Source organism: Bradyrhizobium campsiandrae, from assembly GCF_014529705.1.
Taxonomy (GTDB): Bacteria; Pseudomonadota; Alphaproteobacteria; order Rhizobiales; family Xanthobacteraceae; genus Bradyrhizobium; species Bradyrhizobium campsiandrae.
In genome coordinates this window covers 1-56,107 of sequence record NZ_JAANIH010000010.1, presented here as the reverse complement: position 1 = coordinate 56,107, position 56,107 = coordinate 1, and the positions used below count along the sequence as shown (strand labels likewise).

The following is a 56,107-nucleotide window of genomic DNA, read 5'->3' as shown; positions in this document are numbered from 1 at the left end:
GCCGGCGATGTGCCTTTAATACAACATCTAATATAATGACTCAACTGCCTTGCCGCGCGCATTGTGCCGCCTGCTATTCGTAGCGGTCGCGGCCGGGCAGCCACCGCCAGAAATCCTTCGGCGAACGCTCCCGATTGCGCCATGGCACCACGCTGCGCGGCGGGTAGACGGGCTGCATGTTCCAGACGTCGCCGTAGTAATAAAAATTTACCGCTTCGCGGCGAAGGCGACGGCCACTGCCGTCCAGAAAATCCGTCGCGCAATGGACGACGGGACCGCGGTAGCGGATCACACGGGCGGTTTGTTCGTCCAGCGCGCCCGGCTTGCACCCGAACAGCCACACCGATGCGGGGAAGTTGCCTTCCCGGGCAGAGCCGGCGAGAAGCCGACGATAGGCCGCGTTCGCCTCCGGCTGGGTCGGATAGGGAAAACGCTCGGTAAGGATGGGGGCAAACGTCGACCGATCGGGGGCATATTCCAGACGGCCGGGCTTGACGGCGGCGGGGGTGTACATCGGTTCGCGCGCGGGCGGCCCATAGTCCGTCACCGGCCATGGCTGCGGCGCGGCGCAGGCTGACAGCACGAGCATGATGGGAAGAGAGAGAACGACGGCGGTACGGCTCATGGCGTTGCCTCGAACCGGGCGAGCGGCGGCGCGGCCGGGCGTTTGGCACGCCACTCCCAGGGCATCTGGAATGTACTCGACCAGAGCCCCCGATAGGCTTTGCGCGCGTCCTGCTCGGCTTGGACGTAGGCACGGATCGCCGGGTCCCTGTCCGTTCCGGGGAGCGCTACGGCGATGCCGGCGCGCAACATATCGGCAGCGATGTCGGGATGGCCCGCCGTGGCGCACCGCACCAGGTGCTCTGACGCCTCGTCCCGCAATGTCCTGCAGGCGAGCCAGGCGTTGAGGGTCGCCGTGACGAGCCACGATGTCGCCATCGTGCCGCACGGCCAGGGCTGCCTGCCCAAGCGCGCGGTCTGCTCCGGCGCGCAGGTATCAATGCCGTAGAGCCGGTAGGCCGCGCCCGTCTCGATATCGCGGAACCGCACCCCATTGATGACCTCGACCCGCAGCGGCGGCGATTGAAGCGGCAGCTGCGGCGCGTAAATGCCCTCGTTCCGATCGGCCGGCTGCGCGCCAGCCTTGGTTGTCGTCGCGGCCGCCAGGAGCGAGATGGCGAGAAACACGGTGTCACGCCGCGGCATCGTCGCGCGCACCGAGATCGAGCTTGTGGAAGACGTTGGCGATGATGTCGGTCGTGTAGATCGTCTCGCCGTCCTTCTTGTAGGAGCCGTCGGCGATGCGGCATTCGGCATAGACCGGATCGCCTTTCGCGACATTGGCGATGACCCAGGCCGCGGCTTTTTCATTGAGGACGCTGACCGTTACCCAGTCGGTCTCCTCGTGCCGCTCGCCCTTGGCGTCAGTCCACCCGCGGTCGGTCGCGATGTGGATCTTGGCGGATTTGTTAAACGCCTTCGGCGCCTGCCCGACAAAGCCACGGACGATGAAGAGATTTGTGGTTCGCATGGTCGCTCCTCGTGCTGACGTTGAGTCCTATGGGGTCGCTGGGTTTGCTCCTGGCATCCCGGACGCGGGAGCAGGCGAAGCCTGCCGCAGGGCGCGCAGAATGATCGCGTTCGGATCGGGGAGGTCGGCGAACGCCCACAATCCCGCCTTGGATCTCTGGGCGACAAGCTGGGCCACGAAGTACGGCGCGTGAACCGGCTGGCCGTCCGGTTTGAGCGCGGCGAAGGCGAAGCCGGTTGAAATCAGAGCTGTGCCGAGATCGATGCGTGAGCCCGCCGCGGCGCCCTTGCTCGGGCTGGCTAGGCAGAACACGAAGACGGTTCGCAGCTGCGGCGATTCGGCCGCGTCGTAGCACTGCGGTCTGAGATCGCGAACCAGTGCGACAAGCATGGCGAGCGAAGCCTCGCCGCAGTCGCGTTTGAGGCCGTGGCCGTTGGTGAAGCTCGTGTCACGCAGGCAGGCCTGGACGCCATAAAGACGATAGGTCACGTCGCCGGCCGACCAGCTGTCGCCTGTCAGATAGATGGCGTCCGCTGGAACTGGAAACCAGGGCGACGCGGATTGCGCCGTTACCCTTGTTGCGGTGAGTGGCAGGGCCAGAATCGCGGCCATCAGCCATGCCCGGCCCATTCTAGTAGCCCTGCAGCGAGAAATAGAAGCGCTGCACGCCGTTGGCCGAGCTGATGTCGACGTAGTAGGGCTCGCTGCGGCGCTGGCGCGGCGTCGTCGGATAGGTCGTCGTGCAACCGCCATCGCTTCCTGAGCACATGCGCTCGGGCTTGGACAGATCGGCGCACAGCTCTCCGTTGGCGGATGGCGATGTTTCTCCGCCCGGCAAGCCTGCGACCGGTGTTAGGCCTACCGGACAGGCTTCGTAAGGCTCATAGCCCGGGCCGCTGGCATGCCCTTCAGAACAGGTTGGCCAGCCGCCGCCGCGGGCGAGCCGGCGAAACAGTTCCTGCATGACCGGCACGCAGTAGGGGATGCTGGACCATCCCGGATTGCTGGCCGCCGCGCACAGCAAGACCTTGCACCCGAACGAAGCGTCCTGCGCCGCCGCAGGTGGGGCGGGTTGCACGAGGCCGAGGCTGAGGCCGGCCAGCAGGACTGAGCAGCGTTTCATTCCATCCCTCCGGATCGAGCTGGGGACGTCATTCACTAACCTGTTGCCAAGGTAACAACATCTAATATATTGTCTATTGAAAAGTGGAGAGCCTAGGGGCATGTCGAAGCGAATCGCGGCGATCGGATTGGGGATGATGGTGGCCTGCGCCGGCGCAAACGCTCAGGACGCAGCGAACGTTTCGCACCTCGCGACCGTCGATGCCTCCGGCCGCGTCATTCCACTGGACACGCCGCGATTCCGCCTCGACGCGAATGAAGCGGCGCGGCCGTGCGGCGGCGCGAAGGCGATGGCGCCCGACGAGGCGCGAGCGCTGGTGGCACGCATCGCCACAGAGGAGAAGTTCTCGCCCGAATTCGCTCAGTCGGTGGCGAAGAGCGAAAGCCAGTACAACTCGATGGCGCTCTCCGGAAAGGGGGCGTTCGGCCTGATGCAGCTGCTTCCGCAGACCGCGCAGCGCTTCAACGTCGACCTCTGCAGCCCCGCCGATAACGTGCGCGGCGGCATCCGCTTCCTGCGCAGCCTCCAAGACAAATACAAGAACCCGTTCTTTATCCTCGCGGCCTACAACGCCGGCGAGGAAGCCGTCGCCAAGAGCCGTGGTGTTCCTCCCTATCCCGAGACCGTTCGGTTCGTCGCCCAAGTCATCAACGATTTCTACAGCTGGCCGGATCCTCGCGGCGCTGGCGCTCTCGCGTCCGCCCAGCCTGACGTCGTCGAACTCGCCACGCGGCCCGATGCGGCGCGTCCCCAAGCCGGAAGGCATTGGAACGATGGTTTCGTCATGCACGTCGATTGACAGGGAGGACTAGATGACTCGATGGATTTCGCGCACGCCCCTCGCTCTGAGCCTTGTGGCGCTCAGCGTCGTCGACGCCGCGGCACAGTCGGGCGGGACGCTGCAACCCGTGCAATCCACGCTCACGCAGTTGGTTCAGGCTTTGACAGGCCCGATCGCCACCGCGCTGGCGACACTGGCCGTCATCGCGTGCGGTCTGTTCGCCTGGTCCGGCCGTCTGACGTGGGGCATCGCCGGTAGCGTCATTTTCGGCATCGTTCTGGTGTTCGGCTCGGCGCAAATCGTCCAATTCTTCCAGTCGGCGGTCGGCCAATGACCGAAGCCGAGCTCGATGATCCGCTTATCACCCCGCTGGTCAAAGCCCTCACTCGCGCGCCGACGCTGATGGGCGTGCCGTATATGTACTTCATGTTCAACGGCGTGGTCTCGAGCGTGTGCTTCCTTGTCACCCACAATCTCTTCATGCTGCTGGTCGCGATTCCGCTCCATCTGTTCGGCTACGTGATGACTCTTCGCGACGACCGTATCTTCGAGATCCTGTTCGTCCGCTCGACAAGATGTCCGCCCCGCTCGCGCTCCTTCTGGGGCGCCGACAGCTACGCCCCGTGAGGCTGCCATGGTCGCCCGCGCCCTTCTCGACGAGCTCACCTTCGGCGCCGTGTCCCGCCGTGAGCGACCGGTGGCGTCGCACATTCCCTATACCCGCCACGTCGACGATCACATCCTCAAGACGCGAGACGGCCTGCTCCTCACGGTGTTGAAGCTCGACGGCTACTCGTTCGAGACATCCGACATGAGCGAGGTCAACGCCCGTCTGCTCGGCCGCAACGACATCGTCCGCACACTCGCCAACTCGCGCTTCGCGCTCGCCGCGCACATCGTCCGGCGCGAGGTGCAACCACGGATCGCGTCGACCTTCGACAACGCGTTGTGCCGCGAGATCGACGAGCGCTACGACGCCTCCCTGTCGAAGCGTCGAATGTTCGTCAACGACATCTATCTCACGATCGTGCGCCGTCCGCTCCAGGGCCAGGCCGGAACCTTCGACGTCCTGATGACGAAGGCTCTCGGCCGCAAGGACGAGGCCGGCGAGTCGGTGGCCATTCAGACCGCCCTCAACGAGCTGCGCGATGCCGCGACGGCGGTTCGCGAGAACCTGGCCGCCTATGGCGCGCGGCAACTCGGCGTGGTCCGGCGCGACGGCATCTGGTTCTCCGAGCCGCTGGAATTCCTCGTGCAGATCGTGAACGGCGGCCTACCGCGGCCGATGCATCTGCCCCGCATGGACCTTGCGGACGCGCTCTCGACGAAGCGTCTCTTCTTCGGCCGCAACGCCATCGAGATCCGCGGCGCCAGCCGCGACGACACGCGCTTCGGCGCGATGATTTCGATCCGCGAATATCCGGCGCAAAGTGGTCCCGGTTCGTTCGACAATCTCCTGCGGGTGCCGCACGAATTTATCGCCACCCAGACCTTCGCCATCGTCGATCGGCCGGTCGCCGCCAAGCAGATCGATCGCGTGTCGCGGCAAGTCGATATGTCCGACGAGGCCGGTTCGATCGTCGCGGAGCATCTTGACGAGGCCCGGGACGAATTGCTGGCTTCCGAGGCGATCTATGGCGAGCACCACATGACGGTGATGTGCCTCGGCCGCGATCTCGCCGAGGTAGGCGCGGCCGTGACAGCGGCCGGTGCCGCGCTGACGGATCGGTCGGTGATCTGGGTGCGCGAAGACCTCAATTGCGAACCGGCGTTCTGGTCGCAGCTGCCGGGCAATTTCGCCTATATCGCCCGCAAGGCTGTGATCTCGTCGAAAAACTTCGCCGGCTTCGCCTCGCTGCACAACTATCCGAGCGGGCGCCCCGACGGCAACCACTGGGGCCCCGCAATCTCGGTCTTCGAGACAACGTCGCAGACGGCCTACTATTACAATCACCACGTTCGTGACATCGGCAACTTCACCGTCGTCGGGCCGACCGGGTCGGGCAAGACCGTGTTTCTATCGTTCATCGCGGCGCAGACGCAGCGCATCCAGCCGCGCCCCAAACTCGTCTTCGTCGACAAGGATCGTGGCGCTGAGATCTTTATTCGCGCTCTCGGCGGTCAATATGAAGCGCTCATTCCCGGCGAGCCCACCGGGTTCAATCCGCTGTCGCTGCCCGACTCGGCAGCGAACCGCGAGTTTCTGTACCAGCTGTTCGCCTTCATGCTGCGTCCGGCCAAGGGCGGCGATCTCAGCGCTTCCGAAGAGCAGGTGATCCGAAACGCAATCGCAGCGGCGCTTTCAGCGGGTCCGGACGGGCGGACGCTGAAGGCGTTCTCGACCTTGCTGCGCGGTCGCATCCGGGCGGGGGAGGGGGATCTCCTCGCGCGCTTGGAAAGCTGGATGCGGCCGGATCAGCGGGGCTGGCTGTTCAACAACGATGAGGACCAGTTCTCGATTTCGAGCATCTTCGGCTTCGACATGACGCGCGTCCTCGACGATCCCGTCATTCGCACCGCCGCGCTCATGTACATCTTCCACCGCACCGAGGAGTTGCTCACGGGCGATCCGGTGATGATCTTTCTTGATGAAGGCTGGCGGCTGCTCGACGACGAGGTCTTTGCCTTCTTCATACGCGATAAGCTGAAGACGATCCGCAAGCAGAACGGCATCATCGGCTTCGGCACGCAATCTGCGGCCGATATCGTCCGCTCACGCGCGTCCAACACGCTGATCGAGCAGACCAGCACCAACATCTTCTTTCCGAATCCCAAAGCCGACGACGAGAGCTATCGTCAGGCTTTCCGCCTTTCGGGCCGCGAGGTCGACTGGATTCGCAGCACCGTCCCCGAAAGTCGGTCCTTCCTGATCAAGCACGGCCGGGACAGCGTCGTGGCCCGGCTGAACCTGTCGAGCATGCCTGACCTCATCAAGGTGCTGTCCGGTCGGACCGAGACCGTGGCCGAGCTCGACGCGCTGCGCGCGCGCGTTGGCGACGATCCAGCGGTGTGGCTGCCGATCTTCCTGGGGAGAGACCCTTCATGAAGACCATCCTGATCATTGTCGCGGCGGCGGCTTTGGCCACCCAGGCGCACGCGGCCATCCCGGTCGACGACGCAGCACAGCTCAGCCAACATTCGTTGACAGCCAGCACGACGGTCAAACTCGTACCGGTGACGACGCAGCGCAAGGACGCCAATAGCGGCGTCAAATGCGCGGTGACCACGGGCAAGAAGGCCAACGTCACCGATCCGACCGTTAAGCCGCAGGCGGGCGCCGGAAGCCAGGCCCTTCGCTCCTATGCGCCGGACATGCCCGCCGCTCCCGATCCTGGGGCGCAAGGCGGCGCGCTGAACAGCCAGACATTGTTTCAATCGAGCGGCAATGTCGTTGCCGGTCTCGATGCCAGTCGCTCGACGCTTGGCGCCGCGCAGTCAGGGTTTCAGGTCGCGGGCCAGCAGGTCGGCACCGGCTCGACCGTGATGGCGGCGATGGACATGAACAGCGCGGCGCGGCTGCAGAACAACCTTGCCTGGAACGGCGTCATTGATTCGACGGACCTTTGGGTCACCGCCCTGAACGCGCTCAACCTCGCCAGAACGAGCGACATGAGCCGGGCGGCCGGGGGCATGCGGGCGGCGACGGTGATGGGGGGACGGCCCGCCTCCGGTCCGGTCTGTCCCGCGGGCATGATCGGGACCGGCTCGCCGACTGACCCTTGCCGGACGCCGACGGGATGCTCGACCACACCGCCGGGCACGAACCCCGACCCTGGATGCGTCAGCGCCCGCTACGTCGACACCGACGGCAACGTCATCTTTTACCTCGCACAGGCGCAAGGCACACCGACGAACGACAGCGCTTCGACCGGGCCCGGCTTGACCGTGGCCGACGTCGCCGCGGCGCTGGCCGCGATCAACAACGACACGCGCTAGGGAGGATTTTCATGCGCACCATCCTTGCCCTCATCGCCGTCATCGTGACCGCCCAATTGTCGCCAGCGTTGGCGCAAGTCCCGGTCATCGACAACGCCAACCTGCAAAAGGCCCAGGAGATCGCAACCAGCACCCAGAAGATCCTGACCGCCGATCAGCAGATCATGCAGTTCACCCAGAAGACGCTGCAAGCGGTGACGGGCGATCGCTCGTCCCAGGCGCAAGGAACGCTCGCACAAATGGCCCTCGGCGGCGGCTTCTCCATGGCGCAGGCGCCCTCCCTCGGATCGGTGATCTCGGGCGGGGCGCTGTCTTTCGCCGGCATGGGCTCGAATTCGCAGAACATCGTGTCGACTCTGATCAATGGCCTGCAGCTCGTACAGACGATCACCGGTCTCACCAGCGGCCAGAGCCACCCCGTGGACACGGCTTACAAGAGTTCCGTGAACGTCGCCGCTACGCTCTCGGGGCTCATCAACTCGACACAGAGCGCGGTGCAGCAGCGATCGAGCGCTTTCAAGCAGGGCGGCCAGCAGATCGGCCAGGCGCAGGATCTGAAAGGCAGCATCGATCAGAATACCCAGGTGCAGGTTCAGACCGGCCTGACGATCAATGAACTGAACGGGGTTGCGAACAATGCAGCCGCTGCGGCGAACCAGGCCAATCTCGATCGCATCGCGGCGGAGTCGGCCGCGGCGCGCGCCATGAAATTCACTCAGTAGCGGAGCGGGCGGCGAGCCGCGAAAAGCTTTCGCGCACGCCGCGCGGGACGGCGCAACACAACATCTGGGGGACCCCCATGTCGAAGGCCATTGTCATCGCGACAGCCGTGGTTGCGCTCGCCGTGGGCGTCGCGGTCGGACGCTACGCGCTCCGTCCATCCTCATGGCCGGCGACGAGCACCGCTGAAACGTCCCCCAACCGGAACGATGCCGCGGAATCCGCCTCGCGGGCCATGACATTCACGCAACCCAAGGCGCCGCCGCAGTGAGATCGGTATCGCTCCTCATGGCCAGCGTACTACTCACGCTCGCGCTCGGCGGCTGTGCCTATAAGCCGCTGAAAGCGCCGTGTTCACCCGACGAGGGCGGCGCGCCGCTGGCCTATGCGCAGCTCCCTCCCGCGCCGCCCGCTCGAGCCGCGGTTGAGGCCGTTGACGCCTGCGGCCCGATGCGGCCGATCTGAGGAGCGCGATGGCCAACAATTTCAATATCACTTCGCTACTGCAATCCGTCGACCAGCTTGGCCAGAATTACGTTTCGACGGCATATCAGGCCCTCGCGAACGCGGCGACATCGGGCGGGACAACCGGCGTCGCCGGTCTGCTCCTGACGCTTTACGTAATCTTCTGGGGCGTCGGGATCTGGCAGGGCACGGCCAGCGGCGGCCCGACGGATTATGCCTTCCGGCTCTTTCGCGCGATGATGATCTATGTCCTGGCGACCCGCTGGGGAGAATTCCAAACCTTCGTGTATACGATCCTGAATGACGGTCCTTCCGCCATCGGCAACGCGCTGCTGAGCGCCGTCACTTCCGCCAACAATACCGGCACCTCGGCCAATCTCACCTCGGTCAACGCCGTCCAGTCGGCCTTGCAGAACATGTGGGACACGACCAATAGCGCGACCGAGGCGTTTCTACAGAATGCCGGCATTACCAATTGGGGACCCTACATCTTCGCCGCCGTTTTCTACGTTGTCATGGCGATCCTGATCGGTTTCGCCATCTTCCTGATCGTGTTGTCGAAGATGTTCATGTGGCTTCTGCTTGCCCTGGCGCCGCTATTCATCATCCTGCTTCTGTTCGGCGTCACGTCGCGGTTCTTCAGCGGCTGGATGAGCTCACTCGCGCAGTATTTCCTTGTGCAGGTGCTCGTATACGCCTTCCTCGCCTTCTATGTCTCGCTGATCCAGCAATCGATCGACACGCTGAACGGCGTCGCCAACAGCAAGTCTGCCACATGGGCAACAATCGGACCGGTGGTGCTGCTCGCCATCATCGGCATCCTCCTGCTGAGCCAGATCAATAACATAGCGGCCGCTATCGCAGGTGGCGTCCCGATCTTCGCGCCCCGGCTCGGCGCGGTCCTGGCCACGGCCTCCGGCTACCGGATGGGGGCGGCCGCCAACCGAGCGCGCCTCGCCTTCCGCAATCCGTTCAACCCCGCTTCGATGGCGCGGCGGGAGGAGCTGGCCGCGCGGCAGAGAGCGCGCGTCGGCCTCCGCGCCGCGAGCTGGACGCAGTCCGCAGAGTTCCGTCGGCTCGCCGACCAACTCCGCAACTCCGGCGTACCGCCCGCGCAGAGCGGGGGAGGAAGACCGTGACGGATACCACGACCCAGTCCGACCGGGTTGATCCGCGCTATTATGCCGACGGCGCAACTTGGGAGCATGATATCGCCCGGCGCAACCGCAACTCGCGCGCGCTAGCCTGGATCGTCGCCACCGTGATGACCATGGTTGCCGTCACCGCGCTCGCCGTGCTGGCGCTCCTCGTGCCACTCAAGACCTACGAGCCTTATATGGTCGTCGTCGACAAAACGACGGGGTTCGTCGAGGTCAAGCGACCGACCGCGGAGGGACCGCTGACGCAGGACGAGGCGGTCACGATGTTCAATGTCGTGCGCTACATCAAAGCGCGCGAGACCTACGATCCGAAGGCGCTGAAGGATAATTTTGATCTCGCCCAACTCCTCGCCGCCGGAGACGCGGCGCGCGAACTCACCGAGATTTACTCGCCCGCCAATCCCAATAACCCGGTGAAGATCTACGGGACGAACACCGAGGTCAGCGTCACCATCAAGTCGGTGACCTTTCCGAACAACCGCACCGCTCTGGTCCGCTTCTCCACCGACGAAAAGTCGGCCACCAACATCGTGACTCGGCACTGGGTTTCTCTGGTGCGCTTCCGTTACACGTCCGCGCCCATGCGCAACGAATGGCGTTTCGACAATCCGCTGGGCTTCCAGGTGCTCGAATATCGGCGTGACCAGGAATCGGCGCCATCTCCGCGCAGCGTGGGGCAGCAGCCATGATGCGGCCGTCCGCTGTTGCGCTTCTTACCCTCTTACTGTCGACGGGCGCGGCGCTTGCCGAATCGACGCCGCGCCCCGGCCGCCTCGACCCGCGTGTGCGCGACGTCGTCTACAACCGGGACAACGTCACCGCAATCGACGCCACCTACGGCACGTCGACGATGATCCAGCTGCAGCCTGACGAAAAGATCGAGACGTTGGCGCTCGGCGATTCCATTGCCTGGCGCGTCGAGCCGAACCGAAAAGGCGACATCATCTTCATCAAACCCGTGGAGAAGAACGCGCAATCCAATCTCAACGTGGTGACCGACAAGCGAGTCTACTCGTTCCTGCTGCGCTCGAACACGCGCCCGCCATCGAATCAGATCTACGCCGTGCGGTTTCGCTTCCCGGATGACGAAGCCAGCGCCCGGCTGCTTGCCGAAGCCAAGGAGCGCGCCGCCAATCCGAACTTGAAAGCGCTCAACATCGCGAACGCCAACAGCAACTACGGCTACAAGGGGTCTTCCACCAACAAGCCGGTCGCCGTCTTCGACGACGGCACCAAGACCTGGTTTCGGTTCGAGGGCGAGACACCGGCGATCTTCATCGTCGACGCGGATCGCAATGAGAGCCTCGTCAATTTCCGGACAGAGGGACCCTATGTCGTCGTCGACAAGGTCTCCGCGCAATGGACCCTGCGCAACGGCCAGGAATCGACCTGCATCTTCAACCGCCGTCTGACCAACGTGCATGAGCCGACAGGCCTTGAGCCTTACGCGCCGCAGCGCGTGGGCACGGCCACCGCCTCGGGAGGTTGAGCGCGCATGCCGACGGCCGACGATTATCGTTCACTGGAGCTCGAGGCGGCCGCCGCCAGCTCTGTCGCCCGGGGGCGAACCGCTCTCGGCGGTTTCTTGAAGATCGCCATACCGCTTGGGGCGCTGGCGATTGCCGCCTGGCTCATCTACGGATCGCTGGCCCGCCGGACTCCCACTTTGACGACGCCGGACAAAGAAGAATTCACGACCACCCAGTTTCCGGCGCCGTCGCTTTCGACGCCCCGTCCCCAAACCGATCAGGGCACGATCGTCGTGCCGCCGGCGCCGCCCGAACCCGCTCCGCCTGCTCCTCCGGTCGCACCGCCCCTGGCGTTGCCGCCGCCGCCGGCACCGGAACCGCCCCTTGTCGCGGCACCGCCCAACGATGACGAGGCGCGGCGGCTCGCGGAGCTCGAGCGGCAACGCCAGGAGGAAGAGCGACGGCGCTGGGAGCGGCTGCGCGCGCCACAGGTGATCGCTGACAACGCCTCGGCGGCCGCCGCTACGAATGGCGAGGACGGACCTCGTGGTGCGGCAGGCAACGAAGACGATCCCAATAGGCGCTTCCTCGCATCGGTCTCCGCCGCAGGGGTCGAAGTGGCCCGCGCATCAAAGAACGACCGCATCGACGCGCTGGTGGCGCAGGGCACGCTGATCCGCGGCGTGCTGGAAACGGCCGTACAGAGCGATCTGCCCGGCATGGTGCGAGCTGTCGTGACCGAGAATGTCTGGTCGTTCGACGGCCGACGCGTGCTTATTCCGTCGGGCAGCCGCCTGATCGGCGAGTATCGGTCCGGCATCGCCCAGGGCCAGACCCGGGTCTTCATCGTCTGGACCCGGATGTTGCGGTCCGACGGCGTGTCGGTGCAACTCGGTTCGAACGGCGCCGACGAGCTCGGCCGTGCCGGCAACGCTGGCTTCGTCGACAATCATTATCTCGAGCGCTTCGGCTCGGCGATCGTGCTGTCGCTGGTCGGCGGGGGAGCACAATTCCTCAGCGCATACGGACAAAACACCGACGGCTATGGCAACGGCACGGTCATCACGACCACCGACCCCGTGACCGGCGTCGTGACGCAGACCCAAACCGGCGTGAACCAGAACCAGCTTTCCCTGCAGGCCCGTCAGATCGCCGCACAGAACATTTCCCAAACTCTGACCAACATCGCTCAGGAGGCCCTGCGCAACTCGATCAACATTCCACCGACGATTTACCTCGACCAGGGAACGCGGATCATCGTGTTCGTGCGGCGCGATCTCGATTTCTCGGCACTGTATCCCGATCCGGTCAAGGAAGCCCTCAGGGAGCTGAAGCGTGAGCGTAGTGGCGCGAAGCCTGACGGTCTTCATTGATCGCGCGCTGGAGCCGATCCGACCTTGGCTCGAGGACGATCAGGTCGTCGAGATCTGCGCCAATGGGCCTGGGGAAGTCTGGGTCGAACGGTTTGGACAATCGGCGATGGAAAGGCACGAGGTGCCAGCGCTCAGCGAACACGCGATCCGCCACTTGGCCGAGCGCGTCGCGGGTCATTCGGGGCAAAGCGTCAACGAAGAACATCCGCTTCTGTCCGCGGCCTTGCCAACGGGGGAGCGCTTCCAAGGCGTCATTCCCCCAGCGACGACCTCGGGCGGTGCGTTTGCCATCCGCAAGCAGGTCATCAAGGAGATGCGGCTCGACGATTATCGCCGCATGGGATCGTTCGACAAGGTCGCGATGACCGAAGAGGGCGCCTTGTCCGACGTCGATCGCCGCCTGTGCGAGCATCTCGACGCGGGCCGCATCGAGGACTTTATCAAGCTGGCCGTTGTCAGTCGATATTCGATCCTGCTTTCGGGAGGGACAAGCTCCGGAAAGACGACGTTCCTGAACGCGATACTCAAGGAAGTGCCGGCCGACGAGCGCATCATCACGATCGAGGACACGCGTGAGGTCAATCCGATCCAGAAGAACTTCCTTCCCTTGGTGGCCTCGAAGGGGGACCAGGGCGAAGCCCGAGTTACGGTCGAAATGCTCCTGCAGGCTTCCATGCGGCTGCGTCCGGACCGCATTTTTCTCGGCGAGATCCGCGGCGCCGAAGCCTATTCGTTTCTGCGCGCGATCAATACGGGACATCCCGGCAGCATCACGACGGTCCATGCGGACAGTTCGGCCGGCGCCTTCGAACAGCTGGCGCTGATGGTGATGCAGGCCGGGCTTGGTCTGCGGCGTGACGAGATCATCGCGTACATCAAGTCCGTTCTTCCGATCGTGGTTCAACAAACCAAGGTTGGCGGCTGGCGCGGCACATCCGAGATCTATTTCTCGCGCATGCCCGACTGGCGACGCGAGCACGCCGCGAGGTATGACCGATGAGCCGCATCATCGCATTCCGCATCGGCATCGGGCTGCTCGTGCTTCTGGCGTTCTGCTTGTTGTGGAGCCTGGCGTATGAGGTGGTGGTCGCGCTGCGCTGGGCGCCCCACCGGTTCCCGAGCGAGGGCGCCAGCCGCTGGGCGCTGTTCGCGATGCAGAATGCCGACCGCTCCGCCGACTTTTTCCTGGTGGCATGGCGTCATTTTTATGAGCGGCTGGTCTATCCGCCGACGCGCGCCGAGGCACTCATCCGTGCCGGATACGCCGCCGCCGCAGTGGTCGCCCTTGGCCTGGCCGGCGCGCTCTTCGCCTACATCAACCGTCGACAGATGCCGTACGGCGCGGCTCGCTTCGGCAATCTGATGGAAGCGGCGAAGCGGGGTTTGACCAGCAAACGTGGAATCGTCCTCGGATTGCTCAGTGGTGTCACCATCCGTTCCGACGAACCTGCGCATATCCTCGTGGTCGGACCATCGCGGTCCGGCAAAGGGACGGGCTTCGTCCTGCCCAATGGTTATGTGTGGCAAGGTTCGGCAGTCTTCTTCGACCCGAAGCGCGAGAACTTCGAGGCCCTCGCCAACCATCGCACGGCGATGGGCAATAAGGTTTTTATGTTCTCGCCGGGATCGAACGACACACACCGCTACAATCCTCTCGACTTCGTGCGCCGCGACGAGCGCATGGCTACCGACTGTCTCGTGGTCGCCTCCTTCGTCATTCCAGAAAAGGCCGACGACACTTGGGCCGGCGCCGGTCGGCTCTTGCTCTCCGCCCTGATCGGCTATGTGCTTTCCTCGCCGCTGATCGAGGGCGCTCAGCACATGCGCACGGTGGCCCGTATGACGACCACCGGGAAGGACATCTCGACGGTGCTGCGGGCCATCGTCCGCACCGAGCGACAAAATCTGCCGACATGGGTGGTCGACAGCTTCAATCAATACATCGCGCTCGAGCCGGAGACGCGCAACAGCGCGGTCTTCAACGTCAACATGGCGATGAGCCTTTGGAACAACGGTCTCATCTCGGCCGCGACGGAAACCTCGGACTTCGACATCCGGGAGCTGCGGCGCACGCCGATGACAATCTTCATCGGATGCACGATCGCCGAGCTTTCAATCTTCCGGCCGCTCATTCGCATCTTGTTCCAGCAAATCCACGACCTTCTAATGGTCAAGATTCCCGGCGACGACGAGCCGCATCAGGTTCTGCTGATGCTCGACGAGTTCTATCACGTCGGCCGAATGGATTCGCTGATTTCCAAGATCACGATCAGCGCCGGATATGGCTTCCGGATGGCAATCGTCATGCAGGACCTCGCGCAGCTCGACGAGCTTTACGGCAAGAACACCCGCATCACCACAGTCTCTGGCTCGCAGATCAAGCTGTTCATCCAGATCAACGATCTTGAGACTTCGGACTTCGTTTCCGAAATGCTTGGTGAGACCACGCAGGTCTATAAGACGCCGATCCAGCGGCCGGGCCAGGGCATCTTCGCGCCCCGAGTCTGGTCGCCGCACTACACACCGCGCCCCCTGCGCAGCCCGCTCGAGCTACGGGAAATGTCGGCGCGCCTTTCCATCTTGATGGTAAAAAATTCTCCGTCGTTCGAGCTGACCAAGATCAGGCACTACTTGGACAAGCCATATCGCGGCTATTACGAGCGCGCGAGAAGCGTCCCGCCGCCTCTGCCCAGATTGCGGGTCTGGCAGGATGAATCCCTTCAGGGAGCGATTAACCCCGGTCCCGACACGTCACATCTGGAGCCAACGGAGGCGGCCGCTGCCCGCGCACCGGCGCGATCTGGCAAAGTCTCGCCCCGCCGGCCGGCTCAAACCAGTGCGCCGAAGGCGAAGAGGCCCAGCGCCGCCGCAAAGGAAGCCCGTGCGCCCCTTGTTCTGACCACGGCGCCGGCGCCGGCGCCGCAGCCCCGCAAGGCTCTCGAGCTCGGCGCTGGCCCCCCCGCTCCCTCAGGAGAGACCTGCAATGTGCGGGATATCCTTGCTGCGGCGAGGCGGGACGAGGCTGACGATTTCGCGGCAATGATCAATATCGTAGTAGACGCACCTGGACCCAGACTTCGCCAGGTAGAGCAGACCCTTAAAGATCTACATAGTGAGTTCGGAGAAGAGCGCTGAGGCTTTGAGGCGGCTAGAGAGCGCGCCGCGAGGGACGCTAGATGCTTCTAAGAGCCCGCGCAGCTACAGTCTCAAAAGCTCCCTTACGTCGCTAAATTCATTTCGCTGAGCCGTGCGTCTTATCAATTCTCAGACGCTGCCATGAGCTTACGCGAGGAGTTTGATTCTGATCGCCGTCGCAATGGCGTGCGCCTTGTTTACCGCTCCGAGCTTCTCCCGCGCGGCGGCAACGTGCTTCAAAACCGTTGCGCGGGAGATGCCTAGAATAACCGAAATCTCCCAATCCGTTTTTCCTTCACCCGCCCACACGAGACAGTCCGACTCTCGCGGCGTCAAGGCTGCAGACAGTCGCCTGCGTGCGATTCTGTGATGCAGATAGCTCCCGACCGCGTAGCTTGCGGCGAAATTAAGCGCCGCAACCTCACTTGGCTCCACAGCGTACGCCGGGCCACCGAAAGACACCGCGGCGACGTCACCTTCGATCGTGGGAATCGGCACGACGTAGCCGTCCCGGAGCCCGAACTCGGACGCCTCTCCACTAATGAGTTTGACGTTCTGTCTTTCACGATCGGTTTTATAGGCGTCAGCCCACGCAAAGGGTGCCCGATCATATATCAATCGAGAGACGATGGGATCACGAAGTACATAGCCGTTGTCGTTGTATCGCTCCGCCCACCCCTCTGGAAACCGCTGAAACAAGATGCGTGAAGGCATTTCGTCCAGCGGAACGGGGCGCAACGGAACAATACCGCCAAAAACAGACGTGAAGCCGAAACTTGCAGCAAATGCGAGCAGACACTCTTCCACTTCGATCGCGCTCTGCGCTTTCTCGACGGCTTCAATGAAACCCACTGTTTGGTAGAATCGGTCCGGCACCTGCGCTCCTCCAAATTTTGTGCATCTCCCTTGGCGATAGCTCCCAACGTTCCGTTCGGAGGTCGTCGGTAGAGTTGGGTTTCGGATGATCGGATGGGATACGACGTGCGAGCTCGCGTCGAGACAACTAACTCGGGTTGATTGGAAACTATATGCTTGCGGTAGAGCCGCCTCTTGTTCGGTATTGCGCACGTTCGCCCCTGTCTCACCGGGGAAATGCGTTCGCAAGAATGGCTTCTAGCTTGGGATTTCTGTCGCGTTTGCCTGGCTGTTCACAGAGTCACGATTGGTCGCTTTCCCCTTGACGCGAAACCTTTCGATAAAGCGGAGAGCAGAGTGCACACTTCCGCCCTCCGCTGTCTCATGTGCGCCGGTTTAAGGAGCGATGGTGATACGGTTATCGACCTTCGTGACCCCTGGTGCCCGCCATGCGGCCCGCTCGGCTTCTTGGCGCTCGGCCCAAGAGCGAACCGTGCCGGTGAGCGTGACCTCCCCCCCGCTGGCCGTCACAACGATCCGATTGGCGTCGATCTCGGCGCTGCGCTTGAAGGCGTCCTCGATTTTCGATTTGATTTCGGCCGGGGCGACGCGCGGCTTCAGCGTGATCAGGTTTGAGATGCCCTTTATGCCTTTCAGGGCCCGGACCGCGCGTTCGGCGCGTGTGCGCTGGTAATCCCATTCGACGGAGCCTTCCAGCGTCGCCCAGCCGGTTTTCACCAACACCTTGACGTTTTCGTGCGCGTAAGGAAGCTCGGTCTTGATCGCGGCGACGGCTTCGCGCGCGAGCTCGGGATCGGTGCGCTGGCTTTCGGAGGGCAGCCGTACTTCGATGTCGTTCGCCAGGCCGAGGACGCCGGACACACGCTTTGCCGCTCGCTCTGCCTCGTACTTTTGCAGATAGCTGCGGACAAAACCCGTGAGCGTCACGACGCCGGACTTGACCGCAACGCCGATGTCGGTGGCGTCGATGTCGGGGTCCCACTTCAGCTCGAATTCCACGTCGCGCTTGATGTCACTGTCAGATCTCATTGTTCTATTTCCTTCTGCCAATTGAGCATGGCCGCGCTGCGCGGCCCCTGGTCGGTCCTCCGCAACTTACGGCGTAACCACGCTACGCCGGGCATGGTGGCGCGCGCTGACAGGCGTCAGTTTTCGATGTGGACGCCGATTCAGCACGAAGCTGCTCACGCGACGAACCGCCACTTGGCAGGAAAACAAACGTCCGACCTTCATGGGCAGGCTGGCTGCAACCCGTGGGGCGCCCCTGTCACGCCGCGTGAGCGGTCCTTCGGAAACAGCCGTCCGCGCTTCGAGCGCCGTATCTCGCGAAAAACTGTCGATTGTCAGTGTCGGTCGGAGGCGGAGTTGCCATCAATGCTCTTTGTCTGCCGACAGCTCCGCGGCGCTTGCCCGCCAAGAGAAAGGGCCCGTGAGCTGGACCTGACGCATCAGGTTGAGGCCGATGTGCAGATCCGTAGCGATTGCCGGTGCAACCGTGAGCCCGCGCTGATTCAACCACGCTGCAACAAGGGAGATCATCAATGACAACCAATCTTAAAAGTATACTGCTTTCCGCGGCGGCGTTGAGCCTGGTCGCCGCACATGGGGTTCCAGCCCGTGGGCAGGAACAGTCTCAGTCTCAGGCGAACCCGGCGCAGGAGCAATCGCCGACGGCGAAGTCAGCACAACCCGAAGTGGATGCTGACGTCGCCAAACGGGCAGACGAAGAACGCAAGAAGATCGTCGTCGACGCCGAGACAGCGCTCGACCAAACGAAGAAGGCATTGGCGCTGCTCGGCGACAAGAAGACACAAGAGGCCCTCGAGGCGCTTGAAGTCGCTACCGGGAAGCTCGAACTTATCCTGGCGCGGGACCCCAAGCTCGCACTAGCGCCGGTGGACACCGGGGTCGTCATCCGCGATCTATACGCGGATCCCAATGCCGTAAAAGACGCGATCAAGGAGGCGCGGAGACTGCTCGGCGACGGAGAAGTTCAAAAGGCACGCCCGTTGGTCAGTAACCTCGCCAGCGAGGTGGTGTTCCAGACCACGAATTTGCCACTCGCTGCCTATCCTACGGCGATCAAGTCCGCGGCCGGCCTCATCGCCAAGAGCAAGGTGGATGAAGCAAAAGACACCCTTCAGGCGGCGCTGAACACGCTGGTCATTACGGAGGTGGCCGTGCCACTGCCCGTACTGCGCGCGCAGGTTCTTTTAAAAGATGCTGAAAAGCTCGCGGAAGACGATAAGCGCTCGGAAGAGGGCAACAAATCGCTCGCCGCGCAACTCGACGAAGCCCGGAAGCAGATCAGAATGGCGGAGGCTTTGGGTTACGGCAAGAAGGCGGACTTCGAGCCGATATTCGAGCAGATCAAAGAGATCGAACAGAAGTCAAGTGGTGGGAAGAGCGGCAAGGGCTGGTTCGACAGGATCAAGAAGCAGGTCTCAGACCTGTTTTGATGCAACGTCGGCTCGGCAGACCGGGACGCCTCCACCCGTCCGCAGATTCGTACACGGCTCGGCCGCCCGCAGCTTGAGCAGCACTTCGCTCGGACTCTGGCTCCGGGTGGAATGAGACCTCCCAATAGCTTCGAGCGGCAAACACTGCTCGAAGCGGAGGAGGCGGCGGAGCTGCATGCGAGGACCGAGCGGGCCCATCCGCGGGATGTACTCTGGAACTAGCGGCAATACGGCCGGCCAAGCGACTCCCACTCCCCGCGGATGGGGCAACCCCGCGCAGAGTCTTGGCTAAACCCACCGGGAAACCTCAGGACGATCCAAAAAAGGAAATCGACATGAACCAAGACACGCCTCCCCTGCCTGCAACAGGAGTTCTGATCTGCACGTTGCAAAAAAACTGGTGGGTCTTTGTACTCCGCGGAGCTTTGGCTTTAATCATCGCCGTAATCGCTTTCGTAATGCCGGCAGACTCTCTGCTCGCGCTGACGCTCGTATTCGGTGCGTACTCCTTCGTCGACGGCGCGTTCGAACTCGTCTCCGCCATTCGACGGATCCGTAAGGAGGAACGATGGGGATGGCTTGCCTTCAGCGGCGCGCTTGGCGTCTTGACCGGCATTATCGTGGTGGTATCGCCGTTTGTCGCCACGCTGGTGCTTGCAACGTTTCTATGGGTGAGCATTGCGTTCTGGTCGATGCTCTCCGGTGTGTTTGAAATAGCTGCGGCCATTCGCTTGAGAAACGAGATTAAGGGCGAGGTCTGGCTGTTTATCAGCGGCCTTCTTTCCGTCGCGCTCAGCATACTCGTCATTTGGCTTCTGGTAACGCGGCCGTTTGAGACCTTCCTCGCACTGGGCTGGCTGCTCGGCATCTATGCCGCGATCCTTGGGGTCGTCCTCATCACGCTCGGACTGAAGCTGCGAAAGTCATCGGGGGCAACTACGTCTGGACGCGAAGAAGCGGCACTACTCTGAATCGCGTGCATAGGAGCGGCTCGCGCCCTGTTGCAGCTCGGGGTCGTCCAATCCGCGTTTGTCTTGTCAACCATTCGCTATTTTGCGCGCTCAAAAATGATGGTGATCTTTGTACCATCTGGACGGGTGAAGTAGTTTGTCATCTGGTCTCCGTTGACCACGATGCGTATGTCCTTCTGCGTTCGTACACTTCCGACCCAATTTGGGAACGTCGAACCTTCAACGCGATCGCCGGCGAAATCACCGTTCTCATCGACCGTATATGAGCCAAACATGCCGATGCTCGTCGCCATTGCGGTGCGGTTTTCTTCATCAGTACCTTGGCCACGCAGGTTGGACGCGAAACGAGGCAGATCGCCATCAGTCAGCACCTCGACGTAGTGCATGTCCGGCGCGAAAATCAGCATTCCACTTGGCCGCTGCCCGTAGGCGGGTACGACTTTGCCATCCCTTTCAATTTCTGCCGCAACCATACGCCATGTGCCGACGACCTGGTTACGAGGCGCGGCTTCGGCGATGCTGCTCATGGCGGACATTCCTACAAGGATGGGCAACAGGGCGTGGCGCATTTGCAAGGCCGAGTTCTCCTTTGCTCATGTCTAGGCTCAGGACTCATTGATCAGAGCCAGAAGATGACGGTGGCTGCGATGCAGATGGCCGAGAAGAAGGTGTGGGAACACCGGTCATAGCGGGTGGCGATGCGCCGCCAATCCTTGAGTTTGGCGAACAGGTTCTCGACCTTGTGGCGCTGGCGGTAGAGGGCTGTGTCGTAGGCGTATGGTACTTTGCGGCTCCGGCTTGACGGGATGCACGGCTCGATGCCTCTGGCTTCCAGTTCCTCGCGGAACCAGGTGCTGTCATAGCCGCGATCGGCGATGAGATGAGAGGCTGGCGGCAAGGCGCCGAGCACCAGGCGGGCGCCTTTGTGGTCGCTCATCTGGCCTTCCGACAGGAGCAGGACGATCGGCCGGCCGTCACCGTCGCAGACGGTGTGGAGCTTGGAGTTCAGCCCGCCCTTGGTTCGCCCGATACGACGGGGAACATCCCCTTTTTAAGCAGGCTCGCCGCCGTGCGATGAGCCTTCAGATGCGTCGCATCGATCATGATGCGCTCCGGTCTCGGCCCTTCGCCGGCGAGCCCGGCGAAGATGCGGTCGAAGACGCCCAGCCGGCTCCAGCGGATGAAGCGGTTGTAGAGCGTCTTGTGCGGGCCGTAGCCGGCCGGCGCGTCCTTCCATTGCAGCCCGTTGCGGATCACGTAGACGATGCCGCTAACCACCCGCCGGTCATCGACACGCGGAACGCCGTGCGACAACGGGAAGAAGGGCGATATCCGAGCCATCTGGCGCTCGCTCAGCAAAAACAAACCCATCAAGGCCTCCTTCTCGGAGACCGTGAATCACAACTCAATCGGAATTAATAGGTCCTGAGCCTAGGCGCGGGCTATTCCGCTTGGCTGCGTCGGACTGCTGATTTTTATGCCGACGCCGATTCCGGGCTATCAACGCTGGCCGCTACGGCTTTCTGGGCGCGGATCGCATCGAGAAGCATCGCGAGGAGTTCGACGGCGTCCGGGCCATCGTCGCGCCACAGCCGATCTCGCTCAGCTCCTTCTACCGCACGATCCTGGGCCACATGGGCATGCCGGACGCCCTGCCGGAGGTCGCCGACGCTCTGCGCCGTGCGACCAGCATGGAGCTGAAGGACATGGACATGCCGCAGTACGCATCCGCGGTAGATATCCCGACGCTGCTCCTTCAGGTCCGCGACGACACGCTGACGACGCCCGCTGATGTGCAGGCGATTTTTGACGCCATGCCGACCGACCAGAAGGACCTGATTTGGATCGACGGCACGAACCGGCGCTTCGACGGCTACAACTACCTGCCCACCAACCCCAAGCTGATGCTCGAGTGGTTTGAGCGGTTCGTCGCTTGACACGGCGGATCGAGGGTGAGGGGCTACGCCGCGCGGAGCCCCAAGCCGTCACCTGGACCACGTCCATGTGCAGTCAGTTGGGCACCGTTGGTCAGATCACGATGTCGCCGACATCCACGTGATCTGGTTGGGCGATCGCGTAGCTGACCGCAGCTGGAAAAAGCTTTTCGGAAAGGCCTCAAACGGCGGTGGATCGAAGAGTTCGCACAGGCCATGGCGGACATGTTTTGCGCCTATCTCCAGACCCTTAACTTGGATCGTTAGGCACGACTCCGTCTCCGTAGACGTGTTCTGATTCCATGGCCGCGCAAATCGCAAGGACCAACTATCCCAAGCGGCGGCCGCGGCGCGTCAACGCGTCGAGCGAGCTCGCGGGCCCTCCGTGGGCGCCCTCGTCGGAACTAGCAGGAGAAGTACCGGAGCGGATGCGCATGCCTCTATGGCGTTTCGCTGCCCGACTGTCGCGGGCGTTTGCCCTGTTCATCGTCGACTTCCTCAAAGTCAGCATCGATGACCTCATCGCTGGACTTGCCCTCTGCACCTGGGCCGCCGGCGGCGCTGTCGTGGACCTTCGCTCCGAGGTTCGATGTCGCCGTCCGCAGCGCCTTCGTCTTGGCTTCGATATCCGCGACCGAGTCCGCGCCGACCGCAGACTTCAGGTCTTCAATCGCTTTCTCAAGCGCGCTCGCATCGGCGGCGGGGGTCTTGTCCCTGGAGTCACCTAGGACTTTCTGGCTCGCGGCAATCTCGGCTTCCGCCAGATTCTTCGCCTCAACCAGGACCCGCCTCTTCTTATCGCTTTCCGCGTTCGCCTCTGCCTCCTTGACCATGCGTTCAATGTCAGCCTGTGACAGACCGCCGGACGCTTGGATGCGAATCTGTTGTTCTTTGCCAGTCGCCTTATCCTTAGCCGAGACGTTGACAATTCCGTTGGCGTCGATGTCGAAAGTGACCTCGACTTGCGGGAGGCCGCGAGGCGCCGGGGGGAGCCCGACGAGATCGAACTGGCCAAGCAGCTTGTTGTCGGCTGCCATTTCGCGCTCGCCCTGGAAGACACGGATCGTGACCGCAGTCTGGTTGTCCTCGGCGGTGGAGAAGATCTGGCTTTTCTTAGCCGGAATGGTGGTGTTGCGTTCGATGAGACGCGTGAACACACCCCCCAACGTTTCGATGCCAAGCGACAGCGGGGTCACGTCGAGAAGCAGCACATCCTTGACATCGCCCTGCAGCACGCCGGCCTGAACGGCGGCGCCGATCGCGACCACCTCGTCGGGATTCACGCCCTTGTGCGGCTCCTTGCCGAAGATATCGGCCACTGTCTCCTGGACCTTCGGCATGCGGGTCATACCGCCCACGAGCACGACCTCATCGATCTTCTCGGCCTTGATTTTCGCATCCTTCATTGCGTCCCGACATGGCTTTTCGGTGCGCTGAATCAGCTCATCGACCAACTCTTCCAGCTTGGCCCGCCGGAGCTTGATCTCAAGATGCTTTGGGCCGTTTTGATCAGCCGTGACGAACGGCAGGCTAATTGTGGTTTCCAGGGCCGATGAGAGTTCGATCTTTGCCTTCTCCGCCGCTTCACGTAGACGCTGAAGCGCAAGACGGTCGTTGCGCAGATCAATTCCCTGATCCTTCTTGAATTCGCTCGCGAGCCAATCAATGATCCGCTGGTCGAAATCTTCGCCGCCGAGAAACGTATCGCCGTTGGTGGCTTTCACTTCGAACACGCCGTCGCCGATCTCCAGCAGCGAGATATCGAACGTACCGCCCCCGAGATCGTAAACCGCAATCGTGCCTGATTTCTTTTTGTCGAGACCATACGCGAGCGCAGCGGCCGTCGGTTCGTTAATGATGCGCAGAACATCGAGTCCGGCGATCTTGCCAGCGTCCTTGGTTGCTTGGCGCTGGCTATCATTGAAATATGCGGGAACGGTGATGACTGCCTTCTCGACCTTTTCGCCGAGATATGCTTCGGCGGTCTCCTTCATTTTCACGAGTATGTAAGAACTGATCTGGCTGGGGCTATACTTCTTTCCCTGCACCTCCACCCAGGCATCGCCGTTATCCGCCCGAACGATCTTATATGGAACCAGCTTCTTGTCCTTCTCGACCATGGGGTCGTCGTAGCGACGGCCGATCAGGCGTTTGATCGCAAAGATGGTGTTTTCGGGATTTGTGACGGCCTGCCGCTTGGCCGGCTGCCCTACGAGGATCTCACCCTCCTTCGAAAAGGCTACAACGGAGGGCGTGGTGCGACCACCCTCGGCATTTTCGATGACCTTGGTCTGCGAGCCCTCCATGATTGCCACACAGGAATTGGTCGTACCCAGGTCAATACCAATCACCTTGCCTGCCATACTATGTCTCCGTAGCTCGAGAACCTCGGTCTAATCCGTGCTGAGAATTATGATCTCACCCGAGACCATCGACGTTGACGGACGTCAGTCTTGCGGCACTCTTGCCATGCAGGGACAATAGTCGGGTCGACGGCGACGGCGTGCTTTCACGGGCCAACGGCAAAATGCGCTCGCACCGCGGGAACTGACAGCTGACAACCGGCCGATTGCTGCCTCTCCTATTCGGCGGGAACGCATCGTTCCAGTCTGGCGGATGTGTCCTCTGCGCCATGAACAGGTCCGCGCTTTGGCGCTTCGGGAGCCGGTCTCCTAACCCCGCACGTCCTTTTCGAGCCAGGGGTCCGGGTGGACATTCGCAAGCGGAACGTCCTCGAGGCGCTTCGCGATATCTATCTCATGAACACGAATCGCTTCAGCGCCAAACTTTGCTAGGATTTCCTGCGCTTCCGCTTCCTTTTCCGCCGTTCGTACGCGCACCCAGAGCACAATTCCCCCTGACATCAGCTGGAGATCGAGTTCCTCCGCCTGCTTTTTTCCGAGCAGCCGCACCGCTGCGGCGCCGACACCTGCTCCAACCGTCCCGGCGGCCATCGCAGCCGCTGCTATAACCGCAAGGCTTCCTCCGGAAGCGACGATAGACATGACTGTGGCCGCAGCGCCGACATAGAAAAGAATTCCAGCGACACCTGCGGTCGCCAATGCGAGGTCATCTCGCGCGACGAATGCACGGCGCGGTGTTCCCGGCACATCGGCAAGCTCCTCTGGTGGAATATAGAGCTGGCCGAGACGGCGTCTGACGGCTTCAACTTCACCCATGATATCCACGTCTGACCGGTCGAAGCCCGCGAGCAAAAGGGATTCAATCGTGTCCTCAAGGACATCCGATTTGTGAAACACACCCGCCACCTCGCGCACCCTTCGGGTCTCGAGAATTTCTTCGTCATCAAGAGTGGTCATCTCACCGCGCCTCAACCCGTATGGCAGACCTGCATTTCATTGATGCAACCCTCCGGCGTGAACCCACGACGCCGCGGGGACGGAGGTACTCCCGACGCCCGCTATTGCTACCAATGCAAAGACGCGACAGCACATCCTATGAGTAAAGGGATGCGTGAACTAGTTTGCTTGTTCACGGACACAGCGACACCGCGCATAGCGTTCGAAACATTCTTCAATGCGGTCGGTAGTGTACAAGGCCGTCTCAGTGCGCCATCACAAGCGAGATCGGGCACTTACGAAGTAACCTGTATGTAGTGCCTCCGAGCAACCATTCGCGCAGGCGCGAATGACCGTAACCACCCATCACGAGCAGATCGCCCTTACGGGCGACCACTTCATCGATGAGCACTGTCGCAATGTCCTGGAACCCCTTGTGCGGAACTCGCTCCAGCAAAGCGCTAATGCCATGTCTCCGGAGGTATGCGACCAGCCTGTCATCCTGCACAGCTGAGAGGATTGATTCTGTTTCGGCGCCTATGCGCAGAACAGTTACCGCCTTTGATTTTTTCAGATACGGCAAGGCCTCCGCCACTGCACGCGTTGCCTCGCGGCTCCCGTTCCAGGCGACAACTGAATGCTCGAAGCCTCCATCGAAGGTCTTCTGGTCGGCCACGAGAAAGATGTGTCGGCCCGCCTCGAATAGCGTCTCCTCGATCACGTCATGCAGTTCAATTGTATCATCATCGTCGCTCAGTCGAAGACCGACGAGTACGTCTGCGCTCCGACATTCCCGGGCGGTGAGGAACGCCCGCTCATGGGAATATGCATCGATACGACGCACCTCCGACGATGGAGCGAGACTCTTCAACCGCTCCTTCGTCCGCTCTTCGAATTGCCGTCCTTGAGCGCGTGCTTGCTCAAGGCTCTCTGACCAGTTTGTTACGCTGGTCATGGTCTCTACGATGATCGGTTCGGGCAAAACATTGATGATCAGGCCAACAACATGCGTTTCGAAGAGTTTCGCCAAACTTTCTGCGGCTGCGAGGCGGAATTCGTCGCCACTGGTTCCGTCAACTCTGACAACCAAGACCTTTATCATTCTCGCCTCCAAGCTGTGGCAACGGTTTGACCTATGTCGACGGTCGGCCCAGTAGGATGAGACCTCGACCGTGCGAACACATTGACGCTCGTCAGCTTCGCCGCCCTTTTGTCCATGAGCGCGCCTTAAACTGCGGAAGCCCGACCATGGCGCCTCAGAATCTGACGCCGCTGTTTGATTATGAACCGCACTCGGAGGCACACCTGCGCCGCCTCAGGCTGGTTCTGTTCAGCGAGCCAACCTCCATTGCCGTAGCTTTTCCGATCATCAGAGCGAGACCCGGACCGTGGGCCTTGGGACTTGCTTTGGAAAATGATCAACGTCAGTGCACGATGGTCGAGGCTTACCTATCCTGGCCACCGCACTTGAAGAAAGTCAGACGCGGAGACTGCCGTGAAAGCTCTAATCTTTGAGGGACCGGGCCGAAAGACGTTGAAGGACCGCGACATCCCGGTGATCGACAGCGCGACCGACGCAATTGTAAGGATGACGAAGACCACTATCTGTGGCACCGATCTCCATATCCTCAAAGGAGACGTGCCGTCGTGCACTCCTGGACGTATCCTTGGCCATGAGGGCGTAGGCGTCATAGAGCAGGTTGGCGCGGGTGTAACCCAGTTCAAGAAGGGCGACTCCGTTTTGATTTCCTGCATCTCGTCCTGCGGGAAGTGCGAGTACTGCCGGCGTGGAATGTATTCTCACTGCACAACAGGAGGCTGGATTCTTGGCAATACGATCGACGGGACTCAGGCCGAGTACGTTCATATTCCTCACGCCGACACCAGCCTTTATCCGATCCCGGACGGGGCCGACGAAGACGCCCTCGTCATGTTGAGCGACATCTTGCCGACTGGCTTCGAATGCGGTGTTCTCAACGGCAAAGTGCAACCTGGCGGGTCCGTTGCCATCGTCGGCGCCGGGCCGGTCGGATTAGCTGCGTTACTCACCGCACAGTTCTATTCACCGGCGGAACTCATCGTCATCGATCTTGATGAGAATCGGCTGCAGGCTGCAAAGCGCTTCGGCGCGACAAACACGATAAGAGCTACCGGAGAAGAGGCGAAGCAGAGGGTCTTCGAGCTGACGGAAAACAAAGGCGTTGATACGGTCATAGAGGCAGTAGGTATCGCACCGACGTTCGAGCTCTGCCAGGAGATCGTCGCGGCCGGGGGTGTTATCGCTAATGTCGGGGTTCATGGCTTCAAGGCCGACCTGCATCTCGAGAAGCTCTGGTCTCATAATATCGCCATCACTACCCGTTTAGTGGACACGGTCAGCACGCCTATGTTGCTCAAGACGGTACGATCCGGAAAGATCGATCCTAAGCAGTTGATTACCCATCGTTTTAAGCTCGACGATATCCTTGATGCATATGACACTTTCTCGAAGGCTGCGGACACACGAGCGCTAAAGGTGATCATCGAGGCAGTCTAAGGCATGGGATCGTTGCGTCGAATTCGCAATCGGTCCAGGGCATCGCAACTATTTGGTGAGTACCGAGCATTCGACCTCCGAACAGTGCGCGTGATCTGCCGGCTCGGAGCGTTCGCTCGTAGACTATTACTCAGATCCTGCCGCCGTCATCTGCCGAGACCTGCCATTACGGGTTCTTACGATAAGGGATTCCCACATGTCGGGCGAGGGTCGTAGGCGCAGTCAGTCCTCAAAAATACCCATACACGCGGGCGCCGTCTCTAACCCAGCGTGACGGTCGTCAGTTCCCAGCCCTACGAGATCAGTTAGCCTCAATTTGTGCGCGCTCTTGTCACCGTGCCAGTTAGGAAACCCCATGTCAGCGAGCAGGAAGACCACCTTGCCGGCGGGCGAGGCTATACCGGTGCTCGGACAAGGCACAGCTGGAATTGGGGAGCACAGCGGTTCATCTCGCGACGAGATCGCCGCGTTGAAGACGGGCATCGATCTCGGGATGACGCTAATCGACACCGCGGAGTCTTATGCGGACGGTGGAGCAGAGCAGGTGGTGGCGGAGGCGATCGACGGGCAGCGCGAGAAGGTGTTCATTGTGAGCAAGGTTCATCCGCACCACGCTTCCCGCCTCGGTGTCGTTACGTCTTGCGAACGCAGCCTGAGAAGACTTCGTACGGACCGTATTGATCTTTTTCTGCTGCATTGGCGAGGCAACGTCCCTCTCGCCGAAACGCTCGACGGCTTTGAGGCACTCAGAAGCGCCGGAAAAATACGCTATTGGGGTGTCAGAAATTTCCTCATCCGCGATTTGAAGGACCTCGCGGCCATTCCCGTGGGAAAATTGGTGCAGGTAAATCAGATCGCCTACAATCTGTGCCGGCGAGACATCGAGTGCGACCTTCTTCCATGGTGCAGGGAGCGGGGTGTTCCGATCATGGCACATTCTCCCATCTGCGGAGGTCATCTCGCTAGGGACGGGCGGCTTGCCCGCGCGGCAGAGCGGTACGGCTGTAGCCGCGCCCAGCTGGCCCTCGCCTGGGTCTTGAGACAGGACGGAATTGTCGCGATTCCGAAAGCAGGAAACGTACGGCATGTGAGGGAGAACCGCGACGCGCTCGATCTGCGACTTGCCCCGGCAGATCTGGTTGAACTCGATCGCATCTTCGCCATGCCGCGCAGCACGACTTAGCTAGGCGGCCCGTCAGGCTCACCAAACCAGCGCTCGGCCGCCTGGCGAACGCCTTGATCGTCTGCGGCGCTCTCAATCGCTGAGGCAACCATACCATCGGGACGGATGAGGATGGCGCGTAATCCCAGCCGGTTCTCGGCGTCCCCCGAAATATAGTTGAACCGCCTCTGCCAGCGGTCGGCCAGCGGCCGCAGCGGCGCGCCTGGAGCAAAATCCAGCAGCAGGCCACGGCCGTCCTGCAGGAGTTTCCCGACCCTCGTTCCATCAATCAGCGTAAAATCGGGAGCGCTCCGGCCCACCAAAGGGTGACCGCCGCCGAGATCGTAGCGCAGCGACAGGCCCCATACCTTTTCGGCGAAGTAGGTCGCGCCGTCACGCGTTCCGATGAGATCGCGGATGATAGATTCGAGCGCTCGGGTGCTCGGCGTAGGGCGCATAAGCGCGACCTGAGCGCGGGACCAGTCGAGAATCCGCGCGCCCTCGGGATGGCGTTCAGCGAAATAGCTATCGAGCAATCCGGCCGGGGCGCGCCCATGGATGGTGGCCGCCAGCTTCCAGCCCAGGTTTGTTGCGTCGCCGAGGCCTAGATTGAGACCCTGACCGCCCAGCGGCGAATGCGTGTGCGCGGCGTCGCCGGCAAGCATCACCCGTCCGTTGCGGTAGGCCGTCGCCTGGCGGGCTCGGTCCGTCCATGTGGTCGCGAGCCGGAGGGTGGTCAAGGTGACGTCGGCGCCGGAGATCCGGCGCAAAACAACCTGCACGTGCTCCATCGTGATCGGCTGTGTGCGGTGGAAGGCGCCGCGATCGAAGTCGACCATCGCGATCGTGCCGGGCTGCGCGTAGGTGTACATGCCCGTCCGGGTATAGGTGCGTCCGACGCGGAGCGTCTCCGGGTTTGCCAGTTCCACCTCGACCGAGTAGCCGGTGAATTCGGGATCGGTGCCGGCGAATTCGAAGCCGCCAGCCTTGCGCACGGCGCTGCGCCCGCCATCGCAGCCCACTAGCCATCGCGAGCGGAAGGTCTGGCCGCCAGCGCGGACGATCACGGTGTTGTCGGTCTGCTCGAAAGCTTCGACGCCGACGCCACGCTGGATCTCCGCCCCCATTGCGGTCGCCCGGGCAGCGAGGACGGTTTCCAGGGACTGCATGTCCACGGCTAGATTGACCCCGGCCAGACTTGGCAGCCGGTACGGCCACCGCGAGACGTCGATGTCCTCGTAAAAGAACTGGATGCCGGCGAAATGGCCGGCAGGCCGGCGCTGCTGCTGCATCCAATGCGCGAAGGCCTTGGTGGCGCCCGAGGCATTGTTCGCTTGGCTCGCCTCCCTGACGTCGTCGAGCAGGCCGCGGCGATCGAGGACCTCAAGGGTCGGCGCGGACAGACCGCGCATTCCGAACGGCAATGCCTTCAAAGGAGACAGCGGATCGGCAGCCTGCTCCAGGACAAGGACGGAGACGCCTGCGAGACGCAACTCGCAGGCAAGGAAGAGCCCGACCGGGCCGCCGCCGGCGATTACGACTTCGTAGATGGGTTGGGAATTGGGCATGAAACGCTCCTGTGTCGATCACGTTCGACCGGAGCGTTCCTCGAATGAGCGACCTCACGGACGAACAATCGGGACGCCGGGGAGCGTCCCATGCTCGTCGTGGGGATCTCCGACACGAGGCCAAAGACCAGAGCTTTCGTTACCGAAAGGACTTGGGCTTACCAAACCAAGTCTGCCTTTTCCGACACCGGCTGGATAGCGTCTTGGCGATCAATCCGCAACAGACCGAGATAATGTCTCAGCTTAAATTACGGCTCGTGACCCATGAGCATTTCGCCTTCATCACTCGACGATGCGCCGCCCCGCTGGTCGCTCCGTGGCGGAGGTAACGGTGCCGTCGTTATCCGTGCCAATGGCACATGTTGGCATGACACCTCCGCTATGGGCGGCACGATCCGGCCGGTCATTTCCAATGTCGTCGATCTCGATCTTCATCCGGCAAACCAGGCAGGAGCGGAATCCGGAATTTCACCGGGATCACCGCCGGCCAATGATGAGCTCGTGCGGTCACAAAAGTGCCCGCCACCCCGGGGGAGGATGGCGGGCAGGCAAGGCGGGTGGGGCTCGGAGCGGCGATATTAACCCGCCTGCACAGGGATGCGTTGAATACTGGCGATGGACTCAGCCGTTTTCGGGACCTTGATGGTCAATATACCGTTCTTGAATGTCGCGCTTGCCGCGTCGGCATCGACACTGTCTGGAAGCTGCAGGGTGCGTTGGAAGGAGCCGTATGTTCGCTCGCGAACGATGAGTCCTCCGTCTTCAGTTTTTCGGTCGGTACTCCTTTCGCCGCGGATCGTCAGAGAGCCCTCACTGATCGAAAGCTCGATGTCATCCTCAGAGAGGCCAGGCAATTCAGCGGTGACCGTTATCGCCTTGTCGCTATCGCTGACATCCAGCCGGACGGAATCGGGTGCGGAGGGTGCGAACTCCGGAAATGGCGATGGCAGCACCCTCCAGAATTGCTCAAATGCGTGGTCAATGTCCTGCTGCAGCGCACGAAGCGGGTCCACCGGTCCCGTTTGCGGACCCACGTCCCGCCCGGTGCCGCTCCAAGGAATGAGGTCGGTGATTTTCATCGTCGCCTCACGCCGCCTTGACGGAAATCTTGGCAGCCGGCGCCGGCGTCGCCTTTGGCAGCGTCAGCCGCAGAACGCCGTCTTTGAAAATCGCTTCGATTTTTGCCACGTCGACTGGCTCTGAGATGACAAAACTCCGCTCGTAATTGCCATCCCAATACTCGGCGTGCTGCAGTGTGTAGCCTTCGGGGCGGCTCGGCACCGAGCGCGCCGCGATCCGCAAGAGCCGCTTGTCGAGCGTCACATCGAGGCTTTCGGGATCGGCGCCGGGGAGGTCTAAAACCATCAACAGGCTGGACTGGTCCTCGATTATATCTGCTGGAGGGACGAAGACCGGCGCATCTCGTGTGGCTTCGGCGGCCTCGCTTATGCTGGTGTCCTGAGCGGCCATGACGGGTCTCCTTCAAGTCCGGCTTATAGCGATTTTGCGAGGGCGATCAGCGTCGGGGCGAGGGAGCTCGAGCCGAAGCAGCCCGTTCCGGAACGCTGCGGCGGCCTTCTCCCCATCGACGCGGAACGGAAGGACGAGGCTGCGGGCAAAGGAACCCGCAACGCGCTCTTGGCGATGAACAACCGCGCCTTCGGCGACCGGGTCGATGTCCCGTTTTCCACGAAGGGTTACGGTGTTCTGATGGACCGCGATGTCGAGGTCATCGGCAGCGACGCCAGGAATCTCCGCAGTGATCACGGCGCCGTCGGGGCCGGTCCAAATATTGATTGGGGGAAATTCAGACGTTGTGGGGGCTCGCAGGTTGTTCATCACGCGCTTCACATCCTGTTGCATGAGTCGCATCTGCCGAAATGGATCGAACGTGCGCCCCGCATTTCCTGGATAAGCGAGCATTTGCCAACTCCCTTTACTGACGTTGAAGGGATCGTGGCGACTCTCCGCCGGATTGGCACTGATGACCGTCAGTTATTTCGCGATTTGTCGGCGCTGGGGCATGACCAAAAGCCCGACCGCCCATCGGCCGAGACGGGGTCGCCGCCCAAGGTTTCACCGGAAGGGATGATCGTTCCAGCGTGCAAAAAGGGCCGCGCCGGTGCTTGACTCTCGAGGTTCCCGGTCCGGCCCCAATAGTCGCTAGCCCGGCGTTAGCGGCGGACGAGATCGCCCCACGCGGGATCCCATAGGTCTTCGTGCTCAAGCACGATCACGATCCTTTGGAAACCGTAACGCTGAAGCAGGCGCTGCGCCTGAGCGAGCGCAAGGCCTACATCGACCTCCTCGCTCTCGTCCGGGCCAATGTGAGCGCCTTCTCGAGAATGCGCCATCCATCCGAGGGTGGCCCGGATGGGGGCCTTCCCTTGCCAGTCGAAAATTGTGACGATGATCTCGTTCCCGGCAGCTGACCCGGGATCATCGAGGAGGGTATATCTGGGTCGCTTCTTCGCAGTCACGTTCGTGTCCAACCTCATGGTCTCACTTTCGGGTTCACACTTCTCACCGCTCCGTCTGGACAGAACCTAGCCGCCGCTGCAAATTTAGTCCGTGGAGCGAGCCTGACAACTGCCTGCTGCATCTGCTATGGCTAGTTGCACTCGGCTGACACGAACCCAACTGTAGCCGAAAACCGATCCTGATTGTAGCAGGCAAGAGCCGATCCGCAGGATCTGTCAGACCCTGATCGGCGGAGACGCAAATGCCTGTGGAGGAAAATCAAAAGCTGGTCCGCGCGCTCGACGACCTCTTTCGCCTCTCCGCTCTGCAAGCGGACTGGAAGGACCTGGAGGAGGACGCGGTCGTCGAAAGCCTGGCCTCGGTCCTTGTGAAGACCCTCAACGCCGACTTTGTATATATGTCGATAGCGACGCTGCAAGTCGTCGTTGAGCTCGTGTATGGGCCCAACGGACGACTGCCGCCGCCATTCGTTCCGACTGTCCGCAACTCCCTATTGGCAGCCATTACGGACGGGGGAAAGATCGTCAGCCCGGTCAGCGGCAACAAGGTCACTGTCCACGCAACGCCCATCGGCAATCACGGCGAGGCGACCGTGATAGTCGCGTCGGATCGGCCAGATTTCCCAACTGAGGTGGAAACACTCCTTCAGCGCATGGCCGCAAGCCAAGCCATGTTGGAATTGCGACGGCGCGAGAAAACTGCTCCAAACGCATATCTCGCAAGGCTCATCGCCGCATCGTCCGATTTCATCGGCATCGTGAATCTTCAGGGCCGGCCGCTCTTCGTGAACCACGCTGGCCTTGAACACGTCGGGTTGGCTGATTTGCGTGAGGCGTCCGAGCTTCATATTGCCGATTTTCTGGCGCTCGGAGACCGCGATCAGCTGCGTTATGGCGTTTGGCATCGGATTCTCTCCGACGGGCGTTGGACGGGAGTGCTACGGCTGCTCCACACCAAGTCGAAGGATAGCCGACCTTTCCTGTTCGATTTCTATCGCCTCGATCTTCCCCCGGCTGGACCGGTCGCGATTGGCGTCGTCGGCAAGGAGGTTGCGAGTACGTCAAAGACGTTGACCGATTCAAAGGAGGGAGGATCCTCTGAGGTCACCGACGAGCGCGACGAGGCGGCAGCTCGCGTGCAAACGCTAAGCGAGCGTGAGCGGCAGGTGCTGGTCCGGCTCGCCGACGGTCAGGCCCACAAGGAGATTGCCCACGAACTCGGCATAAGTGTCCGAACCGTTGAAGTTCATCGTTCCCGCATGTTGCGGCGGCTAGGAGTGAAAACCGTCGCGGAGGCGATTAAGCTCGCGGTTCTCGCTGGCTTAAAGGAGTAGTGCCAAGTGATGATCCACCTCTAAGCGCTGACAAACGGGTCGTGCAAGGAAAGATGTGACTCCCGCCCAGTAACGACGCGCCACCTCGTCCACTCTCTGAGCGGGCCATTTCCCTTTACGAGAATTCCCATAAGGTGAATCCACAAATAGCTCCTTACCCGCACGTTTTTCTATCGTCACCACGGTCGTCCAATTGCTTGGACGGTTCCGTTCTGAAGGGGTGTCGATGGAACGTTCATCGCGGTTTGACGGCTCGGACTGCGAGCCACGGATCAACAAGAGTCCGAGAGACCTAAACTCTATCGCCATCCTCAGGACGTTCCAGCGTGATCAGGACATCTTCGAACACCACCATCGTTGTGACTGGTGGTATCGCATCGTTTCCGGAGCGACACGCAAATATCGTATCCGCAGTGATGGACGACGGCAAATTGCGGACATTCACCTCCCAGGTGACTTCTTTGGATTCTCATCATCCGACGCGCACGCCTCCTCGGTGCAAGCAATTGTGGAGGGAACAATAGTTGCCTGTTATCCCCGAGCGGCAATTGAGGCTCTCGCGGACTCTGATCCGGCGACTGCCAAGCTCATCCGACTGGGAACCTTCGCGGCAATTGAAAGGCTGGAGCAGCAAATTTTCGTAGTGAGCACAATGTCGGCTCCGGAACGGGTGCGAGCTTTCCTGGTCCATTTTAGAGATAGGATCGGCCGATCTGGCGAAAACGATCTAGCTCTGCCCATTACACGCTACGACATCGCCGATCTGCTCGGACTCTCGACCGAGACAGTCTGTCGAGCGTTTACGGATCTCCGCGAGCGCGGCGCAATTTCTCTGGAAGGTCCCCGAAACGTCACGATCATTCGGCCTTAGGGAGCGAACTCAAGCACAGGATCTCTCTTCTCTATTCTGGATGAGGACGCAGCTCAGGGGCGCCGTGCATATCCGTACCGGAGTCTTCAACATTTGAGCTTTCCGCCTCCTGCAGTTCGTCGACGGTAGTTGAGGTTGCCGCCGGCGCGACGCCCAAGCCGCTGAGCGTTGCCTCTGCCATTGCCGAGCCTACGTTGTATTCGGCTGAGATTGCCCGGGTCGCACCGCGTTCTTGAAGATACGTGCGGTCAGCATCGCCGTGAGCGCGCACGAGAACTTCGGCGAGCGCATCTATCTCACGAGCGCGCTCGAGCACGCGCCGCGCTTCGTAGCCATCTGGAACGGCAATGACGATAAGTCGCGCACGCTCCGCACCCGCATCCTCAAGGACGCCCGGGGCCGCAGCATCGCCGTGCTTCACCGCTGCGCCCTCCTCACGAGCCTTTTCGGCACGTCGCCGATCTCGCTCAATTATAACATACGGAGTTCCTGCCTTGCGCAACGCCGCGACGATCGTGCGTCCGACTCGGCCGGCCCCCACGACAATAACGTGGTCCGCCTGCGCCGTGGGACGATCTTCCACATGCAGACCCAACAAGGGATCGAAGTGACGACCCTCGCCACCTCCCGGCGTGGGTGCGGTTAGCAAAGGCGCCATGAGCTTAGCAGCCGCAAACGCAAATGGATTGACAGTGATCGAGAGCAACGCTCCGGCGAGGATCAGATCACGGCCCTCCATCGGCATAAGCCCCAGGGACACCCCGAAATCGGCGAGAATAAAAGAAAATTCCCCAATCTGGGCTAACGCCGCGGATACGACCAAAGCGGTCGACATTGGATAGCCGAGTGCGAGCACGATCCCCGTAGCGGTAAGAGCTTTGCCGAGCACAATCACTAGAACGACTGCGATCACCGACAGCGTATCATTCACAAGGATTGAGGGGTCAAAGAGCATCCCGACCGAAACAAAGAATAGCACCGCGAACGCATCCTGAAGCGGCAGCGACTCGGTTGCGGCCCGGTGACTGAGCTCGGACTCGCTGAGCACCACCCCCGCAAAGAATGCGCCAAGTGCAAAGGAGACGCCGAACAGCGCCGCCGACCCGTAAGCGATGCCCAGTGCTATCGCCAGCACCGCCAGCGTAAAGAGTTCCCTCGATCCTGAGCGCGCTGCCTGCCTGAGCAGCCACGGCACGGCACGCCGCCCGAAGACCAACACGACCGCAACGAAGGCGCTGACCTTGATCAGCGTGAGTCCAAGCGCGAGCCCAACACCTGCCGTCCCGGCGCCGATAGGCGCTGCCGGGGCGTCCGCGCCGACCGGTGCCGCGAACGCGGGGAGCACTACCAAGGCCAACACCATGGCGATGTCCTCGACGACCAGCCAACCGACGGCGATCCTGCCATTGGGGGAGTCCAGCAGACTTACTTCATCCAGCGCACGCAGCAGCACCACCGTGCTTGCCACTGAAAGGGCAAGGCCAAACACCAGGCCCGCACTCCAATTCCAGCCCCATGCCCTCGATACGAGGGTTCCAATGAGAGTTGCGGTCACGATCTGGATCATCGCGCCTGGCACAGCGATCCGACGCACGACGAGAAGATCGTTGAGGGAGAAATGCAGCCCCACGCCGAACATCAGCAGGATGACGCCCAGTTCCGACATCTGGCGCGCTAACTCGACATTGCCCACAATGCCGGGTGTATTCGGACCAATCGCGATTCCGGCAAGCAAATAGCCGATCAGAGCCGGCAGGCGCAAGAATCGCGCGGCCAGTCCGAAGCCGAAGGCAAGCACGACTCCGAGCGCCAGCATTGTGATAAGTTCTGTTTGGTGCTGCGGCATGGTTCCGGTCGGGGTCGGTTGGCAACGAAAAAGATAAGCATTCTCGCACGAGACTTGCACTGACGATCGACAGCGTTATCGCCCGCTCGCGGCTTCCTCATTGATCTCAGCCCTCGTGAGTCACGATATTTGGCGGGTGCCGGCGCCATCAACCTTTCCCTCTCACTCGCCCGCAGGCGGGTCAGGGTCTGGCGGGTTCCGCGGCAGGAACAAATTCACGCGGGTGCCAGCCCCGGGCTCACTGTCAATGCGGACCTGCCCGCCGGATTGCACGACAAACCCGTACACTTGGCTGAGTCCGAGCCCCGTGCCCTTTCCGTCGCCCTTCGTTGTAAAGAACGGCTCGAAGGCCCTCGCCTTAGTTTGGGCGTCCATGCCAACGCCTGTATCCGTGATCGTGATGCGGATCATATGTGAACTGCTGGCGACTCCGCCGGCCACAACGCCAGTTGCAATCGAGAGCGTGCCGCGTCCGTCCATCGCATCTCGCGCGTTAACAGCAAGATTAAGCAAGGCGACGTCGAGCTGGTCTGAGTCAATTTCTAGGGTTCCGACATTGTCGTCCAGCTCCGTCCGAATTGATATCCCCCTACCGAGGGTTGGTCCGAGGATGGATGCGATCGACAAGATTCGCTCGTTGATGTCGACGAGCTTTGGTGCGAGGACTTGCTTTCGCGAGAACGTCAGCAGCTGCCCGGTGAGCGCCTCGGCGTTGTGCGTGCGCTGCATAATCTCTTGAATGAGCATCGCCACATCTTCAGGTGGGCCGCCCTCTCGTATCTTTGAGCCGATCAGCCGAAGTCCAGCCTGGACAACCATGATCAGATTCCTGAAGTCGTGAGCTATGCCAGCCGCAAGTTTACCGAGAGCCTCCAGTTTTTGAAGTTCGCGCAGTCTTTGTTCATTGGCGCGTTGCAAGGACACGTCCCTCAGATTGGCGAGCAGGGCATGCTCGCTGTTCCATTCCACCTCCACAACTCTGAGCTCCACCTGAGCCGGACTCAGGTTGGGGCGCCTAACTGTGATCTCGGTCGCTTCTCCTTCAACGATGGGACGGCCGAGCGACACGTCAAGAAGATCGCGCCTGCGTCGGCCGAAAATCCTGGCCGCTGCCGCATTGGCATAGAGCACGGCTCCGTCGGGATCGACGAGCAGTATTCCGTCAGCCGTGTTCTCCACGAGCAGACGAAACGAGGAGGGCGCGAGGCCAAAGTGGCTGTCGCAGTCATCGATCTCCAGGCGTTCGCCTGTCGATCCGGAGGGCGTGAGATTGTTCGTCATATTGAATAAGCAGCGTGATCGAACACGCCACCCGCGGCGTCGCCGACGGCCTCTCCATCACGCGAGCGGGATGTCATCGGTGTTTTTCCTTTCGTGGGCACCCAAAGAACGCGATGATCTGGTCGACGTTACTGAAGTCACCAATAATTCGACGAGGCGGTGTTGCTGAGTCATCCGAAAGCGTCGGGGTTGCGAGAACCCCAGCACTCTCCGCGGCTTCTGGGCTCGTTAGAACGTCGACGACTTCGATGCGGCACTTGTGGCCCCTGAACATTAAAGGGGCACAGATATACGGCAGGCGGATCATGGGTTGAACGGGATGGCTCGGAACCCGTTTTTGTCGAGAGCCGGCTTTTCTTCCCAGAGGTAATCGCCGGTCAGGTTCACATGCTCCCATGTGAGAGGCGACAGGCTGGACAGCAGATGATCCGGGATAGCCTGTCCTGCACTGCGCAGGGCATCGATGACGCGGCCGATATAGATTGTGTTCCAGTGAATGATGGCGGTGACAACCAGATTGAGAGCGGATGCCCGGATCGACAGGTTTTCCTGACTGCGATCGCGGAAACGGCCGAGACGATGAAGATTGACTGCCCGAACAAGGCTGTTCCGGCTTTCGCCCTTGTTCAATTCAGCGGTAGTTGTCTTTCGCAATTGCTCGTCGTTGATCCAGTCGAGGGTGAAGAGGGTTCGTTCAATCCGTCCCATCTGGCGCAACGCCTGGGCAAGACCGCTTTGCCTCGTTGTCGCCGACAATCGCTTCAGCATGAGCGAGGCGCTGACGGTGCGCGTGCGTAGCGAGGTCATCAGGCGCAAGATATCATCCCAATGCGTCCGGATCAGATCGGCGTCAATCCGGTCACCCATGACATTCTGAAGAATTCCGTATTGTTTGGCCAGTCCGAAGGCGTAGAGGCATCGCCCGTCGAGATCGGGGATGCGCGGCACGAATGCGAAGCCGAGCGCATGACAGAGGGCGAATACAAGATCGCTGACGCCGCCGCCATCGACGTGGTGTCGGACAATATTAAGGCCAGCGTCGGTTTCCAGCAATGCGTCAAGCACGTGAACGGCTTCACTTGCCGTTGCGGCGATGATTTTGGTATGAAAGGGCGCGTAGCGACCAGAGATTGCGGTGTAGAGCTTGATAATCGGGTTGTTTCCATACCTGCCATTGACGCCGCCTGCGACTTCGCCGCCGTCGCCAAGATGGATATGTTGTCCGTCCGACGAGGAAACAGCGTGCGAGCCGAACACTGTTGAGAACGGGGCAGAGTGTTGAGCCTCAACCAGTTTGGCGAGCGCCAGAGCGAATGTCTCCTCGCGAAAATGCCAGATTGCCATCTGCTGTAGCTGGCGGCGCGTGATGCCGGGACAGGCATGCGCCATCTTCGAGAAGCCGAGATTTGTGGCTTCGGCGATCAGCGCCGCATAGAACACCCGCAGATCGGAAGGTGACCGACCGGTCTGGAGGTGCTCGAATAACGAACTGAAGCCGGTCATCCGGTCGATATCGGCCACAAGGTCCGTCAACCGGATTGGCGGCATGGCTGTCGCCACCCGCCTTGCGAACGCGATTGCGGCTTCGGTTTCCGTGCTTCTGACCGCTGGGACCCGCAATCCTTTTGCGCCGATGCGGGTATCGCCTCGACTAGTTTCCAGGCGACGTGTCGCCTCACGCAGCTTTTGATCCAGAGCGTCGGCCTTCTGGGCGAGATAGGTCTCGACATCGATCGGAATCGCGACCGGAATGCGGGCCTCGGCTTTGATGACGGCAAACGTCTGGTGCGAGATCATGTACTCGTCGAGTGCGCGGTAGGCGCGGGAACCCCTGATCCATATGTCGCCGGCGGCAATCCTGTTTTTCAGCTCGACGATGAGAAAGAGTTCCAGCATCTTCCGGTCGATCACGTCATCAGCGCCGACGATTTCCTTGCGCCATCGCGCATTCGCCAGCAGCAACGCCTTGCGGATCCAGGGCCGATCGTTTGATCTGGCCCCTTTCCTCCAGGCAGTTTCCATCTGCACAATAGCTTCAATGATATGTACGTTTCGGCGGTTTCCTTCAAAGGTGAACGAGGCCAGAAATGCAGCCGCGAACCGCCGGATGCGAGCATATTGAGCCGGCAGGTAGGTGATCAAATCATCCTCGCTGCGAGGCCTTCTCACTGCCTTCGCCGAAGCTGTTGCCTGAATGAGCTCTTCCCAGCTCGCGACAGTGGTCACCGCCTCATCAAGAGAAAGCCCAGCTTCGCGTTGGGCGGTTATGGCTTCGCCAAAATTGACGAAGAAATCGAGTGCGGATGTCGCCGACGATGCGGTTTCGAGGAGTTGCTTGTCACGGGCTGCCTCTGCCTGCCGAAAACTCTTGCCAATCAACGTCTCGAACATGCTGATCGCCGCGTCGGTGAGTGCTATTTCCATTTCCAGAAAAAACGCGGCCAATGTCGCGTGACGGCGGCCTGGCCGCATCTGCTCAAAATTCTGGGCAGTCAGACGACGACCTTCCTGTGCCATCCGACGAACACGGTGAGCCGGGATCGCTTGAAGCACATCATTGGGGACACCGACATGACGCACGGCCTCCAGTCGATCTATCAATCCCCGCATGGCCGTTGCCCCGGCTTTACCGGGAGGTTCTCGCAACCAGGATATGCCGCTCTGTTTTGCGCGTCGTCCCGCGCCGAGCAATGTTTCCATCCGAAGAACAAGGTCCGGCGTCAATCTTCCGGCGACATCGGTATACAGCGCCTCCTCGGCTTCAGTGCAAGCCTGCCCCGCCAACCGTTCGAGCACGGTAATGCCGGGAATAATGATGCGCCTCCGCCGCATCTCGTCAGCCAGTGTTGCAACGACAAATTTGTCTTTCGTCGAAGCGATCGCAATGCCGCGTGCAAATGCAAGCAGATCGGCGCGCAACGGGTGTGACAGTTCAGTGAAGCCATAGTGCTGGCGCAGGATGGCGAGCTGCTCATAGCGGGTTGGTGCTCTCCGTGCAAAAGTGGAAAGTGCCTCTGGCTCGATCCCGAGTTGTTCGGCCAGAAACGACAGCGCCACAGAAGGGATGACTTCCCCCCGCTGAATCAGGCGGCCGGGATAACGAAGAGCAGAGAGCTGAAGCGCTAATCCCAACCGAGTGTCATCATGGCGTCGAGTTTCGATAAGATGGCGATCATCGTCATCGAGGCACCAATGCCGGATCAGAGTGTCGTCATCAATGGGAAGAGCAAGGAAATTCTGCCGTTCGGCATCCGTCAAAATCATCCGGCGGGGCATGGGTACTCCGTTCGTCACAAAAAGATCGGAGATAACCGTTCATGGAGCTTACATTGCAAGACGGGTTATGTGACAATCTACAGACTTTGGCGCGACCAAATGAAGAATGTCACACAAACGGACGTATAAATGACATTGTTGATCGGATACGCACGGGTCTCGAAAGCTGATGGCAGTCAAGCCCACGACCTGCAGCGCGACGCCCTGATCAGGGCCGGCGTTCTGCCTGACCATATCTATGAGGATGCAGCCTCGGGCCGCCGCGACGACCGACCCGGTCTTGAGGCATGCCTGAAGGCGCTGCGTGTTGGCGACACACTCGTGGTTTGGAAACTGGATCGGCTCGGCCGTGATCTACGTCATCTGGTCAACCTGGTCGGCGATCTAACCAAACGCGCCATTGGTCTGAAGATATTGGCTGGCGAAGGCGCATCGATCGACACCACCACTACCAACGGCCGACTGGTATTCGCCATCTTCGCCGGGCTGGCTGAGTTCGAACGTGAGTTGATCGTCGAACGGACTAAGGCAGGCCTGGCGTCAGCCCGCGCCCGAGGGCGCAACGGCGGCCGCCCCTTCAAGATGACGCCAGCCAAGCTGCGGCTTGCCGCCGCATCCATGGGACAACCGGCAACCAAGGTGCGCGATCTCTGTGCCGAACTCGGAATTACCCGGCAGACGCTCTACCGGTTTGTCGGGCCAGAAGGCGAGTTGAGAGCCGATGGTGAAAAGCTGCTCAGTCGTCGCAAGCGCGAAACCTGAAGTATGCGAGGGGGACAGCTTCGTGCCTTCTCCGGCCGCTCCCGGACCCCTTTCGGACCTTGGTTCGAGAAAGTTGTACGGCAAGCCATGAGCCACTGCGGCCTTTTCCGGCAGAGGGCAGGAACGTCGCGGTGGAGTGGAATTCTGCGCTTTCGATTGGTTGCCGAGGGCGGCTTGGTTGCCACTTTGCGGACATTCGCCACAGGAGAAGCTAGCCAGATCGACTAAGAAACACGAACCCATGACATGGGTTGATGGAGCTGGGCCGCCTTCAGCTGACCGCAGAGCGCATGCGAAAACAGATCGCCTGTACCCACGCTCTTTGACGTCGCATTTAAGCTCCTCACTCAATCATCGAACCGGTTGAGCGACCGCTTAGACCGTGCGAAATACGCGTTCATGACCAACAAAACGCGCATGTAGCCGATTCGAGAGGCGCTGACGTCAGCGAGCGGATACCGTCTCATTGCAGTGAGCGTTCAATAGATGCTGGGCGAAGGCCGGTATAGGCATGCCCGAAATGCCGGTGCGCCAAGCGACAAACAGGTCCTTTCGTAGCGGCGGGTCAGGGAAGGGTAAGGCACGCAGGCTTCCGGCCCGCACCTCGTCCGATACGGCTGACGCCAGAACTAGAGAGATGCCAACTCCAGCCTTTACCGCCTGCTTGACAGCCTCGGTGCTACCCAACTGTAGGGAAACCCGCGGCATTTGAGCGTGATCGCCGAAATATTTCGCAAGCATCCGCCCGGTCCCGGTGCCAGGTTCGCCGCCGAGAAGCTCAAATGCGGATAACTGAACCGGATCAATGTGGTCTTGAGACGCCAATGGATGATCGGGCGGAACGATGACGACGACGGGCTCGCTTCTCCAGCGCTCGACTTGGCAGCCGTCGCGGTTGTCCCACCATTCCAACACGGCCACATCTATTTCGACATTCTCCAGTTTCTCGACGATGGACGGATTGCGGTCAATCACCATATCAAAAGCCGCTGGATCGCGGCCTTCCAGATATGACCGGACATAGGGCTGCAGCAGATAGATTCCGATATTGGAACTGGCACCGATCCGCGTGCGCTCCCCAGAGACCGCGGCGAGTGCACGCTCGTTAACCCTAAGGATGCTCTGGGCATAAGGCAGAAAGTTCATCGCTTCCCGCGTCGGCTCGCACCCCGTTCGGGAGCGATGGAATAGCAGGACACCCAGCTGCTCCTCAAGCTTCTGGATATGTGATGAGGCCGTCGGCTGAGCGATCCGAAGATATTCTGCGGACGCTTGAAAGCTCTTATGCTTCGCCAGGGCCAGAAATGTCCGCACCCATACTAGATTCAGCATTGCCGATCTAAGCCACTTGTCTCGGATTGTTGACGGCATCCATTGGCGGCTTACCCGAAAGGGCCTGCAGGATATTTTCTGCAGCGCGCAGTTCGATTGCCAAGCGAACTTTCTTAACAGCAGAGCCAATATGCGGGCTGAACATCGTGTTTGGGTGACCCAGCAAGCCCGGAGCGATCTCCCGCGGTCTGTCTTCGCGAGCCCAATCCTCCAGCTCGAACACGTCGGCGGCATACCCGCCGAGCTGACCGCTGGTGAGCGCAGTTAGAACAGCAGCTTCGCTCACGACAGAGCCGCGGCATGGATTCACGAGGTATGCGCCTGGTTTCATCAGGGCGAGCGTCCTGTCGTTGATCAGATGGATGGTGTCTGGGGCCAGCGCCAGGGCCAGGATGACGATATCGGATTCGGATAATACCTCCTCCAGGCTGCGCCGAGCAACACTAGGTCGAGCTTCGCCGCCGGGTGCTGGGATCGGCACCCGGTCGTTGTATAGCAGCGTTGCGCCCCAGCCATTCAGCCGTTCGGCGATGGCTTGCCCAATCGCCCCCATTCCGAGAATACCAATGGCGGACCCCGCGATGCCCAGGCCGAAAAACTCCGGCCGCCAACCGGCGAATTTGCCGCAGCGGACCCTGGCATCGGCCTGGATCATCTTGCGGGTGAGGCCGATGGTAAGGCCGATGGCCAACTCAGCCGTCGGCACGGTCAGGAGGTCAGGCACGATGCTCAGCCAGATGCCCCGGGCCGTACAGGCCGCGACATCGAAGTTATCGTAGCCCTTCAAGGCCGCGCCGATGACCTTCATCTGCGGGCAAGCTGCCAGGAAATCGGCGTCGACCCAGTCCGGCATGAAGGCCATCATTGCATCCGCCGTGCCGACACGGCGGCGAATCTCTTCGCGGGGCAGGGTTTCCATAGTTTGATTGGGAGTGACTTCACAATGGTCACAGAGGAGATCCAAGGTTTCCTGATGCACTTTGTGGGTGATGACGACGCGCGGTTTCACGATGGCCGGTCCTTACTTGAATTTCTTCCGCAAATAGCCGCTCAGGCCATCGACGATTGTCACCATTATCAGGATGACGAGTAAAATGGCGCTGACTTCTTGATACAACATGATTCGAAGCGATCCCATCAGCTCAAACCCAATACCGCCTGCGCCAACCATTCCCATTATCGTGGATGCGCGGAAGTTATATTCCCAGCGATAGACGGATACGTCTGCGAACTGCGATGACACTTGTGGCAGGACGGCGTGGAACAACACTTGAACCGGAGTTGCACCTGCGGCGCGCGCAGCCTCTATGGGGGCCTCATCGACATGCTCAATTGCTTCCGCAAAAAACTTGCCGACCATACCGACCGAATGCAGGCCTAATGCCAGAACGCCGGGTAAAGCACCAAAGCCTACGGCAGCAACGAAAATGATGCCCATAATCAGCTCCGGGACCGAGCGAAGAGCGTTTAGCAGGGTACGGGCGACATGAAATACGATCGTGTGCGGCGACGTGTTCCGGGCAGCAAGAAAAGCCAGCGGAAATGACAGAAGCACCGCTATTGCCGTTCCGGCAATACTCATTGCCAAGGTGTCCACCAGCGGCTTGAGCCACGCGCGCGCATTGGTGAAATCCGGCGGCATCGCCTCGCGGGCCAGCGTTAAGATGGCCGGAACCCCGTTTGCCAGGGTCCCGAAATCCAGAAGACCAACATACCAGAATGCAACCAGCACAATAGCGAGTACCGCAGCAACCTGGGCAGACTGCCGGATCCACGCCCGACTGTACTGATCGAGATAATGGTTTGTTGTGTTGATTGTGGTTGCGCCGAGCGTCGTCATCACGTCCTCACATCGCTCCGAAGTCGATTCCAAGCAACTTTCCCATATCGCGGATCACGTCGTAATCATTGTCCGTGATCGGGGCGAAACCGTCCGCCTTGAAGTTCTTCAGAACTGCGGGGTCCTTCAGGTTCACGAAAGTGGTGCGGATCTTGTCCTTCAGCTCCGGCTTCAGGTCGGAGCGCATCGTCCACGGGTATTGGGGATATTCCTTGCTGTAGGCGATGACCTTGACCTTGCCTGCGTCGACGAGCTTTCTCTCAAGAAGAGTTTTCCAGATCACCTCGGAAAGGCCCCCGACTTCCGCATTGCCGTTGGCGACATTCACCGCAACCGCATCGTGGCTGCCGACGAAGTGCTGCTGGTAATCGCGATCATTCACGACACCGGCTTCCGCCATCAACGTCTTCGGAATCAGATGGCTGGAGGTGGAAGCGCGATCGCCGAAAGCGACCTTCTTGCCCTTGATGTCGCTGAGCGAATTCACATTGGCATTCGCGTTGGCAATGACGACAGAGCGGTAAGTCGGCTTGCCGTCGCTGACCATTGCCGCAAACGGCTCGATATCGGCTTTGCCCTTGGCAAGCACGTACGAGAGCGGACCGAAATAGGCTATGTCGATCCGGCCGAAACGCATTGCCTCGATCATCGACGAGTAGTCTGTTGTCACAACCAGATCGACCTTCTTGCCCAGTTCCTTCTCGAGGTAGTCCTTGAGCGGTTGATTGCGCTTGATCAACTCGGACGCATTCTCATCCGGTAACAGTGCGACCTTTAAAGTCTCTGGATTCGGATTGGCGGCGTGGGCTGGCGCTGCCAGCCCCATGGCAAGGGCGGCAGCAATGGCAAATTTCAGCAGGCGGTTCATAGGGACATCTCCATCTCAGGCGTAAACGGTGGCTGGGCGTAGGCGGGGTTACTCGTCCGGCTGGGTGCGATTGGCTCACGGCGGTGCCCGGCGTATATCGCGGCGAAATTGTCGTCATTGAGCTCATCAGGAGCGCCGTCAAACACAACATGTGCACCGGCAAGGCCAATGATCCGGTCTGCAAAGCGCTGCGCGTATTCCAGCTGGTGCAGCGACACGATGGCGGTGATGCCGTCTTCTTTGCACACCTGGCGAAGCAGTTCGAGGATCTTCTCCGAGGTGGCGGGATCGAGGCTGGCGACAGGCTCGTCGGCCAGAATGATGTTGGGCTGCTGCGCCAGCGCGCGGGCAATCCCGACACGCTGCTTCTGGCCGCCAGAGAGCTGATCGACACGCGTCATGGATTTGTCGGCCAGACCGACGCGCTCGAGGCAGTGGAGAGCCAGTTCCAGGTCCGCGCGGGGCAGCGGGAAGAAACTGCGCAAGGTATTGTGATAGCCGAGTCGGCCGGTGAGGACGTTGGCGAGGGCCGTATGTCGCTCGATCAGCTGATGGTGCTGGAAAATGAGTGCCGTTCGGCGCCGGTGCTGGCGGAGTGCGCCGGTCGGGCCAAGGACACCGAAATCCGATGAGACAATCTCGCCGGAGGTAGGTTTAACAAGGAGGTTCAGGGAGCGCAAAAGTGTCGATTTCCCCGCACCCGACAGGCCGAGTAAAACGGAGAACTCGCGCTGGAAGAAATCGAGGGTGGTCGATCTGAGCGCCACCACTCCGCCTGAATAGGTCACACCGACATTTCTGAGCCGCAACACGTATTTGCGGTCGGTCTCGGCATCGCTGGGCTTCATGGATCACCATCTGTAATGTGAATGACGCAGAGATTGCGTTTCGCAATACAGTAGGGCTCGTGGATGACACTTCGATGTCAAGGTCGCGAAGGTTTTGTGACTCTATCCGTCAGTGAAGTGACCCTTCGCCGCGTGCAAGGCGGACGATGCTGCATTGCGGCAAGGTTGTTACATCCGCAAATGTCTCATTTCCGCGTTCAAACCTAGGTGCTTGTGTTGTGAATGGCGTCTCGTTCCGATGGGCGAGACGAACGGCAAAGTTCCACCCTTCTACGACCTTCGACTGTGGCGCGGAAGCCCGTCGCTGTTCGTGATCTGAACTTTCTACCGTATATCTGTGCCCCTTTAATGTTCAGGGGCCTTGATGGTTCGCTCGGCGCACCGCCGCTCGAAGGAGGTGAAGAGTTGCGGAAAGGTGATCGCAACGATCGCCCATGCGGCGTCCTCTTCGTACCAACCGCCCGTCGCGCGCAGCATGGGGTGGACCTTGCGGTTCCGCTCGGCCGAGAGCTTGAAACCGCCATGCCCCGCAGTGGAGTGCGCGGTGATGCCTTCAGCGTAGACCGTCGCACCCTGCGAGGCACCCCAAGGCGTGCGCGCGCGCGAGTGTTGCTCGACGCGGCCCAGCATCTTGCGCTCACGTTGGTGCTCGGCATTTTCAAGGACGCGAGTACGGAATGCCGCCTCGTCGGCGAGTTCACCGGAATGACCGTAGAAATCCGAGCGCCGCCATTCCGTCAACGGCCGGCTGATACGCCAGGCAGTCGCGAGATAATGCCGGCCGTCACGCGCCGGCAACATGGCAAAGGCGGTGTCGGCGACACAAGCTACGGCAAGACCGTCGCCGCTTCGGCCGAATTCAGTTCTGGGGAACGGGTCGGCCTGCGCGGCCGCACTTTCAGCGGGGAAGGGGGCGGTCATGCTGCCCTCCCTTCGACGGCATTCGCGCCGACCTCGTCGGCCGTCACTTGATCCAGCACCGCGTGCGGATAACCGTGGCGGGTCAGCCACTCTTTTGCGTCGGGTTCGTTTGCGGCGAGATAAACGAGCTCGGCGTCGTCGCCGGCGCGGTCGAACACGCGGACCCAACCGATGGCCGGACGTTCGGCGATCGTGAAATGAAGCATCGAGTCCGACGAGAAGGTCCGGTGGACGCGAATGGCGATGACGCCGCCGGCGCCGTAGTCGGCCTCGTGCAGGGTGAAACACGCCGACAAGGGGATACAGCCGGCGCTGCGACCACCCTGCTTGCGAATGAGGCGCCCTCGGCTGTTGTTGGTCTGCCACGAGGCGAGCTTTTTCCTGAAGCGCGTCGGTGACTGCGGAGTCCCGTCGGACCAGGTGACGATCGAGCCGATGGGTGCGTTGTCGATGATGGTGTGCGCAGACATCGAATCCTCCTTGTGTGCGCGTGCATGGAAACGAAACCGCCGCCGGAATGACCGGCGGCGGCGAACGGTTCGGAAGGAACGGTGCGTGTCGTTACTCGGCTGCCTCCCTGAACGCCTCGGCTTCTTCATCGGAGAGGCCATCACCGTTGGCCGCGATGTCCTCTTCAGCCTCGTCGTCTGCCGACGTCGCGCCCGACGACAACCATTCGGAAAGCTTTGAAGCATCAGGCGCGAAGAGCGCGGAAGGATGAACGAAGTGTCCCTTCTTGAAGTGCTCTACGAGCGCGGCACGCGTGTCCTTCACCCGCTGGCGCGGCAGCACCGGCGTGTCCTTGCAGGATGTTTCGAGGGCAGAACGCGACAGGCAGGAGAGGAAGTGTTCCGAGCCCATGTTGGGCAGGAAGGTATCCGCGCCGATCGTCTCGCCGGCGACCCGCGCGACGATGCCGCTGTTGGTGGCGTTTTCCCGACACGAGAAGACGTCCACCAGCATGGTGCGCGCCGCGACACGCAGCGTGTCCATGTCGAAGGCGAGCTTACCGTCGGCGTCGAACAGCACGACCGCGTTCTTCGCCAGTCGGCTATGGCCGTAGTAGACACCCCCGCCGCCCGTCGTCACCGAGACGTTCTGACCGGCGAAGGCCAGGATCAAGAGCGCCATCAGCAAGTCGTCCTCGATCGGTGCGCGGCCGAGCGCTTCGCGCAGCGCATCGGTGCGGTAATCGCCGGTGATCTCGACGCCCTTGCGCGTGACGTCGGGACGCGTCTTCGAAACGACACCGATGTCGTCGGCGCCGGTATCCGAAGCCGTCGCGCCTTTTCCCTTCGGCTTCTTCGCCACGGGCATGCGATAGTGAGCGGTCTGCACGCGGCCGTCGCGATCGAGATACATCGCCGTACAGTCCGACTTCGCCGGTTTGCCGTAGACGCGTTCCGCCTTCGGCGGCAGCTTCACCTCCCCATAGTTGGTCACTTCGGCGATGAGGCCCTTTTTCGGCAGATTTGCCGTCATCCACTCCTGCTGCGCGCCGAGGAATGCCTCGGCATCGTTGGTGTAGCGACTGTCCTCGTCGGCAGGAGCGAACAGGTCTTCAACCCACTGGATGCCATAAGCCTCGGCGAGATCGTCGCCGAAACTGGCGTGGCGCGCGTACATCCGCGTCTTCTGCAATCCCTGCGCCACGCTCCACCATGAAACCTGCGGATCACCCTTCGACGGCTTGTGCTTCTTCCAGACCTCCTTTTGCTCGTCGGGCGAAGCCGCCGCGATCGTGCGCAGTTGGCGCTCGTCGGGCATGTCGCCCTTCGCCATATGATCGAGCATCGCCGGCAGGACGTTCGCGAGAAGACGGAGCTTCTTGATCTGGCGCACCGGAAGCGCGAGCGCGACGCCGATCGCTTCTTCGGTCCAGCCGAGCGCGACGAGGCGCTCGATCGCACGCCATTGGTCGACCGGATTCAGCGCCTCGCGGGCGATGTTCTCGATCATCGAGCGCATGGCGCCATTATCGTTCGCCGCCTCGTCGACGAGCACGTCGATCTCCTCCAGGCCGGCGGCGATGGCCTGCTTCACCCGGCGATGGCCTGCATTGATGACGTAGCCGTTGCCGCCACCCGATTCCGGCGTAATCACGGGCGGCTGTACGCGCCTTGCATTCCGCAATCCGCTCAACCCGGCCTCGGTCTCACGCCGCGAGGAGCTCGCATCGCGCCAACGGGCGCGCGTCGGTCTTCGCGCCGCGTCATGGGCGCAATCTGCGGAATTTCGGCGACTTGCGGAGCAGTTGCGTAATCCAGGTGTGCCGCCGGCGTCGAGTGGCGGAGGTCGGCCATGATGGAAACCGTGTCAACAGAGCCTGCGCGCGTCGATCCGCGCTACTACGCCGACGGCGCGACCTGGGAACGCGACATCGCGCGCCGCAATCGTAACTCCCGCGCCCTGGCCTGGATCGTCGCCGCAGTGATGACGGTCGTCGCCGTCGGGGTGCTTGGCACCTTGGCCCTGCTGGTTCCGCTCAAGACTTACGAGCCTTATATGGTTGTGGTCGACAAGACGACCGGCTTCGTCGAGGTGAAGCGCCCGATGGCCGAGGGCCCGTTGACGCAAGACGAGGCGGTGACGACATTCAACGTCGTCCGCTACATCAAGGCGCGGGAAACCTATGATCCGCGCGCGCTCAAGGACAACTTTGACCTAGCCGAATTGCTGGCCACCGGCGATGCGGCGCGCGAGCTGACGGAGATCTATTCGCCGGCCAATCCCAACAATCCAGTCAAGGTCTACGGCACCAACACGGTTGTCGCGGTCACGATCAAATCGGTGACGTTCCCGAACAACCGGACCGCGCTGGCACGGTTCTCCACCGAGGAGAAATCGTCGACCAACATCATCACCCGCAACTGGGTTTCGCTCGTTCGCTTCCGCTACACCTCCTCGCCGATGCGCAACGAATGGCGCTTCGACAATCCCCTTGGCTTTCAGGTTCAGGAGTATCGCCGCGATCAAGAGACGGCGCCCTCTCCAGGGATGGGGAGTGCGCAGCGATGATGAAGCGTTACCTCGTCGTCGGTCTGATTCTCTGCATCACGGCGACCGCGGCTCACGCGGAAGCGCTTCCGCGCCCTGGTCGCACCGATTCCCGTGTCCGGAATGTCGTCTACAACAGGGACAATGTGACTGCGATCGACGCCAGCTACGGTACGTCGACGATGATCGAGCTTCAGCCGGACGAGAAGATCGAAACGCTGGCGCTCGGCGATTCGATTGCCTGGAAGGTCGAACCAAACCGCAAGGGCGACATTATTTTCGTCAAGCCGGTCGACAAGAACGCAATATCGAACCTCAACGTCGTCACCGACAAGCGCATCTATTCGTTCCTGTTGCGCTCGAATACGCGGCCGCCGTCCGGTCAGATCTACGCCGTGCGTTTCCGATTCCCCGACGACGAGGCGAGCGCGAAGCTTTTGGCCGAGGCGAAGGAGCGCGCCGCTAACCCCAATCTCAAGGACCTCAACATCGCGAACGCCAACAGCGACTATGGCTACAAGGGCTCCTCGGTGAACAAGCCGGTCGCGGTCTTCGACGACGGGACCAAGACCTGGTTCCGGTTCGAGGGCGAGACGCCGGCGATCTACATCGTCGACGCGGATCGCAACGAGAGCCTGGTCAATTTCCGGACCGAGGGTCCCTACGTCATCGTCGACAAGGTCTCGCCGCAGTGGACGCTGCGCAACGGCCAGGAATCGACCTGCATCTTCAACCGCCGCCTCACCAACGTGCATGAACCGAACGGGCTGGAGCCCTATCGGCCGCAACGTGTGGGTGCGGCCACGACCGTGGGAGGCTAATCATGCCCACGCCTGACGATTACCGCTCGTTTGAACTGGAAGCCACGGCGGCAACCTCCGTCGCCCGCGGTCGAACCGCGCTCGGCAGTTTTTTGAAATTCGGCGTGCCAATCGGCGCGCTTCTTGTCGCTGCCTGGATGATCTACGGAACGGTCGCGCGGCGTTCGCCCACCCTGACGACGCCGGACAAGGAGGAGTTCACGACGACGCAGTTTCCGGCGCCGTCGCTTTCCACCCCTCGTGTGCAAACCAACCAGGGCACTATCGTCATCCCGCAGGCCCCAGCCGAACCCGTCCCTCCACCGCCTCCGGTCGCGCCGCCGCTTGCGCTGCCGGCGCCGCCTCCGCCTGAAGCACCCCTCGCCGGCACGCCACCGAATGACGACGAAGCCCGCCGCCTAGCAGAGCTTGAGCGTCAGCGGCAGGAGGAGGAGCGACGGAAATGGGAGCGCCTTCGGGCTCCGCAGGTCATTGCCGACAACGCCGCAGCATCGGCGAACACCGCAACCCCGGACAATGGCAGCAAGACCGCCACAGGCCCGGAGAACGATCCTAATCGTCGCTTCCTGTCGTCCGTTTCCGCGGCCGGCGTCGAGGTATCGCGCGCGACCAAGAACAACCGGATCGACGCGCTCGTGGCGCAGGGGACGATGGTTCGCGGCGTTCTCGAGACGGCCGTTCAGAGCGACCTTCCGGGCATGGTACGCGCGGTCGTCACCGAGAATGTCTGGTCATTCGACGGAAGGCGGGTGCTGATTCCGGCGGGAAGCCGCCTTGTCGGTGAATATAAGTCAGGGATCGCCCAGGGACAGACTCGAGTCTTCGTGGTCTGGACGCGGATGCTGCGATCGGATGGCGTCTCGGTGCAGCTCGGGTCGAACGGCACCGATGATTTAGGGCGCGCCGGCAACGCCGGCTTCGTCGACAACCATTATCTGGAGCGCTTCGGTTCGGCGATCATGCTCTCGATCGTCGGCGGCGCAGCGCAGTTCTTGAGTGCTTATGGCCAGAACACCAACACGATCGGCAATGGCTCCATCATCACGACGACGGATCCGGTGACAGGAATCGTGACGCAGACGCAAACGGGGATAAACCAAAACCAGTTGAGCCTGCAGGCTCGGGAGATCGCGGCGCAAAACGTGTCGCAGACCCTAACCAACATCGCGCAGCAGGCGCTCAGAAACTCGATCAATATCCCACCAACCATCTACCTCGACCAAGGAACGCGGATCATCGTCTTCGTTCGGCGCGATCTCGACTTTTCGGCGCTCTATCCGGACCCGGTCAAGGAAGCCTTGAGGGAGCTGAAGCGTGAACGTGCTGGCGCGAAGTCTGACGGTCTTCATTGACCGCGCACTCGATCCGATCCGCTCCTGGCTCGATGACGACCATGTCGTCGAGATTTGCGCCAACGGTCCGGGCGAGGTTTGGGTCGAGCGCTTCGGGCAGGCCGCAATGGAGCGGCACGAGGTGCCATGCCTGACGGAGCACGCCATCCGGCACCTCGCCGAGCGGGTCGCTGGACACTCGGGCCAGAGCGTCAACGAGGAGCATCCATTGCTCTCCGCGGCGCTGCCGACCGGAGAGCGCTTTCAGGGCGTGATGCCGCCGGCGACGACGGCGGGAGGCGCGTTCGCGATCCGCAAGCAGGTCATCAAGGAAATGCGGCTTGACGATTACCGCAAGCTCGGTTCGTTCGAGAAGGTGACGACGGCGGGGGAGGGCGCGTTGTCGGAAACCGACCGACAGCTCTGCGAGCATCTCGACGCCGGCCGCATCGAGGACTTTATCCGGCTCGCCGTGGTCAGCCGCTACTCGATCTTGCTCTCGGGCGGGACGAGCTCCGGAAAAACAACGTTCCTCAATGCCATCCTCAAGGAGGTGCCGATTGAGGAGCGCATCATCACCATCGAGGATACGCGTGAAGTTAACCCGATCCAGAAAAACTACCTGCCGCTCGTCGCTTCCAAAGGCGATCAAGGAGAGGCCCGCGTCACCGTTGAAACGCTGCTGCAGGCTTCGATGCGGTTACGGCCCGACCGCATCTTTCTCGGCGAAATCCGTGGCGCTGAGGCCTACTCATTCTTGCGCGCCATCAATACCGGGCATCCGGGCAGCATCACGACGGTGCACGCCGACAGCCCTGCCGGCGCCTTCGAGCAACTCGCCTTGATGGTGATGCAGGCCGGGCTCGGCCTGCGCCGCGACGAGATTGTCGGCTACATCAGGTCGGTGCTGCCGATCGTCATTCAGCAGACAAAGGTCGGCGGATGGCGCGGCACATCGGCGGTGCATTTCTCGCGCATGGTAGAATGGCAGGAACAGCGGACCACTGGGAAAGGCCGTCATGGCGCGCGTCGTCGCTTATAGGATCGGCGTCGCGATCCTGCTGCTGCTCGCCTTCTGGCTGCTGTGGAGCATGGCCTATGAGATCGTTGTTGCCCTGCGCTGGGCGCCGGGCCGCTTCCCGAGTGAGGGCACCACCCGCTGGGCGCTGTTCCGGATGCAGAACGCCGATCGCTCCGCCGACTTCTTTCTGATCGCCTGGCGTCATTTCTACAACCGACTCCTGTTCCCAGGCACCCAACTCGAAGCACTGATCCGCGCCGGCTATGCGGTGGCCACTGTTGGCGCGATCGGACTCGCGGGGGCGCTGTTCGCGGTCATCAACCGCCGCCAGATGCCGTATGGCGCCGCCCGCTTCGGCACGCTGATGGAGGCGGCCAAGAAGGGCCTGACCGCCAAGCGCGGGATCGTGCTGGGAACACTGAACGGCGCCACGCTCCGCTCGGACGAGCCCGCACATATCCTGGTCGTCGGACCATCACGCTCCGGCAAGGGCACCGGCTTCGTCCTCCCGAACGGCTATCTTTGGCAGGGTTCGGCCGTGTTCTTCGATCCGAAGCGCGAAAACTTCGAAGCGCTTGCAGAACATCGCGCCGCGATAGGCAACAAGGTTTTCATGTTCTCGCCGGGATCCAACGACACGCATCGCTACAATCCGCTCGATTTCGTGCGACGGGACGAGCGGATGGCCACGGACTGTCTGGTGGTGGCGTCGTTCGTGATCCCGGAGAAAGCGGACGACACATGGGCCGGCGCGGGTCGGCTGCTGCTCTCGGCGTTGATCGGGTACGTGTTGTCGTCGCCCCTGATCGCTGGCGCCCAGCACATGCGCACGGTCGCGCGCATGACAACCACCGGCAAGGATATCTCCTCGGTGCTGCGCGCCATCGTGAAGACCGAACGCCAGCACTTACCGGCATGGGTGGTCGACAGCTTCAACCAGTACATCGCGTTGGAGCCCGAGACCCGCAACAGCGCCGTGTTCAACGTCAATATGGCGATGTCGCTGTGGAACAACGGCCTCATCTCTGCGGCGACGGAAACATCCGATTTCGACATCCGCGAGCTGCGCCGCCAGCCGATGACGATTTTCATCGGCTGCACGATCGCGGAGTTGTCGATCTTTCGCCCACTGATCAAGATCCTGTTTCAGCAGATCCACGATCTGATGATGGTGAAGATTCCGGGTGACGACGAGCCGCATCAAGTGCTGCTCATGCTCGACGAATTCTACCATGTCGGCCGAATGGACTCGTTGATCTCGAAGATCACGATCAGCGCGGGATATGGCTTCCGGATGGCGATCGTGATGCAGGACATTGCGCAGCTCGACGAACTCTACGGCAGGAACACGCGCATCACCACAGTCTCGGGCTCGCAGATCAAGCTGTTCATCCAGATCAACGATCTCGAAACCTCGGACTTTGTGTCCGAGATGCTCGGTGAAACGACACAAGTCTATAAAACGCCGATCCAGCGTCCAGGACAGGGCATTTTCGCTCCGCGCGTCTGGGCACCTCACTATACACCGCGCCCGCTGCGCAGCCCACTCGAACTCCGCGAGATGTCGGCCCGGCTGTCGATCCTGATGGTCAAAAACTCCCGCTCGTTCGAATTGACCAAAATCCGGCACTATCTCGATCGGCCATATCGGGCTTTCTATGAAAGGGCGAAAGGTTCGCCTCCGGTCCTGCCCGCGTTACGCGAGTGGCGTGATGAGCCATTGGGAGGCGCAATCAACCCGGCGTCCGAACAGCAAGAGCCAGCCGATGCGCCAACA

Annotated in this window: 57 protein-coding genes and 2 pseudogenes (1 of these 59 cut by a window edge); 28 read left to right on the top strand and 31 right to left on the bottom strand. The window is 61.3% G+C overall.

Going from position 1 to position 56,107, the window contains the following annotated elements; translation table 11 throughout:
• The 6 genes in view from G8O24_RS09575 to G8O24_RS09550 are tightly spaced (at most 27 nt apart) and all read right to left on the bottom strand, a layout consistent with a single transcriptional unit that may run on beyond the window.
• Nucleotides 1-62, bottom strand: the 5' portion of a protein-coding gene (locus tag G8O24_RS09575; protein ID WP_006023708.1) for a hypothetical protein. It extends 595 nt beyond the left edge of the window; only the first 62 of its 657 coding nucleotides appear in the window; its start codon is at nucleotides 60-62; the stop codon falls past the left edge of the window.
• 11 nt (nucleotides 63-73) lie between these two features.
• Entirely contained in the window at nucleotides 74-625 is a 552-nt protein-coding gene (locus G8O24_RS09570; RefSeq protein ID WP_006023709.1) for a hypothetical protein, read from the bottom strand.
• Nucleotides 622-1,191, bottom strand: coding sequence for a thermonuclease family protein (locus G8O24_RS09565; RefSeq protein WP_244434414.1), 570 nt, complete (start codon nucleotides 1,189-1,191; stop codon nucleotides 622-624). Before G8O24_RS09565 ends, G8O24_RS09570 begins: the two co-directional genes overlap by 4 nt.
• A gap of 4 nt (nucleotides 1,192-1,195) precedes the next feature.
• Nucleotides 1,196-1,534, bottom strand: a complete 339-nt coding sequence (locus tag G8O24_RS09560; RefSeq protein ID WP_006023711.1) for a single-stranded DNA-binding protein — start codon at nucleotides 1,532-1,534, stop codon at nucleotides 1,196-1,198.
• A gap of 27 nt (nucleotides 1,535-1,561) precedes the next feature.
• Nucleotides 1,562-2,164, bottom strand: a complete 603-nt coding sequence (locus G8O24_RS09555; RefSeq protein WP_006023712.1) for a thermonuclease family protein — start codon at nucleotides 2,162-2,164, stop codon at nucleotides 1,562-1,564.
• 1 nt (nucleotide 2,165) lies between these two features.
• The gene (locus tag G8O24_RS09550; protein WP_006023713.1) at nucleotides 2,166-2,657 is read right to left on the bottom strand and encodes a hypothetical protein; all 492 of its coding nucleotides are present in this window, start codon (nucleotides 2,655-2,657) and stop codon (nucleotides 2,166-2,168) included.
• A gap of 100 nt (nucleotides 2,658-2,757) precedes the next feature.
• On the opposite strand from G8O24_RS09550, the gene G8O24_RS09545 reads away from it, so the two are divergent.
• The 14 genes from G8O24_RS09545 to G8O24_RS09480 all read left to right on the top strand — a co-directional run bounded on the left by G8O24_RS09545 (nucleotide 2,758) and on the right by G8O24_RS09480 (nucleotide 15,696).
• Complete coding sequence (locus tag G8O24_RS09545; RefSeq protein WP_024921635.1) at nucleotides 2,758-3,456, top strand: lytic transglycosylase domain-containing protein; 699 nt, start codon at nucleotides 2,758-2,760, stop codon at nucleotides 3,454-3,456.
• Nucleotides 3,457-3,469: 13 nt separating this feature from the next.
• Nucleotides 3,470-3,772: a TrbC/VirB2 family type IV secretion system protein gene (locus G8O24_RS09540; protein WP_006023715.1), complete on the top strand. Its 303-nt coding sequence runs from the start codon at nucleotides 3,470-3,472 to the stop codon at nucleotides 3,770-3,772.
• Nucleotides 3,769-4,065, top strand: a complete 297-nt coding sequence (locus tag G8O24_RS09535; protein ID WP_006023716.1) for a VirB3 family type IV secretion system protein — start codon at nucleotides 3,769-3,771, stop codon at nucleotides 4,063-4,065. The genes G8O24_RS09540 and G8O24_RS09535 overlap by 4 nt, the downstream gene beginning before the upstream one ends.
• Before the next feature lie 7 nt (nucleotides 4,066-4,072).
• Entirely contained in the window at nucleotides 4,073-6,484 is a 2,412-nt protein-coding gene (locus tag G8O24_RS09530) for a VirB4 family type IV secretion/conjugal transfer ATPase (RefSeq protein WP_188098612.1), read from the top strand.
• The gene (locus G8O24_RS09525; protein ID WP_024921633.1) at nucleotides 6,481-7,374 is read left to right on the top strand and encodes a hypothetical protein; all 894 of its coding nucleotides are present in this window, start codon (nucleotides 6,481-6,483) and stop codon (nucleotides 7,372-7,374) included. Before G8O24_RS09530 ends, G8O24_RS09525 begins: the two co-directional genes overlap by 4 nt.
• Before the next feature lie 11 nt (nucleotides 7,375-7,385).
• Nucleotides 7,386-8,096: a type IV secretion system protein gene (locus G8O24_RS09520; RefSeq protein ID WP_006023719.1), complete on the top strand. Its 711-nt coding sequence runs from the start codon at nucleotides 7,386-7,388 to the stop codon at nucleotides 8,094-8,096.
• Between the two features lie 77 nt (nucleotides 8,097-8,173).
• On the top strand, nucleotides 8,174-8,365 hold the full coding sequence (locus G8O24_RS09515) for a hypothetical protein (RefSeq protein ID WP_006023720.1): 192 nt from the start codon (nucleotides 8,174-8,176) through the stop codon (nucleotides 8,363-8,365).
• A gap of 17 nt (nucleotides 8,366-8,382) precedes the next feature.
• The gene (locus tag G8O24_RS09510; protein WP_024921632.1) at nucleotides 8,383-8,559 is read left to right on the top strand and encodes a hypothetical protein; all 177 of its coding nucleotides are present in this window, start codon (nucleotides 8,383-8,385) and stop codon (nucleotides 8,557-8,559) included.
• 8 nt (nucleotides 8,560-8,567) lie between these two features.
• A complete protein-coding gene (locus tag G8O24_RS09505) occupies nucleotides 8,568-9,698 on the top strand; it encodes a TrbL/VirB6 family protein (RefSeq protein WP_188098610.1) in 1,131 nt (376 codons plus the stop codon).
• Nucleotides 9,695-10,408, top strand: coding sequence for a VirB8 family type IV secretion system protein (locus G8O24_RS09500; protein ID WP_006023722.1), 714 nt, complete (start codon nucleotides 9,695-9,697; stop codon nucleotides 10,406-10,408). Before G8O24_RS09505 ends, G8O24_RS09500 begins: the two co-directional genes overlap by 4 nt.
• A complete protein-coding gene (virB9, locus tag G8O24_RS09495; protein WP_006023723.1) occupies nucleotides 10,405-11,208 on the top strand; it encodes a P-type conjugative transfer protein VirB9 in 804 nt (267 codons plus the stop codon). Before G8O24_RS09500 ends, virB9 (G8O24_RS09495) begins: the two co-directional genes overlap by 4 nt.
• Before the next feature lie 6 nt (nucleotides 11,209-11,214).
• Entirely contained in the window at nucleotides 11,215-12,561 is a 1,347-nt protein-coding gene (virB10, locus tag G8O24_RS09490) for a type IV secretion system protein VirB10 (protein WP_024921631.1), read from the top strand.
• Nucleotides 12,524-13,561: a P-type DNA transfer ATPase VirB11 gene (gene virB11, locus G8O24_RS09485; RefSeq protein ID WP_006023725.1), complete on the top strand. Its 1,038-nt coding sequence runs from the start codon at nucleotides 12,524-12,526 to the stop codon at nucleotides 13,559-13,561. Before virB10 (G8O24_RS09490) ends, virB11 (G8O24_RS09485) begins: the two co-directional genes overlap by 38 nt.
• Nucleotides 13,558-15,696, top strand: coding sequence for a type IV secretory system conjugative DNA transfer family protein (locus G8O24_RS09480; RefSeq protein WP_188098608.1), 2,139 nt, complete (start codon nucleotides 13,558-13,560; stop codon nucleotides 15,694-15,696). Before virB11 (G8O24_RS09485) ends, G8O24_RS09480 begins: the two co-directional genes overlap by 4 nt.
• Before the next feature lie 147 nt (nucleotides 15,697-15,843).
• Here G8O24_RS09480 and G8O24_RS09475 read toward each other — a convergent pair whose 3' ends face one another.
• On the bottom strand, nucleotides 15,844-16,572 hold the full coding sequence (locus tag G8O24_RS09475) for a helix-turn-helix transcriptional regulator (protein WP_006023727.1): 729 nt from the start codon (nucleotides 16,570-16,572) through the stop codon (nucleotides 15,844-15,846).
• A 375-nt stretch (nucleotides 16,573-16,947) separates the two neighbouring features.
• Nucleotides 16,948-17,601, bottom strand: a complete 654-nt coding sequence (locus tag G8O24_RS09470; protein WP_006023728.1) for a BON domain-containing protein — start codon at nucleotides 17,599-17,601, stop codon at nucleotides 16,948-16,950.
• A gap of 512 nt (nucleotides 17,602-18,113) precedes the next feature.
• On the opposite strand from G8O24_RS09470, the gene G8O24_RS09465 reads away from it, so the two are divergent.
• Nucleotides 18,114-19,031 (top strand): YfdX family protein, encoded by a 918-nt coding sequence (locus G8O24_RS09465; protein WP_006023729.1) that lies wholly within the window; start codon nucleotides 18,114-18,116, stop codon nucleotides 19,029-19,031.
• Nucleotides 19,032-19,366: 335 nt separating this feature from the next.
• Entirely contained in the window at nucleotides 19,367-20,002 is a 636-nt protein-coding gene (locus G8O24_RS09460) for an HdeD family acid-resistance protein (protein ID WP_188098607.1), read from the top strand.
• Between the two features lie 77 nt (nucleotides 20,003-20,079).
• Here the strand turns inward: G8O24_RS09460 and G8O24_RS09455 are convergent, their stop codons facing one another.
• Nucleotides 20,080-20,529, bottom strand: coding sequence for a lipocalin-like domain-containing protein (locus G8O24_RS09455; protein ID WP_244645797.1), 450 nt, complete (start codon nucleotides 20,527-20,529; stop codon nucleotides 20,080-20,082).
• Between the two features lie 92 nt (nucleotides 20,530-20,621).
• Nucleotides 20,622-21,376, bottom strand: a protein-coding gene (locus tag G8O24_RS09450; protein ID WP_188098602.1) for an IS5 family transposase whose coding sequence is annotated in 2 segments (ribosomal slippage) — nucleotides 20,622-21,043 and nucleotides 21,043-21,376 — 756 coding nt in all. Because the reading frame shifts where the segments join, the coding sequence is not laid out codon by codon here.
• A gap of 266 nt (nucleotides 21,377-21,642) precedes the next feature.
• Here G8O24_RS09450 and G8O24_RS09445 point away from each other — a divergent pair.
• A complete protein-coding gene (locus tag G8O24_RS09445) occupies nucleotides 21,643-21,939 on the top strand; it encodes an alpha/beta fold hydrolase (protein ID WP_152544215.1) in 297 nt (98 codons plus the stop codon).
• Between the two features lie 437 nt (nucleotides 21,940-22,376).
• Here G8O24_RS09445 and dnaK read toward each other — a convergent pair whose 3' ends face one another.
• The 3 genes from dnaK to G8O24_RS09430 all read right to left on the bottom strand — a co-directional run bounded on the left by dnaK (nucleotide 22,377) and on the right by G8O24_RS09430 (nucleotide 26,337).
• Nucleotides 22,377-24,299 (bottom strand): molecular chaperone DnaK, encoded by a 1,923-nt coding sequence (gene dnaK / locus G8O24_RS09440; RefSeq protein WP_188098600.1) that lies wholly within the window; start codon nucleotides 24,297-24,299, stop codon nucleotides 22,377-22,379.
• Between the two features lie 309 nt (nucleotides 24,300-24,608).
• Nucleotides 24,609-25,256, bottom strand: coding sequence for a hypothetical protein (locus tag G8O24_RS09435; RefSeq protein WP_006023734.1), 648 nt, complete (start codon nucleotides 25,254-25,256; stop codon nucleotides 24,609-24,611).
• A gap of 244 nt (nucleotides 25,257-25,500) precedes the next feature.
• On the bottom strand, nucleotides 25,501-26,337 hold the full coding sequence (locus G8O24_RS09430; protein ID WP_188098598.1) for a universal stress protein: 837 nt from the start codon (nucleotides 26,335-26,337) through the stop codon (nucleotides 25,501-25,503).
• Between the two features lie 393 nt (nucleotides 26,338-26,730).
• Between G8O24_RS09430 and G8O24_RS09425 the strand changes: the two genes are divergently transcribed.
• Together G8O24_RS09425 and G8O24_RS09420 are read left to right on the top strand one after the other, a co-directional pair.
• Nucleotides 26,731-27,771, top strand: coding sequence for a zinc-dependent alcohol dehydrogenase family protein (locus tag G8O24_RS09425; RefSeq protein WP_188098596.1), 1,041 nt, complete (start codon nucleotides 26,731-26,733; stop codon nucleotides 27,769-27,771).
• Between the two features lie 355 nt (nucleotides 27,772-28,126).
• Entirely contained in the window at nucleotides 28,127-28,954 is an 828-nt protein-coding gene (locus tag G8O24_RS09420) for an aldo/keto reductase (protein WP_188098594.1), read from the top strand.
• Here G8O24_RS09420 and G8O24_RS09415 read toward each other — a convergent pair.
• The 5 genes from G8O24_RS09415 to G8O24_RS09395 all read right to left on the bottom strand — a co-directional run bounded on the left by G8O24_RS09415 (nucleotide 28,951) and on the right by G8O24_RS09395 (nucleotide 32,253).
• Nucleotides 28,951-30,501 (bottom strand): FAD-dependent monooxygenase, encoded by a 1,551-nt coding sequence (locus G8O24_RS09415; protein ID WP_006023738.1) that lies wholly within the window; start codon nucleotides 30,499-30,501, stop codon nucleotides 28,951-28,953. The two genes, G8O24_RS09420 and G8O24_RS09415, sit on opposite strands and share 4 nt — an antisense overlap.
• Before the next feature lie 282 nt (nucleotides 30,502-30,783).
• A complete protein-coding gene (locus G8O24_RS09410) occupies nucleotides 30,784-30,936 on the bottom strand; it encodes a hypothetical protein (RefSeq protein WP_157224027.1) in 153 nt (50 codons plus the stop codon).
• A 143-nt stretch (nucleotides 30,937-31,079) separates the two neighbouring features.
• Nucleotides 31,080-31,580: an Hsp20/alpha crystallin family protein gene (locus G8O24_RS09405; protein WP_006023739.1), complete on the bottom strand. Its 501-nt coding sequence runs from the start codon at nucleotides 31,578-31,580 to the stop codon at nucleotides 31,080-31,082.
• Nucleotides 31,581-31,587: 7 nt separating this feature from the next.
• Nucleotides 31,588-31,971, bottom strand: coding sequence for an Hsp20/alpha crystallin family protein (locus G8O24_RS09400; protein ID WP_006023740.1), 384 nt, complete (start codon nucleotides 31,969-31,971; stop codon nucleotides 31,588-31,590).
• Between the two features lie 12 nt (nucleotides 31,972-31,983).
• On the bottom strand, nucleotides 31,984-32,253 hold the full coding sequence (locus G8O24_RS09395) for an Hsp20/alpha crystallin family protein (RefSeq protein ID WP_244434544.1): 270 nt from the start codon (nucleotides 32,251-32,253) through the stop codon (nucleotides 31,984-31,986).
• Between G8O24_RS09395 and G8O24_RS45580 the strand changes: the two genes are divergently transcribed.
• Complete coding sequence (locus G8O24_RS45580) at nucleotides 32,146-32,631, top strand: hypothetical protein (RefSeq protein WP_311972239.1); 486 nt, start codon at nucleotides 32,146-32,148, stop codon at nucleotides 32,629-32,631. The two genes, G8O24_RS09395 and G8O24_RS45580, sit on opposite strands and share 108 nt — an antisense overlap.
• Before the next feature lie 44 nt (nucleotides 32,632-32,675).
• Here G8O24_RS45580 and G8O24_RS09390 read toward each other — a convergent pair whose 3' ends face one another.
• Nucleotides 32,676-32,981: a hypothetical protein gene (locus G8O24_RS09390; RefSeq protein WP_244645796.1), complete on the bottom strand. Its 306-nt coding sequence runs from the start codon at nucleotides 32,979-32,981 to the stop codon at nucleotides 32,676-32,678.
• A gap of 242 nt (nucleotides 32,982-33,223) precedes the next feature.
• On the opposite strand from G8O24_RS09390, the gene G8O24_RS09385 reads away from it, so the two are divergent.
• Nucleotides 33,224-34,315, top strand: a complete 1,092-nt coding sequence (locus G8O24_RS09385; RefSeq protein ID WP_024922106.1) for a LuxR C-terminal-related transcriptional regulator — start codon at nucleotides 33,224-33,226, stop codon at nucleotides 34,313-34,315.
• Between the two features lie 226 nt (nucleotides 34,316-34,541).
• The gene (locus G8O24_RS09380) at nucleotides 34,542-35,186 is read left to right on the top strand and encodes a helix-turn-helix domain-containing protein (RefSeq protein WP_048758131.1); all 645 of its coding nucleotides are present in this window, start codon (nucleotides 34,542-34,544) and stop codon (nucleotides 35,184-35,186) included.
• Nucleotides 35,187-35,217: 31 nt separating this feature from the next.
• On the opposite strand, the gene G8O24_RS09375 is transcribed toward G8O24_RS09380, so the two are convergent.
• The 4 genes from G8O24_RS09375 to G8O24_RS09360 form a co-directional block, all read right to left on the bottom strand.
• Complete coding sequence (locus G8O24_RS09375) at nucleotides 35,218-37,032, bottom strand: cation:proton antiporter domain-containing protein (protein WP_188098591.1); 1,815 nt, start codon at nucleotides 37,030-37,032, stop codon at nucleotides 35,218-35,220.
• 162 nt (nucleotides 37,033-37,194) lie between these two features.
• A complete protein-coding gene (locus tag G8O24_RS09370; RefSeq protein WP_006023743.1) occupies nucleotides 37,195-38,313 on the bottom strand; it encodes a two-component system sensor histidine kinase NtrB in 1,119 nt (372 codons plus the stop codon).
• Nucleotides 38,314-38,386: 73 nt separating this feature from the next.
• On the bottom strand, nucleotides 38,387-38,587 hold the full coding sequence (locus G8O24_RS09365) for a circadian clock KaiB family protein (protein ID WP_188098713.1): 201 nt from the start codon (nucleotides 38,585-38,587) through the stop codon (nucleotides 38,387-38,389).
• 29 nt (nucleotides 38,588-38,616) lie between these two features.
• Nucleotides 38,617-41,589 (bottom strand): Tn3 family transposase, encoded by a 2,973-nt coding sequence (locus G8O24_RS09360; RefSeq protein ID WP_006023681.1) that lies wholly within the window; start codon nucleotides 41,587-41,589, stop codon nucleotides 38,617-38,619.
• Between the two features lie 135 nt (nucleotides 41,590-41,724).
• On the opposite strand from G8O24_RS09360, the gene G8O24_RS09355 reads away from it, so the two are divergent.
• The gene (locus G8O24_RS09355; protein WP_024342673.1) at nucleotides 41,725-42,351 is read left to right on the top strand and encodes a recombinase family protein; all 627 of its coding nucleotides are present in this window, start codon (nucleotides 41,725-41,727) and stop codon (nucleotides 42,349-42,351) included.
• A gap of 444 nt (nucleotides 42,352-42,795) precedes the next feature.
• Here G8O24_RS09355 and G8O24_RS09350 read toward each other — a convergent pair whose 3' ends face one another.
• The 8 genes and pseudogenes from G8O24_RS09350 to G8O24_RS09315 all read right to left on the bottom strand — a co-directional run.
• Nucleotides 42,796-43,683, bottom strand: a complete 888-nt coding sequence (locus tag G8O24_RS09350; protein WP_006023683.1) for a LysR family transcriptional regulator — start codon at nucleotides 43,681-43,683, stop codon at nucleotides 42,796-42,798.
• A 7-nt stretch (nucleotides 43,684-43,690) separates the two neighbouring features.
• The gene (locus G8O24_RS09345; protein WP_006023684.1) at nucleotides 43,691-44,692 is read right to left on the bottom strand and encodes a phosphonate dehydrogenase; all 1,002 of its coding nucleotides are present in this window, start codon (nucleotides 44,690-44,692) and stop codon (nucleotides 43,691-43,693) included.
• Nucleotides 44,693-44,704: 12 nt separating this feature from the next.
• A complete protein-coding gene (phnE, locus tag G8O24_RS09340; protein ID WP_006023685.1) occupies nucleotides 44,705-45,523 on the bottom strand; it encodes a phosphonate ABC transporter, permease protein PhnE in 819 nt (272 codons plus the stop codon).
• 7 nt (nucleotides 45,524-45,530) lie between these two features.
• Nucleotides 45,531-46,391: a phosphate/phosphite/phosphonate ABC transporter substrate-binding protein gene (gene phnD / locus G8O24_RS09335; RefSeq protein WP_006023686.1), complete on the bottom strand. Its 861-nt coding sequence runs from the start codon at nucleotides 46,389-46,391 to the stop codon at nucleotides 45,531-45,533.
• The gene (gene phnC, locus G8O24_RS09330) at nucleotides 46,388-47,239 is read right to left on the bottom strand and encodes a phosphonate ABC transporter ATP-binding protein (RefSeq protein ID WP_006023687.1); all 852 of its coding nucleotides are present in this window, start codon (nucleotides 47,237-47,239) and stop codon (nucleotides 46,388-46,390) included. The genes phnD and phnC overlap by 4 nt, the downstream gene beginning before the upstream one ends.
• Before the next feature lie 360 nt (nucleotides 47,240-47,599).
• Nucleotides 47,600-48,160: pseudogene (locus G8O24_RS09325) on the bottom strand (DUF7007 domain-containing protein); the annotation flags it as partial.
• A complete protein-coding gene (locus tag G8O24_RS09320) occupies nucleotides 48,157-48,630 on the bottom strand; it encodes a UCP036055 family protein (protein WP_188098588.1) in 474 nt (157 codons plus the stop codon). The pseudogene G8O24_RS09325 and the gene G8O24_RS09320, both read right to left, overlap by 4 nt.
• Nucleotides 48,631-48,721: 91 nt before the next feature.
• Nucleotides 48,722-50,278, bottom strand: a pseudogene (locus G8O24_RS09315) (plasmid partitioning protein); the annotation flags it as partial.
• Between the two features lie 183 nt (nucleotides 50,279-50,461).
• Between G8O24_RS09315 and G8O24_RS09310 the strand changes: the two are divergent.
• The 5 genes from G8O24_RS09310 to G8O24_RS09290 form a co-directional block, all read left to right on the top strand.
• On the top strand, nucleotides 50,462-51,178 hold the full coding sequence (locus G8O24_RS09310) for a VirB8 family type IV secretion system protein (RefSeq protein WP_188098586.1): 717 nt from the start codon (nucleotides 50,462-50,464) through the stop codon (nucleotides 51,176-51,178).
• The gene (gene virB9 / locus G8O24_RS09305) at nucleotides 51,175-51,978 is read left to right on the top strand and encodes a P-type conjugative transfer protein VirB9 (RefSeq protein WP_188098585.1); all 804 of its coding nucleotides are present in this window, start codon (nucleotides 51,175-51,177) and stop codon (nucleotides 51,976-51,978) included. The genes G8O24_RS09310 and virB9 (G8O24_RS09305) overlap by 4 nt, the downstream gene beginning before the upstream one ends.
• Before the next feature lie 2 nt (nucleotides 51,979-51,980).
• Nucleotides 51,981-53,330, top strand: coding sequence for a type IV secretion system protein VirB10 (virB10, locus tag G8O24_RS09300; RefSeq protein WP_188098583.1), 1,350 nt, complete (start codon nucleotides 51,981-51,983; stop codon nucleotides 53,328-53,330).
• Nucleotides 53,293-54,351 carry a P-type DNA transfer ATPase VirB11 gene (virB11, locus tag G8O24_RS09295; RefSeq protein WP_188098581.1) on the top strand — a complete coding sequence of 353 codons (1,059 nt, stop codon included), beginning with the start codon at nucleotides 53,293-53,295 and terminating at the stop codon, nucleotides 54,349-54,351. The genes virB10 (G8O24_RS09300) and virB11 (G8O24_RS09295) overlap by 38 nt, the downstream gene beginning before the upstream one ends.
• Nucleotides 54,329-56,107, top strand: a 1,779-nt coding sequence (locus G8O24_RS09290; RefSeq protein WP_188098580.1) for a type IV secretory system conjugative DNA transfer family protein, incomplete at its 3' end; no start/stop codon positions are given. The genes virB11 (G8O24_RS09295) and G8O24_RS09290, both read left to right, overlap by 23 nt.

Bases quoted from the DNA above. Each gene is read 5' to 3' on its own strand.
- G8O24_RS09310 (WP_188098586.1), top strand. From the start codon at position 50,462: ATGATGGAAACCGTGTCAACAGAGCCTGCGCGCGTCGATCCGCGCTAC.
- G8O24_RS09540 (WP_006023715.1), top strand. From the start codon at position 3,470: ATGACTCGATGGATTTCGCGCACGCCCCTCGCTCTGAGCCTTGTGGCG.
- G8O24_RS09530 (WP_188098612.1), top strand. From the start codon at position 4,073: ATGGTCGCCCGCGCCCTTCTCGACGAGCTCACCTTCGGCGCCGTGTCC.
- G8O24_RS09370 (WP_006023743.1), bottom strand. From the start codon at position 38,313: ATGACGAACAATCTCACGCCCTCCGGATCGACAGGCGAACGCCTGGAG.
- phnD (WP_006023686.1), bottom strand. From the start codon at position 46,391: ATGAACCGCCTGCTGAAATTTGCCATTGCTGCCGCCCTTGCCATGGGG.
- G8O24_RS09435 (WP_006023734.1), bottom strand. From the start codon at position 25,256: ATGACCACTCTTGATGACGAAGAAATTCTCGAGACCCGAAGGGTGCGC.
- G8O24_RS09360 (WP_006023681.1), bottom strand. From the start codon at position 41,589: ATGCCCCGCCGGATGATTTTGACGGATGCCGAACGGCAGAATTTCCTT.
- G8O24_RS09455 (WP_244645797.1), bottom strand. From the start codon at position 20,529: ATGAGCAGCATCGCCGAAGCCGCGCCTCGTAACCAGGTCGTCGGCACA.
- G8O24_RS09380 (WP_048758131.1), top strand. From the start codon at position 34,542: ATGGAACGTTCATCGCGGTTTGACGGCTCGGACTGCGAGCCACGGATC.
- G8O24_RS09560 (WP_006023711.1), bottom strand. From the start codon at position 1,534: ATGCGAACCACAAATCTCTTCATCGTCCGTGGCTTTGTCGGGCAGGCG.
- phnE (WP_006023685.1), bottom strand. From the start codon at position 45,523: ATGACGACGCTCGGCGCAACCACAATCAACACAACAAACCATTATCTC.
- G8O24_RS09555 (WP_006023712.1), bottom strand. From the start codon at position 2,164: ATGGGCCGGGCATGGCTGATGGCCGCGATTCTGGCCCTGCCACTCACC.
- phnC (WP_006023687.1), bottom strand. From the start codon at position 47,239: ATGAAGCCCAGCGATGCCGAGACCGACCGCAAATACGTGTTGCGGCTC.
- G8O24_RS09385 (WP_024922106.1), top strand. From the start codon at position 33,224: ATGCCTGTGGAGGAAAATCAAAAGCTGGTCCGCGCGCTCGACGACCTC.
- G8O24_RS09515 (WP_006023720.1), top strand. From the start codon at position 8,174: ATGTCGAAGGCCATTGTCATCGCGACAGCCGTGGTTGCGCTCGCCGTG.
- G8O24_RS09535 (WP_006023716.1), top strand. From the start codon at position 3,769: ATGACCGAAGCCGAGCTCGATGATCCGCTTATCACCCCGCTGGTCAAA.
- dnaK (WP_188098600.1), bottom strand. From the start codon at position 24,299: ATGGCAGGCAAGGTGATTGGTATTGACCTGGGTACGACCAATTCCTGT.
- G8O24_RS45580 (WP_311972239.1), top strand. From the start codon at position 32,146: ATGAACAACCGCGCCTTCGGCGACCGGGTCGATGTCCCGTTTTCCACG.
- G8O24_RS09550 (WP_006023713.1), bottom strand. From the start codon at position 2,657: ATGAAACGCTGCTCAGTCCTGCTGGCCGGCCTCAGCCTCGGCCTCGTG.
- G8O24_RS09505 (WP_188098610.1), top strand. From the start codon at position 8,568: ATGGCCAACAATTTCAATATCACTTCGCTACTGCAATCCGTCGACCAG.
- G8O24_RS09460 (WP_188098607.1), top strand. From the start codon at position 19,367: ATGAACCAAGACACGCCTCCCCTGCCTGCAACAGGAGTTCTGATCTGC.
- G8O24_RS09415 (WP_006023738.1), bottom strand. From the start codon at position 30,501: ATGCCCAATTCCCAACCCATCTACGAAGTCGTAATCGCCGGCGGCGGC.
- virB10 (WP_024921631.1), top strand. From the start codon at position 11,215: ATGCCGACGGCCGACGATTATCGTTCACTGGAGCTCGAGGCGGCCGCC.
- G8O24_RS09470 (WP_006023728.1), bottom strand. From the start codon at position 17,601: ATGAGATCTGACAGTGACATCAAGCGCGACGTGGAATTCGAGCTGAAG.
- G8O24_RS09350 (WP_006023683.1), bottom strand. From the start codon at position 43,683: ATGCTGAATCTAGTATGGGTGCGGACATTTCTGGCCCTGGCGAAGCAT.
- G8O24_RS09570 (WP_006023709.1), bottom strand. From the start codon at position 625: ATGAGCCGTACCGCCGTCGTTCTCTCTCTTCCCATCATGCTCGTGCTG.
- G8O24_RS09520 (WP_006023719.1), top strand. From the start codon at position 7,386: ATGCGCACCATCCTTGCCCTCATCGCCGTCATCGTGACCGCCCAATTG.
- G8O24_RS09480 (WP_188098608.1), top strand. From the start codon at position 13,558: ATGAGCCGCATCATCGCATTCCGCATCGGCATCGGGCTGCTCGTGCTT.
- G8O24_RS09420 (WP_188098594.1), top strand. From the start codon at position 28,127: ATGTCAGCGAGCAGGAAGACCACCTTGCCGGCGGGCGAGGCTATACCG.
- G8O24_RS09365 (WP_188098713.1), bottom strand. From the start codon at position 38,587: ATGTTCAGGGGCCACAAGTGCCGCATCGAAGTCGTCGACGTTCTAACG.
- G8O24_RS09430 (WP_188098598.1), bottom strand. From the start codon at position 26,337: ATGATAAAGGTCTTGGTTGTCAGAGTTGACGGAACCAGTGGCGACGAA.
- G8O24_RS09375 (WP_188098591.1), bottom strand. From the start codon at position 37,032: ATGCCGCAGCACCAAACAGAACTTATCACAATGCTGGCGCTCGGAGTC.
- G8O24_RS09525 (WP_024921633.1), top strand. From the start codon at position 6,481: ATGAAGACCATCCTGATCATTGTCGCGGCGGCGGCTTTGGCCACCCAG.
- G8O24_RS09320 (WP_188098588.1), bottom strand. From the start codon at position 48,630: ATGTCTGCGCACACCATCATCGACAACGCACCCATCGGCTCGATCGTC.
- G8O24_RS09465 (WP_006023729.1), top strand. From the start codon at position 18,114: ATGACAACCAATCTTAAAAGTATACTGCTTTCCGCGGCGGCGTTGAGC.
- virB10 (WP_188098583.1), top strand. From the start codon at position 51,981: ATGCCCACGCCTGACGATTACCGCTCGTTTGAACTGGAAGCCACGGCG.
- G8O24_RS09510 (WP_024921632.1), top strand. From the start codon at position 8,383: ATGGCCAGCGTACTACTCACGCTCGCGCTCGGCGGCTGTGCCTATAAG.
- G8O24_RS09410 (WP_157224027.1), bottom strand. From the start codon at position 30,936: ATGAAGATCGAGATCGACGACATTGGAAATGACCGGCCGGATCGTGCC.
- G8O24_RS09445 (WP_152544215.1), top strand. From the start codon at position 21,643: ATGCCGGACGCCCTGCCGGAGGTCGCCGACGCTCTGCGCCGTGCGACC.
- G8O24_RS09400 (WP_006023740.1), bottom strand. From the start codon at position 31,971: ATGGCCGCTCAGGACACCAGCATAAGCGAGGCCGCCGAAGCCACACGA.
- virB9 (WP_006023723.1), top strand. From the start codon at position 10,405: ATGATGCGGCCGTCCGCTGTTGCGCTTCTTACCCTCTTACTGTCGACG.
- G8O24_RS09405 (WP_006023739.1), bottom strand. From the start codon at position 31,580: ATGAAAATCACCGACCTCATTCCTTGGAGCGGCACCGGGCGGGACGTG.
- G8O24_RS09545 (WP_024921635.1), top strand. From the start codon at position 2,758: ATGTCGAAGCGAATCGCGGCGATCGGATTGGGGATGATGGTGGCCTGC.
- virB9 (WP_188098585.1), top strand. From the start codon at position 51,175: ATGATGAAGCGTTACCTCGTCGTCGGTCTGATTCTCTGCATCACGGCG.